This is a genomic window from Bacteroides pyogenes, from assembly GCF_014196225.1.
In the GTDB taxonomy this organism is placed as follows: Bacteria; Bacteroidota; Bacteroidia; order Bacteroidales; family Bacteroidaceae; genus Bacteroides; species Bacteroides pyogenes_A.
Window position 1 is genome coordinate 57,672 of the sequence record NZ_JACIDI010000002.1, and the last position, 57,671, is coordinate 115,342.

At 47.5% G+C, this 57,671-nt stretch carries 41 protein-coding genes (1 of these 41 only partly in view); 6 read left to right on the forward strand and 35 right to left on the reverse strand.

The features are described 5' to 3' along the window. The 17 genes from GGR07_RS01480 to GGR07_RS01560 form a co-directional block, all read right to left on the reverse strand. Nucleotides 1–981: the 5' portion of a sulfatase/phosphatase domain-containing protein gene (locus GGR07_RS01480; RefSeq protein WP_034542251.1), read on the reverse strand. The gene continues 600 nt to the left of window position 1, outside the view; only the first 981 of its 1,581 coding nucleotides appear in the window; it begins with the start codon at nucleotides 979–981; its stop codon lies off the left edge, out of view. A gap of 27 nt (nucleotides 982–1,008) precedes the next feature. Further along, nucleotides 1,009–2,823 carry a RagB/SusD family nutrient uptake outer membrane protein gene (locus GGR07_RS01485; RefSeq protein ID WP_122056394.1) on the reverse strand — a complete coding sequence of 605 codons (1,815 nt, stop codon included), beginning with the start codon at nucleotides 2,821–2,823 and terminating at the stop codon, nucleotides 1,009–1,011. Nucleotides 2,824–2,836: 13 nt separating this feature from the next. Beyond that, on the reverse strand, nucleotides 2,837–6,103 hold the full coding sequence (locus GGR07_RS01490) for a SusC/RagA family TonB-linked outer membrane protein (protein WP_122056395.1): 3,267 nt from the start codon (nucleotides 6,101–6,103) through the stop codon (nucleotides 2,837–2,839). A gap of 396 nt (nucleotides 6,104–6,499) precedes the next feature. After that, nucleotides 6,500–8,428, reverse strand: a complete 1,929-nt coding sequence (locus tag GGR07_RS01495) for an MGH1-like glycoside hydrolase domain-containing protein (protein ID WP_027324108.1) — start codon at nucleotides 8,426–8,428, stop codon at nucleotides 6,500–6,502. A gap of 18 nt (nucleotides 8,429–8,446) precedes the next feature. Beyond that, nucleotides 8,447–11,608 carry a beta-galactosidase, LacZ type gene (gene lacZ / locus GGR07_RS01500; RefSeq protein ID WP_122056396.1) on the reverse strand — a complete coding sequence of 1,054 codons (3,162 nt, stop codon included), beginning with the start codon at nucleotides 11,606–11,608 and terminating at the stop codon, nucleotides 8,447–8,449. Between the two features lie 20 nt (nucleotides 11,609–11,628). Next, entirely contained in the window at nucleotides 11,629–12,231 is a 603-nt protein-coding gene (locus tag GGR07_RS01505) for a LysO family transporter (protein ID WP_021646810.1), read from the reverse strand. Beyond that, nucleotides 12,228–12,506: a LysO family transporter gene (locus GGR07_RS01510; protein WP_034542250.1), complete on the reverse strand. Its 279-nt coding sequence runs from the start codon at nucleotides 12,504–12,506 to the stop codon at nucleotides 12,228–12,230. The genes GGR07_RS01505 and GGR07_RS01510 overlap by 4 nt, the downstream gene beginning before the upstream one ends. A 104-nt stretch (nucleotides 12,507–12,610) precedes the next feature. Beyond that, nucleotides 12,611–14,122: a RagB/SusD family nutrient uptake outer membrane protein gene (locus GGR07_RS01515; protein ID WP_034542249.1), complete on the reverse strand. Its 1,512-nt coding sequence runs from the start codon at nucleotides 14,120–14,122 to the stop codon at nucleotides 12,611–12,613. Nucleotides 14,123–14,143: 21 nt separating this feature from the next. After that, nucleotides 14,144–17,320, reverse strand: coding sequence for a SusC/RagA family TonB-linked outer membrane protein (locus GGR07_RS01520; RefSeq protein ID WP_221213933.1), 3,177 nt, complete (start codon nucleotides 17,318–17,320; stop codon nucleotides 14,144–14,146). A 212-nt stretch (nucleotides 17,321–17,532) separates the two neighbouring features. Beyond that, nucleotides 17,533–19,152, reverse strand: a complete 1,620-nt coding sequence (locus tag GGR07_RS01525) for a tetratricopeptide repeat protein (RefSeq protein ID WP_034542322.1) — start codon at nucleotides 19,150–19,152, stop codon at nucleotides 17,533–17,535. Nucleotides 19,153–19,265: 113 nt separating this feature from the next. Next, complete coding sequence (locus GGR07_RS01530; RefSeq protein ID WP_021646804.1) at nucleotides 19,266–20,234, reverse strand: glycosyltransferase family 2 protein; 969 nt, start codon at nucleotides 20,232–20,234, stop codon at nucleotides 19,266–19,268. A 65-nt stretch (nucleotides 20,235–20,299) separates the two neighbouring features. Continuing rightward, complete coding sequence (locus GGR07_RS01535; RefSeq protein ID WP_021646803.1) at nucleotides 20,300–21,478, reverse strand: glycosyltransferase; 1,179 nt, start codon at nucleotides 21,476–21,478, stop codon at nucleotides 20,300–20,302. 47 nt (nucleotides 21,479–21,525) lie between these two features. Continuing rightward, a complete protein-coding gene (locus GGR07_RS01540) occupies nucleotides 21,526–22,782 on the reverse strand; it encodes a glycosyltransferase (RefSeq protein WP_021646802.1) in 1,257 nt (418 codons plus the stop codon). 118 nt (nucleotides 22,783–22,900) lie between these two features. Beyond that, the gene (locus GGR07_RS01545) at nucleotides 22,901–23,248 is read right to left on the reverse strand and encodes a GtrA family protein (protein ID WP_021646800.1); all 348 of its coding nucleotides are present in this window, start codon (nucleotides 23,246–23,248) and stop codon (nucleotides 22,901–22,903) included. Nucleotides 23,249–23,252: 4 nt separating this feature from the next. Beyond that, the gene (locus GGR07_RS01550; RefSeq protein WP_021646799.1) at nucleotides 23,253–24,458 is read right to left on the reverse strand and encodes a glycosyltransferase family 87 protein; all 1,206 of its coding nucleotides are present in this window, start codon (nucleotides 24,456–24,458) and stop codon (nucleotides 23,253–23,255) included. Between the two features lie 2 nt (nucleotides 24,459–24,460). Further along, a complete protein-coding gene (locus tag GGR07_RS01555) occupies nucleotides 24,461–25,450 on the reverse strand; it encodes a glycosyltransferase family 2 protein (protein WP_021646798.1) in 990 nt (329 codons plus the stop codon). An 11-nt stretch (nucleotides 25,451–25,461) separates the two neighbouring features. Then, nucleotides 25,462–26,247, reverse strand: coding sequence for a polysaccharide deacetylase family protein (locus tag GGR07_RS01560; protein ID WP_021646797.1), 786 nt, complete (start codon nucleotides 26,245–26,247; stop codon nucleotides 25,462–25,464). 889 nt (nucleotides 26,248–27,136) lie between these two features. Between GGR07_RS01560 and GGR07_RS01565 the strand changes: the two genes are divergently transcribed. After that, nucleotides 27,137–28,273: a glycosyltransferase family 4 protein gene (locus tag GGR07_RS01565; RefSeq protein WP_034542248.1), complete on the forward strand. Its 1,137-nt coding sequence runs from the start codon at nucleotides 27,137–27,139 to the stop codon at nucleotides 28,271–28,273. Between the two features lie 59 nt (nucleotides 28,274–28,332). Here GGR07_RS01565 and GGR07_RS01570 read toward each other — a convergent pair whose 3' ends face one another. The 5 genes from GGR07_RS01570 to GGR07_RS01590 are packed head-to-tail and all read right to left on the reverse strand — an operon-like array spanning nucleotide 28,333 to nucleotide 32,464. Continuing rightward, nucleotides 28,333–29,262, reverse strand: coding sequence for a serine/threonine-protein kinase (locus tag GGR07_RS01570; RefSeq protein ID WP_256680532.1), 930 nt, complete (start codon nucleotides 29,260–29,262; stop codon nucleotides 28,333–28,335). A 48-nt stretch (nucleotides 29,263–29,310) separates the two neighbouring features. After that, nucleotides 29,311–29,748 (reverse strand): hypothetical protein, encoded by a 438-nt coding sequence (locus tag GGR07_RS13845; RefSeq protein ID WP_034542247.1) that lies wholly within the window; start codon nucleotides 29,746–29,748, stop codon nucleotides 29,311–29,313. Between the two features lie 9 nt (nucleotides 29,749–29,757). Continuing rightward, a complete protein-coding gene (locus GGR07_RS01580; protein ID WP_034542246.1) occupies nucleotides 29,758–30,816 on the reverse strand; it encodes a glycosyltransferase in 1,059 nt (352 codons plus the stop codon). 7 nt (nucleotides 30,817–30,823) lie between these two features. Continuing rightward, complete coding sequence (locus tag GGR07_RS01585) at nucleotides 30,824–31,855, reverse strand: glycosyltransferase family 9 protein (RefSeq protein ID WP_122056397.1); 1,032 nt, start codon at nucleotides 31,853–31,855, stop codon at nucleotides 30,824–30,826. A 3-nt stretch (nucleotides 31,856–31,858) separates the two neighbouring features. Further along, entirely contained in the window at nucleotides 31,859–32,464 is a 606-nt protein-coding gene (locus GGR07_RS01590) for a DUF4254 domain-containing protein (protein WP_027324091.1), read from the reverse strand. Nucleotides 32,465–32,580: 116 nt separating this feature from the next. Between GGR07_RS01590 and pdxB the strand changes: the two genes are divergently transcribed. Next, on the forward strand, nucleotides 32,581–33,630 hold the full coding sequence (gene pdxB / locus GGR07_RS01595) for a 4-phosphoerythronate dehydrogenase PdxB (RefSeq protein WP_122056398.1): 1,050 nt from the start codon (nucleotides 32,581–32,583) through the stop codon (nucleotides 33,628–33,630). Nucleotides 33,631–33,634: 4 nt separating this feature from the next. Here the strand turns inward: pdxB and GGR07_RS01600 are convergent, their stop codons facing one another. Continuing rightward, complete coding sequence (locus tag GGR07_RS01600) at nucleotides 33,635–35,101, reverse strand: carboxylesterase family protein (protein ID WP_051990527.1); 1,467 nt, start codon at nucleotides 35,099–35,101, stop codon at nucleotides 33,635–33,637. Between the two features lie 200 nt (nucleotides 35,102–35,301). Then, entirely contained in the window at nucleotides 35,302–35,889 is a 588-nt protein-coding gene (gene purN, locus GGR07_RS01605) for a phosphoribosylglycinamide formyltransferase (RefSeq protein ID WP_021646786.1), read from the reverse strand. A 149-nt stretch (nucleotides 35,890–36,038) separates the two neighbouring features. Between purN and GGR07_RS01610 the strand changes: the two genes are divergently transcribed. Genes GGR07_RS01610 through rnc form a run of 3 tightly spaced genes read left to right on the forward strand, consistent with a single transcriptional unit; the run spans nucleotide 36,039 to nucleotide 38,438 of the window. Continuing rightward, nucleotides 36,039–36,275, forward strand: a complete 237-nt coding sequence (locus GGR07_RS01610) for an acyl carrier protein (RefSeq protein WP_004291965.1) — start codon at nucleotides 36,039–36,041, stop codon at nucleotides 36,273–36,275. Between the two features lie 17 nt (nucleotides 36,276–36,292). Continuing rightward, the gene (gene fabF / locus GGR07_RS01615) at nucleotides 36,293–37,555 is read left to right on the forward strand and encodes a beta-ketoacyl-ACP synthase II (RefSeq protein ID WP_021646785.1); all 1,263 of its coding nucleotides are present in this window, start codon (nucleotides 36,293–36,295) and stop codon (nucleotides 37,553–37,555) included. A 4-nt stretch (nucleotides 37,556–37,559) separates the two neighbouring features. Further along, nucleotides 37,560–38,438, forward strand: a complete 879-nt coding sequence (gene rnc / locus GGR07_RS01620) for a ribonuclease III (RefSeq protein WP_021646784.1) — start codon at nucleotides 37,560–37,562, stop codon at nucleotides 38,436–38,438. A 145-nt stretch (nucleotides 38,439–38,583) separates the two neighbouring features. Here the strand turns inward: rnc and GGR07_RS01625 are convergent, their stop codons facing one another. Next, entirely contained in the window at nucleotides 38,584–39,594 is a 1,011-nt protein-coding gene (locus tag GGR07_RS01625; protein WP_122056399.1) for an ATP-dependent 6-phosphofructokinase, read from the reverse strand. A 142-nt stretch (nucleotides 39,595–39,736) separates the two neighbouring features. Here GGR07_RS01625 and GGR07_RS01630 point away from each other — a divergent pair, with 142 nt between their 5' ends. Beyond that, nucleotides 39,737–41,254, forward strand: a complete 1,518-nt coding sequence (locus tag GGR07_RS01630) for a GH3 auxin-responsive promoter family protein (protein ID WP_122056400.1) — start codon at nucleotides 39,737–39,739, stop codon at nucleotides 41,252–41,254. A 72-nt stretch (nucleotides 41,255–41,326) separates the two neighbouring features. Here the strand turns inward: GGR07_RS01630 and zupT are convergent, their stop codons facing one another. The 10 genes from zupT to GGR07_RS01680 all read right to left on the reverse strand — a co-directional run bounded on the left by zupT (nucleotide 41,327) and on the right by GGR07_RS01680 (nucleotide 57,505). Then, a complete protein-coding gene (gene zupT, locus GGR07_RS01635; protein ID WP_034542245.1) occupies nucleotides 41,327–42,154 on the reverse strand; it encodes a zinc transporter ZupT in 828 nt (275 codons plus the stop codon). Between the two features lie 250 nt (nucleotides 42,155–42,404). Then, nucleotides 42,405–44,123: an ABC transporter ATP-binding protein gene (locus tag GGR07_RS01640; protein ID WP_122056401.1), complete on the reverse strand. Its 1,719-nt coding sequence runs from the start codon at nucleotides 44,121–44,123 to the stop codon at nucleotides 42,405–42,407. A 76-nt stretch (nucleotides 44,124–44,199) separates the two neighbouring features. Further along, nucleotides 44,200–45,951: an ABC transporter ATP-binding protein gene (locus GGR07_RS01645; protein WP_034542244.1), complete on the reverse strand. Its 1,752-nt coding sequence runs from the start codon at nucleotides 45,949–45,951 to the stop codon at nucleotides 44,200–44,202. Nucleotides 45,952–46,230: 279 nt separating this feature from the next. Beyond that, on the reverse strand, nucleotides 46,231–47,484 hold the full coding sequence (locus GGR07_RS01650) for a DUF1302 family protein (protein ID WP_021646778.1): 1,254 nt from the start codon (nucleotides 47,482–47,484) through the stop codon (nucleotides 46,231–46,233). A gap of 6 nt (nucleotides 47,485–47,490) precedes the next feature. Further along, the gene (locus GGR07_RS01655) at nucleotides 47,491–48,285 is read right to left on the reverse strand and encodes an outer membrane lipoprotein-sorting protein (protein ID WP_021646777.1); all 795 of its coding nucleotides are present in this window, start codon (nucleotides 48,283–48,285) and stop codon (nucleotides 47,491–47,493) included. Nucleotides 48,286–48,415: 130 nt separating this feature from the next. Then, on the reverse strand, nucleotides 48,416–50,761 hold the full coding sequence (locus tag GGR07_RS01660; RefSeq protein WP_021646776.1) for an efflux RND transporter permease subunit: 2,346 nt from the start codon (nucleotides 50,759–50,761) through the stop codon (nucleotides 48,416–48,418). Between the two features lie 216 nt (nucleotides 50,762–50,977). After that, nucleotides 50,978–51,619 carry a TetR/AcrR family transcriptional regulator gene (locus GGR07_RS01665; protein WP_147298112.1) on the reverse strand — a complete coding sequence of 214 codons (642 nt, stop codon included), beginning with the start codon at nucleotides 51,617–51,619 and terminating at the stop codon, nucleotides 50,978–50,980. A 400-nt stretch (nucleotides 51,620–52,019) separates the two neighbouring features. Further along, the gene (locus GGR07_RS01670) at nucleotides 52,020–53,156 is read right to left on the reverse strand and encodes a porin (protein ID WP_034542242.1); all 1,137 of its coding nucleotides are present in this window, start codon (nucleotides 53,154–53,156) and stop codon (nucleotides 52,020–52,022) included. Nucleotides 53,157–53,284: 128 nt separating this feature from the next. After that, the gene (locus GGR07_RS01675; protein WP_021646771.1) at nucleotides 53,285–54,064 is read right to left on the reverse strand and encodes an acid phosphatase; all 780 of its coding nucleotides are present in this window, start codon (nucleotides 54,062–54,064) and stop codon (nucleotides 53,285–53,287) included. 267 nt (nucleotides 54,065–54,331) lie between these two features. Beyond that, on the reverse strand, nucleotides 54,332–57,505 hold the full coding sequence (locus tag GGR07_RS01680; protein WP_122056402.1) for a hypothetical protein: 3,174 nt from the start codon (nucleotides 57,503–57,505) through the stop codon (nucleotides 54,332–54,334). Nucleotides 57,506–57,671 lie beyond the last annotated feature (166 nt).

Consider the following 57,671-nt stretch of genomic DNA (forward strand, 5'->3'; position numbering starts at 1 on the left):
CACCCGCAAATAGTCGCGCATATACTGCTGATACTTCCACTCGGCAAGGACCTTGCCCGACAGCTTATCCTTTTTGAACTTCGCTATAATCGGGTCGTAATGTGCATCCCATGCTGCTTTCTGCTCGGGATTCATCGCGTTATACAAGCGGCGTCCGGCTTTCTCAAGTCCCGTAGTGGTATGAATTTCATTCTCTTTATCCGCCATTTTCAGGTCGTAAACCAAATCCATATCCTTGATAATGCTCATCTCCTGCTTCGATGCGGGGATGCGTCCTTCGTAGGTATCGTAGAAGTTATCCGGTAGCGGATAAACGGAGTCTTTATACAGTTCCAAATCACACAAATCGGGCATCCATGTGCGATGGGGAGCCTTGTGGTGCACAAAGAGACAGAACGGTTTCTCTTTGTCGCGAATGCTGTCGAGCCAGTTCACCGCCAAGTCCGTCACAATATTGGTGGCATAGCCTTCGCGCTGCACTTTCTCTCCATTCTTCACAAAGTACGGATTATAGTATTCACCTTGACCGATCAAGATATCCCAATAATCAAATCCTGTAGGCTCGGAACTCAAATGCCACTTCCCGATCATTGCCGTCTGATAACCATTCTCTCTCAACAGCTTCGGGAACGTCTGCTGGCTGCCGTCAAACCTTTTCGTATTATCGGTAAATCCGTTTGCATGGCTGTGCTTTCCCGTCAGCATACAAGCACGGCTCGGCCCGCTCAACGAGTTTGCCACAAAACTGTTGGTAAAACGTACTCCCTCGTTGGCGATACGGTCTATGTTAGGAGTTTCGATATAGCGTCGGTCGTAGGCGCTGATGGTTTGAAACGAATGGTCGTCGCACATAATGTAGACCACGTTCATCGGCTTCTTGTTGTTTTGTTCAGCCTTCTTTCCTCCCCCGCAGGCGGGCAACGATGTAAGCATCGTTGCCCCTGTAAGGGAGTACAATAGTGTAGATGAAAAATTACTCATGTCTCTTTATTTAATTTTCAAGTTAGTTTACCACCCCGGGTTCTGTTTCCACTGATTCTGTGTTCTTTCCAACAGTTCGATGCGAATGGGCAACAGGTAATCACGCTTCACATTGAACTTCCACCCCTGTTCATATCCTGCGGGATTGCTGGGAAGTATATATCGCAAGGCGTCTCCCTGTTTGCCTGTCAGGTAAAGGTTGTTGCCCGACGGTTTATCGTACACCAGCTTGCCGCCATATTTCGGATGATTCTCCAGGTTGCTGCCGGTAAAGAGCGCGCCTTTAGGCCATTGGCCTACAATAAGTTCATCGGCGGCAGCCCAGCGGAGAATATCTTCAAGGCGGCGTCCTTCACACGCTTGTTCCACACGGCGTTCGCGGCGTACTGCCTGAACGTATTTATTCAATTTACGGAACGGATAGTCGGCTTCCTGATTGTATTCTCTGTCGAAGTCCACTCCCGGCATACCCACGCGGTCGCGCAAGGGTTTCAAGGCATCTGCTATCTTTTGCGCATTCGCTGCTCCGTCCAGTTCGGCCAAAGCCTCGGCATAGTTGAGCAACACGTCGGCATAACGGAATTGAATGGCAGGCGTAGCGCCCTTGAATTCTGCGTCGAGACTGCCGGTATAATCTATCTGCACGTGCTTCAACAGAGAGTAGCCTGTCATGTTCTGATTGTAAGAAGAGGAACCGATAAGCGGCGGCACTACGTAAAAAGGAGCCGCATCGTCGGGGCGCAACTGCTGACCCGGCGTACAGACCGTCTGCGCCAAACGCGGATCGCGTACCGTAGGCAGCAGTTCATTGCCGAATACCTTTTTAGCCTCAACACGCTGTTCGCCGACAAACGGTTTTCCGTCAATCGTCAGATAGTCGTCCACAAGCGAAGCGGTCACTCCTATGCTTCCACCGCCTTGATTCAAATAACGGTTCACATTGTTACCCACTTTGTCTCCGTCGTACTTCTTAAACCAGAGTACCTCCGAGTTGTTCGACAAATCGGTAGTCTGGAATAACTGTCGATAGTCGTTTCCGGTATTGCCTGTATTGTATACCTTCCACACACCTCTTTTCATCACTTCCTCGGCAGCGGCGGCAGCTTGCGTAAAGTAGTCTCGAATCTTTTCATCCGTCACCGATTTATCATAAAACTCATCTCCTTCGGCCTTGTGATATTTCTCCCAAGTCGCCTCGAACAGAGCCACCTCGCTCTTCAGCGCACGAGCCACATCTTTATGCACACGCATCGATGCACTGTTGTTGCGCTCTCTCAACAATGAAATAGCCTTGTCCAAATCATCCAGAATATGGTCGGCAACCACTGTCCGGCTGTCGCGTGGAAGAAGCATAGCTTCGATATTGGGATCGAGCGGTTTATCAATCCATGTCAACTCACCGTAATCCACAAACATTCTGTAATAATACCACGCCCGGAAATAGTAAGCCTCCCCTACACACTGATTGTAGGCAGCTGTTCCTTTCTCGGAAGTATTGTCCAGATTGAGCAACAGGTAGTTCAGGTTGCGGATTGCTTTATAATTAGAAAGTGCGGTTGCATGACTCAAAGCCATTTCTCCCGCCAGCCGAGTATTCACCGAACTGGAAGCAAGGTTATCGCTGCGTGTATCGGAACCAGCAATGTGATTGCCTCCTCCGGCATCGAACCCCTGAGAACGAAGTCCGCTCTCATAAAATTGATCCAGATAGTTTGTCATTTCTCCCGTGCTACTAAAAGGAGATGCGGTAGAAAGAACCCCTTTCGGCGCCTTATCTAAATCGTAACAAGCCGTAAGACCGCAGATCAGCACAATACCGCACAATATATTTTTCTTTTTCATAATATTCTGCTATTTATAAGTTAACAACCAAACCAAAAGACACGACCTTGTTCATAGGGTAATTCTTACCCCCTTCCGAAGTATAGTCGTTTCCTGTAAAGATCGCCTCCGGATCGAACATTCCCTTCAACGAAGTAAACGTCAGCAAGTTCTCGCCCGAGAAGAAAGCCTGTACTTTCTGCAAACCGATCTTGGCAGTCCATGCCGTGGGCAGATCGTAGCTGACGGTCAGGTTTTTCAGACGACAATAAGCCGCGCTCTGCAGGTAACGGTCAGTCGTAGTCATTATCTTATTGCGGAAAGGACGCACTCCTCCTGCCGAATGGATATATGGTTTCGGATAATAAGCCCCTTTGTTGGATTCGCTCCAATAGTCCATATGCTCTTTAAACACCGTAACCTGCGCGTACGGGCCGCTTCCCCAGAAGTAAACGCCTCCGCCAGGATGCCAGTCGCGTTTCCCTACTCCTTGGAACATGGCGCTTACCGTCAGCCCTTTCCAACTGATAGAGCCGTTGATGGTATACTGATAGCGTGGAGTAGTGTTGCCGATTACGGTCATATCGCCCATATCGCCCAACGTATTCTTACCGTTGTTTATATTTTTATCTCCATTCAGGTCGCGATATTTCACATCGCCCGGAGTCCAAGGCTTTCCGCTGATGAAAGACAAATTATAAGTCTTATTGTATTCATCGGCTTCTTCCTGTGTCTGGATCAATCCGCTGGCACGATAACCCCAGATTTCGCCCACTTTCTTTCCTTTGTACCAGTTTCCCGCAGGATCTGTCACTATATTTTTCTTGTTTCCATCCTTATCGACATAGCTGTCATCACCGGCATATTCTGTAACTTCTGCCGTTGCGTCGGAGAGCGAACCGCCTATACTGTAATGAATGTCTTTACCGATAGTGCCACGATAGTTCAAAGCCAGTTCCCAGCCACGGTTACGCATGCGGGCATTGTTTGTTTTCGGCGCATCGGCACCGAAGAAGTCGGGGAATTTCTGTCCGGGGCCCAACATATCTTTCGTATTACGCTGGAACAGATCGAACGAACCGGTAAGCGCGTTTCCGAAGAATCCGAAGTCGAGACCGATATTCTTGCTTTCCACTTTTTCCCAAGTCGTATTGGGGTTGACTACCAGCGGAGCTTGGGTAAACATGCGCCGCCCCTCAGGGAAGATGTAACTTCCGAGATTAGCGTTCAAATCCATCGTAGCGGCAAATGTATAAAGAGCCGCTCCCGCCTGATTGCCCAACAAACCGTACGAAGCGCGGAGCTTCAAGTTGGAAACTACGTCACTGACGGGTTGCATGAATTTCTCACGACTGATATTCCACCCGGTGGATACGGAAGGGAAGAAGCCCCAACGGTTTCCGGAAGCGAAACGTGAAGAGCCGTCGTAACGACCGTTCAGTTCAAGCAAATAACGTCCATCGTAGTCGTAATTGATACGCCCGAAGAATCCGCGCGTAGCCCATCCGTTACGAACGTCGACTACGGTTTTATCACCGGTTCCCATACCCAGATTCGGATTAGTCGTGGAATAAAGCCCAGTTATGGAATTCTTCATATAGCTGTAATCGTTGTCTTCCTCCTGATATCCTGCCATAAGCGTAAAGTTGTGGCTATCGGCAATGGTGAAAAGATAGTTCGTGTACAAGTTGATGCTTTGGTAGCGGGTACGCCCGTAGCTGCGCGTAAACTTTCCATCGGGAGAAACGCCCAATTCGCCACGCACACCTTTCGACGTGCTCACTCCGTCGGCTCCGTAAATGAGCGGACTTACATTCAACGCCTCGTACTCTACATTCATCAGCTTATATGTATAATCGAAGAATACGAACCAGTTCTTCACCGGTTGAAATTCCAGGCCTGTGGTCAGATTCAGTCGGTCGCGCTGGGTATTGGTATACGTGCCGCTTTGCAGATACGGTATCATACTCAGCTCGGTGAAGTGCCCGTTCGGGTCGATTACCGAAACCGTAGGACGAAAACGAGCCAACGAATGATAGAAGCCTTCGCTGATACCTCCGTCGCCAAACGGAGTATTTTGATCGGAATGCATAAACTTCGTGTTCACTTTGAGCTTCATCCAATCCGTGATCTGCGAATTTACATTCGCCGCAAAGTTATAACGGGTAAAATCCATATCTGCATAACGCAGGATACCGTCTTCGTTATAGTATCCGCCCGACACATAATATTGAGCTTTTTTCCCGCCACCGCTCAGGCTGACATTATGGTTTTGCTTGAAAGCCCAGTCTTTATAATGAAGATCGAAGTAGTTCACATTACCTACTCCCAATTCAGAGTTCTCGAAAGCCGGATTCATGTTTGAATTGGCAGGAAGTTCCGCCCATGGATTCACGCTGTTCGGATCTGCGATGTATTTCTGTAGCAAATCGAGCTTTTCCTGACTATACAGACGCGGTGACCCGGCGTTGGTACAGCCGTCGTTCCAGTATTTCGCAAAGTCATAAGAGTTCACCATGTCGGGTAAGACCGTAGGTGTAGTCCATCCCACCGTACCTTGGTAGTTGATTCGCGTTTTCCCCTCTTCCCCACGCTTGGTAGTCACCAGAATTACACCATAAGCGGCACGCGCTCCGTAGATGGCGCAAGCTGCTGCATCTTTCAGGACCGAAATATTCTCAATATCACTGGGATTCACATCCGACAGGCTCATCTCTACTCCGTCCACCAATACATACGGAGAAGCATTGTTATCGAGATTGCCCTGCCCGCGCAAAGTCAATGTGCCCGAAGCACCCGGGCGACCTGCTCTGTTGTTGCTCACCAGTAATCCCGGAACCATACCTTGCAAACTCTGGGTGGCATCCGCCACCGGACGACGTTCTAAAACATCGCCTTTCACAGCCGATACCGATCCGGTCAGGTTGACTTTCTTTTGTACGCCATAACCTACCACCACTACTTCGTCGAGTGTCTCGGTATCTTCCGCCAATAGGATTTCGAAATTTCTTTTCCCGTCTATGGGGATAACCTGTGTAGCATACCCAATGTAAGAAACCACCAGATTGTTTTTAGGAGATACGTCAGATAGAGTGAAGTCTCCATCAAGGCCGGTAATGGTGCCGTTTGTGGTGCCTTCTATTAGAACACTGGCTCCAATCACGGGTTCCCGGTTGTTTTTGTCAAGCACTCTACCCGTTATAGATAAAGACTGGGCCATCGCTGCCGGAGAAAGCAAGCATAGCATAGCCGTCACCAAACCCACAAGGAGCATAGAAAGCTGTTTTTTCTTTTTCATAATAAATCGTTTTAAGGGTTACTTTTTTAACAAATCGCTGCGAAGATATCCATTAAAGCCTGTATCCTGACTCTGCATTTGTACATTTTAAGTCTGAAATCATCTACAAATGCGTGTAAAAACCGGGAAATAGCATCTGCATATATGCCCATGTTGCGGGCTATATATGTTCATCGTGGTGAGTATATATGGCTACCATGGTGAGTATATATGGCTAGCGCGGTGAGTATATATAGCTACCACGGTGAGTATATATGGCTACCGCGATGGGTATATATACCCAAGCAGATACGTTTCTACATTCATCCGCCTATCTGAGTCGGACTCCAAAAACAAAAAAAAGCCTTATCTGAATGGATGTTTCAGACAAGGCTTATAAAAAACAGATCTAAAGACCGATTACTTTCCGTAATCCTCATATAGCATAAGCAGATGCGAAGCGCTCCAACTGAAATGGGGGGCCTTCAATCGCTCTCCGGTATGCGTACCGTAGTTTTCGTGAATGGGAGCTTTCTCTTTCAAGCCGTTGAGCCGGTCGAACACCTGTAAAGTATATTCATCCGCCCACTCCTTATAACCGTAATTGCGAAGCCCACGTATGGCGAAATAAGTCTGATCGAGCCAGATGGGTCCCCTCCAATATCCTTTCGGATCGTATTTCGGATGATCGGCAGCAATGGTGGGGAAAGGAATGTAGGTGGAAAATTTAGCCGTATCGCGCAGAACAGGAAGCATATCCGAAACCTGTTCGTGTGTAGCTACTTCCGTCCAGAGCGGAGTATAGGCCTCGCATCCCGGCTCTCTCACAAAGGATCCGTCCTTCAGACGACGGTCGAAAAAGAAGCCGTGCTCCTTATCGAAAAAATACTCTGCCACCCGGTCGCCATAATCGGGCGCATCGAACGGGGCGCCGAGCATCCCCGCAAACTTTTTCAACAGCCTGCACTCCAACGCCAGATAAGCATTCAAGTCGACACTCTCCTGATCCATGCTCCAAGCGTCTTCTTCACCTCGATTCTTCAACATGACGGCATTGTCGAAGCGGATCGCATTGTCCATTCCGCTTTCCCATGCGGCAGCTTCAAGCGTGCCGTCGGTAGAACCGTATTCACACATCCCGTTGCCGTCGTGGTCGCGTTTCCAATACCACCATTTATAATAAGAAAGAAGTTGGGGGTACATCTCGGCAATAAAAGCCGTGTCGCCGGTATGAGTGAATATCTCATCTACGGCCCAGCATACGAGAGGGGGCTTGCTGTCGCGATTGTTGTTTTCCGACGGATCGGTATAGATACAGTCGACAATCATGCCGTCCGACTGCTGGTAATCGAACATGGCGCGGATGTTGTTTTTAGCCAGCTCGGGATGGAACTTTGCGGTTCCGGCACTGAAACGCCAACTGTCCCAAGCCCAGAAACCTACAAAATAGCCTACCGCATGGCTGGGGACAATACCTTCGTGCAATAGTCCTCCGCGATGCGTACGCCAGTTGGAAATAAGTGTCGTCAGAGCTTTAACGGCAATCCGATCGTATTCGGGCTTCATATCCTCACGAAGCACTTTCTTCATATATCCCTCCCAGCGTTCGGCATTCGCTCGCAACGCCTCTTCCGGACGGTTGAGAAGAACAGCCAGATTTTGCAGTCCCGACATCATTTCTTTCTCCGAAGGAAAAAACGAAATCGCCACGTTCACGATAGTTTCCTCAGCTACTGTCTTCGCCACATAATTATTTCCGTGCTTTTCGAGGAAGACTTCGGGAGTGAATGTCACTGTCACCCGTTCGCCATCGACATGACGGGCAATAACGGAGTTCTGCTCCACCGAGACAGTGATATCCTTGCCCCATCCGGTAGCCGTGAAACTCATCTTGCGGGCATGTTCCGCCTCTACCCTGAGCAAAGCTGTAGAAGCATCGACAAAGTTGAGGCGCTGAGCAACGTGCCCCAGTTCGGAGTGAGCGGACAGATACAATTCGCCGGGGAAATAACAAGTGGAATCCGGAGTAAACGGTTTTGTTACATCTTCAGAGAAGCAGACCGTGACAACCGATTGCGCCATCCACTGGCGCCGAAACATATCCAGACTGAACGGGCCGCAAAAACCATTCACCCATTGCTCTTTTTCGGGAAGGGTGAAGCCCATCCACGAACCGGCATCGGTAAACCAGCCGCGACAGGCATGAAGCGTGTCGGGCGTATAGGCAATGTCGAATATATCGGCAAATTCGTATCTCTTTTGTGAAGTGTTCTCATTTCCGGGATGGCACGCCGCTATTCCGAAAACCAGCCAAAGAGAGGCAATAATGTAAGTAATTCTGTGTTTCATAATATGAGATCATAAAAATTAAAACCAAAAAAGATTCGCCTTGTCTGCGGCGTCTTCACCTGCCGCGAGAGGTTGCAGTATAAAGCCGTATGCCTGCTCATGCGGAGTAATCGTGTACTCGGGATGTACCTGCGCTCCCCACGTATTGTCGCCGCCCACTCCCATTTGCTTATGGTCAATGTTCAGCCACACCATCTCCTTCTTCACGATGCTTCCGCCATGCCTGCGTTCCACCTGTGAGGGACGATACTCAAGATCTTCCATCGGGAAGTTCCAGGCACTGACACTCAAAGGCTGTTCACCCGTCACCAGCAGCCCTTCTCCGGCGCTGTTGCGGAGGGCTACCCAGCGCACGTCACAGTGGTTGCCCGTTTCCTGTGCACGCACATAAGGATGGTACTGCTCCCATACGCTCTGTCTGTATAAGCCGATGAGCGCTCCGCTTTTCCGGTCGGCATAAGTCTCATGCGGCCCTCTTCCGAGCCATGCCATATCTTCATACTCTGCTCCAAGAATCATACGCATGCCGAAACGGGGCATTTCAGAGAGTTCGATGCTGCCCGGCACGAAGTGCATATTCACACGAATCGCTCCATTGGGGCGAACCTGATACGTTATCCGCAAATCGGATTTCTGTTGCTCCATACGGTAGTTTACAGCCACCGTAGCCAGTTTACCATCCGGAGTTTCGGTGACTTTCATGTCTTTGAGCATCAACTCGCGACCGGCATTCCGCCAAGCGGCACAACGATAAAGATGTCCGTTGGGGATATCATTATCTGTCAGCGGTCTCCAGAAGTTGGGTTGCAACCCTTCCCGTATCAGATTCTTTCCGTGATAATTCAGTTCCGTCATCTCACCGGTGCGGGTGGAGAAACTCAAGAGGAAGCGATCACCTTGTAAAGCGACAGTCTCATCCGACCTGATCACACTTAGCGCTCCCTCCACAGGACGAACTTTCCGTTCTACCGGACTGACAGGCAAAGCCCATTGCTCTATCGCAACTTCATGACCTTTGGGAATCATGGGCGCATCTTCCTTGGTAAACACACGAAGCGTGAGGAAATATTCTTTTCCATCGGCGGGATGCGGTTGCAAAGGAAGCTCCATTTCGCCACTGCTTTGCGGCGCTATCGGCGGAAATTCGGTTTTCCCCTCCTGCACTGCTCTTCCCTCGCACTCCACCGCCCAATGGAGCATGTATCTTTCCAGTCCGATGAAGTCATGACGATTAACGATTCTAATCCGCCCGGGAGTAAATACCACCGGTTCGAAGTGGACGTACTGCAACACCTTCTTTACTTCCCATATATGCGGATGAAGAGAGCGGTCGGCAGCAACGAGCCCATTGGCACAAAAATTCGAATCGTTTACCACACCGGCAAAGCCCATATCGCCGCCGAACGCCCAGATCGGACGTTCATTCTCATCTTTTTGCAGAAAAGTCTGATCGACCCAGTCCCAGATAAAGCCACCCTGCAACTGATCGTATGTATAAATCAGGTCCCAATAGTCTTGCAGATTCCCTACACTGTTTCCCATGGCATGGGCGTACTCGCACAGAATCATCGGACGCGGGTCACGTTGGTTGACATGCTTGCGAAGCGCCCAGATACGGGCATACATCGGGCAGTAAATATCGCTCTTGCCGTTATAGCCTCCCCCTTCATATTGAACGGGACGGGTAAGATCTGTCTCTTTCGTTCGTTTATAAAGCGTCTCAAAGTGCTTTCCGTAACCGGATTCATTGCCCAGCGACCAGGTTACGACGGCAGTCACGTTTCGGTCGCGCGCTACCATCCTGTCCATACGCTGAATAAAAGGCAACTCCCAGTCCGGATAATTGGCCAGTGTGCGGTCAGGGTGGTCTTCCATGCCGTGGCTCTCGATATTCGCCTCATCGATGAGATACAATCCGAACTCCGTACAGAGTTCATACCAGGCATAGTTGTTGGGGTAATGGCAGTTGCGTACGGCATTCAGGTTAAATTGCTTCATCAATCGGATATCCTGCAACATGGAAGCCACGGTGATGGTACGTCCTGTAAGCGGATCATGCTCATGCCTGTTGACTCCTTTGAATAGCACGGCCTTTCCGTTAATCTGCTGCATGCCGTTGCGCATCTCTACGGTACGGAAGCCGAAGAGGTGAGTGAACGACTCCAAAGAGCTGCCTTCTTTATCGAACGTGTTGACCACCAGCGTATAGGTATGCGGAGTTTCCGCATTCCATGTCTTCACAGCAGGGAAGACGTGCCGTTCGGCCATCAAAGTATCAAGCTCGGAAGCAACCGCTTTTCTCCGACGGTAAATCACCTCTTCACCATCGAGCACTTTCACTTCCACTTCCATTCCCGCTTGCGGACGGTGAAGAAAAACATCCAGCGAAAGGTCACCGTCTTGGTAACTATTTGTCAATCCGGCTGTCATCTTAAAGTCTTTGACACGGCTTTGCGGACGGGCATACAGATAAACGCTCCGTTCGATACCGCTGTACTTCCAATAGTCCTGTCCCTCTAAATATGAACCATCGCTGTAACGGAACACTTTCACCGCCAACTTATTCCGCCCTTTCCGCAACAGTCTTGTAATGTTGAAATGAGAAGGCAGCCGACTGTCTTCGGCATAGCCTGCCAATTCTCCGTTTACCCATACATAGTAGGCCGATTCCACACCTTCGAAATCGAGGAATACGTCCAGGCCTTTCCAATCAGCCGGCACGGTAAACTCCCTTACATAAGCTCCTACCGGATTATAATCGGACGGCACATGCGGAGGATTCGCCGGAAAAGGATAGCGGGTATCTGTATAGATAGGCGCATCGAAGCCCTGCAACTCCCAACTTCCCGGCACTTGTATCCGTTTCCATCCTCGGGTGGAATAATCCGTTTTATGGAAGTCGCGGGGAGCAAGCCCGTCGTTTCGGGAATAAAGGAATTGCCAAGTACCGTCGAGAGAAATACGACGTTCGGCAGCGGAGTTGACATCAAACCGCACTTCGGCAGGAAGCGAACGTTGCTTCAACGCATACGACTCGTTGACAAAAGGGATGAAATGCGCATGCATCGGTTCCCTGTTGATTTCGTTCACCTGCGGATTCTGCCAAGGCACATTTTCGGCCGAAAGCGTGGCGGTAAAAAACAGAAAGACGGAAAGGAATGTGTATAACGGAGTTTTCATGATACTATATCGTATAAAGTTTATATCGAACAAAACAGGGTGACTAAAAAAGGAACGCTGAAATCGACCAAAAAGCCATGAAAGATAGACAAAACGACGTATTCCTGTCCGGCTGTCCGGGTAATGATAGGTAGCGTAGTGTCCATCGTCGTAGCCCCTCCGGCAGAGATAGGAGCCAAATTGCCGAACCAACGCACCAATAGAGGAGCTGCCAGCAATGTCAGTATTTCCCTGCAAATATTAGCCAACAATGCTATCGTTCCCAATTCGGGACCTTTGGACTCTGTAATGAAGATACTTGAAAGCGAGTAATACCCGAACCCGGACCCGACGGCCAGACAATCGGCTACGGAACGATGAGACAACAGCATACTTACAACGGCTGAGCCTGCCAATGTACCCAGTATGGTCATCACGGGAAGAAACACGAGTCGGGGATTCAAAGAACGGAAGTTCTTCAACGTTTGCGGGTCATTCCCCACGCCCAGCCCTACACAAAACATGAGCGCGCAAAGCGCGTAATAGCTGATATTCGTATCTGCCAAATCGAAAGGAAACAGATCAGTTAAACCGACAACCGTTCCCAACACAAAAAAGGCGACAATAATCAGACTTCCTTTCATGCCTTCTCCTCCTTTTTACCGCCCAATGTCTTCCACAAAGCCCAAGCAGCAACCACGCTACCCAACGTTCCTCCCAAAGTCAAGACCACAGCCTCCAGCCCGATGGTATGCAAGCCCCGGATAATCGCCTCATTGTTTCCCACCTCCACACCGAGAAGAAAAAGCAATAGCCAGATAAGCCCAGTTATAACCGATTGGATACGTGCCAGATTGCGCTTCCGCAACAAATATCCCGCCAACATACCTGTCAGCATAAGTCCGATAATCGTAAACATATAAATGTCTTTTTTAAAAAAGCAAAGATAAATCATTTAAATGAAACAACGGGACCTGAGATCGACAGACTCAGAGCCCCGTTGTTTGTCGGGGTGTGAGAAGTTTATTTCTGAATTTGGTTATTGGCATTTATTTCTGTCAGCGGAACAGGATAGAAAGCATTCTTTTCTTCAGTAAAGCCGGCACGTCCGGCAGCAGCCAAGGTAGAAGCCAGTTTACCCCAACGGCGCAAATCGTACCAACGCCAGTTTTCCAACGGAAACTCAATCATACGTTCGTGTTCTATCTGGGCACGTACTTCATTCTGTGTCTTCCCTTTCATGGCAGGCATATCTCCATGCACGCTCCTAACCTGATTGATCAAAGGAATGGCTTGCTCCGGATGTCCCTGTTCGTTCAGCACTTCCGCTTTCATCAGCAACACATTGGCATAACGCATCAAAGGAATGTTGATAGCGCAGTAGTTGTTAGACAGCCCTTCGAGGTCGGCAGGCATGAATTTGCGGAAAGCAGGACGTGCGGTAGCAAACCAGTCGTCATAGTTCTTTCCATAAACCCGGCCGTTACCATCGTTATAATAATCGCATTTGAAGAACAGCGTTTCATACAAACGCGAGTCATAACGTCCGGTAGCAGCGATTTTTCCTTCTTTCATAAAAGCATCCACCAGTATGTTGCTGGGAAGAATCTCGTCCCATCCCTTCAATTCCGACACTCCTATCCAACGATGAAACTGAGTGCGGTAATTGGCTCCGTTAGCAGTGCTCATAGAGGTCTGCAATTCAAAAACAGACTCCTTGCTATTCTTATTACTGGCATCGAACATGCTCGAGAACTTCTTCACCAATTCATAGCCCGTTACCTTATTTAATGCTTCAAGAGCTTCTTTCAGAAAAGCCTCTTTTTTCTCCGGTTCTTCATAAGCGCGGGTCAAATAAGCAAAACCCAAATAAGCATAGGCTGCTCCGCATGTAGCTCTTCCCGTATTGTCAGTATCATAAGTTGCCGGCAAAGCTGCCGCTTTCTTCAAGTCTTCAATAATAAATTCCCAAGCATCGGGACGGGATGATAGAGGCTTACTCATCTCAGCCTGGCCGGTGATATACTTGTCGCGTATAATGATTTCTTTCCAGTTGAGCAACAACTTCAAATGATAATAAGCGCGCAGAAAGTGTCCTTCATTAATTATTTGCGTGCGTACAGCCTCATTTATTTTCTCGGCAGGAATCTGAGCCACCTTTTCTATCACCTGATTGGCAAAGCTGATCCCCTTATAATTGTTCCACCAATAGTTATTGAACTGCGAGTTACCGTTTGTATAAGTAAAGTTATACAGTTCGAGCCAGTTGGGATAGTTGCGGGCGTCATTTCCCATATTGATAATATCCTCACGATAGGCTTCCACCGGCCATTTCACTTCGGCAAACTCCCACGTATCAATATAATATTCCAATTGAGAATACGCAGCGGAAATGCCGGCTTGCGTGTCACTCTCATTACGCCAGAAGTTGCCGGAAGTCAATTGGTCGGGCGAATCCACAGTCAGAAAGTCATCGCATGAACTTATAAAAAGCGATGCAAGACAAATACCGGCTATATATGTTAGTTTTTTCATATTCTTTATAGTATTAATTGATTAGAATGTAAGTTGGGCTCCCACTGTAAATGAGCGTGTAAACGGATAGATGAGCTTATCGATACCGGCATTCAACACACTGCCGCGGGAAAACTCGGGATCAATACCATCGTATCCGGTAATCGTAAAGAGATTCTCACCGCTCACATAGAAACGCAGCTTTTCTACAGAAACTTTCTGCATCAACGATTTCGGCAGCGTATAACCCAACTGAAGCTGACGAAGACGGATAAAGTCGCCTTTCTCCAGGAAGCGGTCTGATTCCTTCATATTCCCGTTTGGATCATTATAAATAGCACGGGGAACGCTCGTTCCTGAGTTAAGCGGTGTCCACGCCGTCAAAGCAGATTTCAAGAAGTTGGAACCGGAGTTCATTCCTTCGTAGAAATATTTGTTCCCGTTGTAGATTTTATGCCCCCAAGCGCTTCCCAGCACTAACGAGAAGTCCACACCTTTATAGCCGACAGAAAGATTCAAGTTTGCTTCCACCTTAGGAATGCCCGAACCGGCATATACTTTATCGTCATCGTCTATCGTACCGTCGCCGTTCACGTCTACAAAGCGAATATCTCCGGCATCGGCAAATGGTTGATACTCCTCATTATCGCTATTCACATATTGGCGCGCTTCCTCGTTAGACCGGAAGATACCGGCAGTTTTATACAGATAGAAAGCTCCGATAGGTTTGCCTACACGTGTCTGAGTAGGGAAGTGTTCGGTTCCGTACTTCAACCCCTCTCCGTAAAGCACTTGTTCCGCATCCGCCAACTCAACCACCTTATTGTGAGTCGTAGCGAAGTTAAACCCGATGCTATAATCGAAATCTCCTTTATTCTCCGCCCAGTTCAGTTCAAACTCGATACCTTTATTGCGTATCTTACCTACATTCAGAATAGGATTGGCAAGACCGGCTGAAGGAGGCAGCGCCTTTGTAATCAAAAGGTCTTCCGTCTGATTATAGTAATAGTTGAGCGCACCGGTCAGTTTATTGTCGAAGAAACCGAAGTCGATACCAATGTTTTTAGTATCCGTTGTTTCCCATTTCAACGAACGGTTCTCAAGTCCGCGCGCAATACTTCCCGACCAGGCATTATCTCCATTTCCTCTCACATATCCCTGATACTTATTATTATAGGTAGAGATCAAAGCAAGGAAATCATACAACCCCAAGGCATTCTCGTTACCCAGACGTCCCCAGCTCATCCGCAGCTTCAGGTTATTTAGCGCCATATCTTTGGGGAAGAATTCTTCTTCACTGATTCTCCACCCCAAGGCAATGGACGGGAAACATCCCCAACGGCTGTCCGCACCAAACTTGGAAGATCCGTCATAACGCACTGTGGCTTGGAATAAATAACGGTTATCATAATTATAATTCAAACGACCGAAGAAAGAAGCCCGTCTGTAATCCCATTTACTTCCGTCTCCATTGTAAGTACCACCGGCTCCCGCACCGATAGTGGAAAAACCCGGATCAAGGAATCCGCCCGGTTCCTCACCCACTACAAGCTTTCCGTCTTCTACTTTATAAGTAATCGTTTTCCCTTCAACACCTACCGAGTTCCAGGTATACCTGCGCGCCATCGTCGATGTTCCGGCAATTGCATTGATTGAATGTTTACCGAATTCCTTATTGAAGCTGAGCAAGTTTTCCCATACATGCTCTTCCCAATAAGAGCTTGTTTCACTATGATACGTGTAATCTCTTTTCGATTTCTCATCGGCTATATACGGAGGCGTATGATAAGTCTGCCGACCGTGCTCGCCTCGATAAGAATAGCTGGTTTTAAAGTTGAGCCACGGAGTGAAATTGGTAGTCAGAGCAATATTAGCACCCGTATGATAGCGCTTATCGGTAGATCTCTCGTAGTGATGATCCGCCATCACGTTACGATTATTAGGCAATTCGTCAAAATTAGTCAGACCGAAACCATATTTTTCTTCTTCATTGTAAATAGGAACCAGCGGAGAGATCATGTACATCTCTTTCAGCTGATATTCCGGCTGCTTGCTGTCGGTATACTTAAAAGCCATATTGGCATCTATGTCAAAGATGCTCTTTTTGATGTGGGCTTTCAGACGGGCATTGTCTTGACGGAAGTTGTTGCCGAGGAAAATACCCTTATCGTTCGCCCGATTGTAAGAAACGGAATACTGTATGTTTTCGGCTCCGCCTCTTACACTAAACATATAATTCTGAGAAACTCCCGTACGCAACATCGCATCCTGCCAGTCGGTATCGACACCCGTATTATTTGTTATATAAGGCTTCATGTTCACCAATTGGTTTTTCCAAGCTCCCTTACCTTCGGGGTCGTATTGAGCTTTATGCAATTCCACATGCGAGTTCCAATTCTCGTACATCTGCTTGTGCACCTCCTTATATTCATCCGCATTCAGCAAATCGAGTGTTTTGGCAACCTTGGTCATGCTTACATACGAGCTGAAATCGAACTTGGTTTCGCCTTTCTTGCCATTCTTGGTTGTCACGATAATTACGCCATTCGCCGCTACCGAACCGTAAATGGCAGCTGCGGCTCCATCCTTCAAGACCTCCATTGCCTGAATATCCTGAGGGTTCACATTTTCAATACTGCCCGGGAATCCGTCGATAATATACAGAGGTTCGTTATCGCCGAACGTCTTCACTCCGCGTATTTTAACACGGACCCCGGCGCCTGCGTTACCACCCGACTTCATGATATTGACACCTGCAATTTTCCCTTGCAGGGCTTCCGCCGGATTAGTTGTAGCACGTTTGGCAAGTTCTTCTACGTCTACCGATGAAATAGCGCCTGTCATGTCGCTTTTCTTCATCGTACCATAGCCGATTACAACGATTTCATCGAGCATTTCGTTGTCCTCTTTCAGTACGACCTTAATACTTCGCTGCCCATTAAGAGCTAACTCCTGAGCAACATAACCCACGTAAGAGATTATGATTCTCGCATTCCGGGCGACATTAAGCGTGAAGTTACCGTTCATATCGGTAATCACCCCGTTCGTTGTTCCTTTTTCAAGTACGCTGGCCCCTATGATGCCTTCGCCTTTTACATCGGTCACTGTTCCTGTCAGTTGGATATTCTGCGCTAAAGAGCTTAGCGGAATCAGAAACGCAAAGAGTAAGGCAAGCTTCCATACTCGTTTGAAGTGGCAATTCTTAGCAATTCTACCCATGTGTGTTTATTTTAAGGTTGATACAAAAATGTTTTTCACACTGCAAATAAGGAAGAATTTCATGAACTCCTGTCAAGAAAAGCATCTATACAGAATCTACAAAAAGAAGAAAAAGGCTTTTTTATAGTCTACAAAACAAAAGAGAATATACTTTAAATCAACAGATTAAAATTAAAATCATATCTACAAAAGGATATTAAGAGAGATAGCAGTTAAACTCCCTGAAGATATGCAGTCAAATCTTCTTCGGTAGACAATCCGAGCGATTTGCGAAGACGATAACGATTCATATTAACGCTTTTAGGGTTGCTCCCCGTAATCATGGCAATCTCTTTGGTCGATAAATTTACTCTTAATAAAGTAGCCAGATACTTTTCGCCTTGCGTCAGATCGGGATGGCGCTTCATGAGCCGGTCGGCAAACTCTTTGCTTTTCTCATCTATGTTCAGCAGCAAGGCCGTATTGGTTTTGTCCCCGCTCTGGTATTGACAAATAAAAGCATTGATTTTCTTTAAATGAGGCACAAGGCTCTGTTCATCCATCTTGTATCCTTCTTTGATCATTTCACGTATTTTATTCAGCAACTCATTCCGGCTTTGCAAGAATACGGCAAAGCTGGTAAGTTCCTGCCGGCTGCTGTCTAACGCATTTTGCACATTCTGCAGTTTCAGTTCCTGTTGATGCACTTTCAACACGGAGAGTTCATGTTCCGACTGTTCCAATCGGTAACGCGCTTCCACCAGTTGCAAGTCCTTTCTCCGCTTATACCATTTATATAGGAAAACGCCCGCTATCACACCGAGTACAAGCACACTGCCGAGCAACCAGACGTTACGCTTCAGCAATTCGATTTCATATCCTCTCTCTTTCATCTCTGTGGCATGCTTCTGATCCTGATATTTCTTATACGATATTTCCTGTTCGATATTACGCAGTTTATTGTTGCTTTGCAACTCCTTGCTCAGCATGCTCATCTTTTCGAGACATTGGTACGCCCGCTCATAATCTCCGATGGAGACATATACCCACGAGGAATATTCGTAATTATCGCAAATCAGTTCTCGGGCTCCTATTCCGGTAGCATACCTATATGCCTGTTTCAATGCGTCCAACGCCTGCGGGTATTGCTTGGCAAAGAAATGTTGCTTGCCCATGTTGTTATAATTCTCTCCCAACGACCATTGCGACTCCAAGTGTTTGTTGATGACAATAGCCTCACGGATAAGCGCCAACTTTTCCTGCGTATCTCCCTCGTAGAGACAAAGGTTGTTCAGGTTGGCAGCCACCCCTTTCAGGTTCCGCTGTGTGCGATTAATCAGCAAAGCCTGACGGAAGAACCGTTCGGCCACCTGAAATTCATTAAGCAGGTAGTGTGTTACCCCTCTTTCATTGTAACATTGAGCGATAGCGAGCGAATCTGCTAACGACTTATAGATGGAAGTTGCTTTGTCATTCAGTTCGATAGCCTTGTTATGGTCGCCCAATTTACTGTAAACACGCCCCATCAAAGCGCATAAGCGAGCATTCAGCCGTTTGTCTGCGGGGCTGACAAACGTTTGGGCATCGTACAGATTCTTGATACTTAAATCAAAGTTACCCAGCAACTGTTCTGCCTGACTATACATAATCATAGCCTCCACCCGCAGCTTGTCCGAACTATTCTTGGGAAACAATTCGATTGCCTGAGTAGCATAGTATGAAGCTTGTTTCGGATTCGTAAACAGTGATTTCTGAGCCTGTTCCATCCACACCCGGGCTTTCTCCGGATTACCCGCTTTAAGTCCGGAGCAAAGCAATAAAATCATGAAGAAAAGATATAATTGTTTTTTCATAGCGAACCATATCGTATTATGCAGATAACGTATTTGCATATATTTTGTACTTAGAGCAGCAACAATACCCCACTGAGTATTAAGCCGGTTATTAGTAAGAAACAAAGAAGTCTTTAAACTTTTCCTTTTCTTTTATAATACCACATTTTGAAATAAGCCAAACAACTGCACTTCTCATATAAGTTGACAATCTTTCGTTCTCTTCCGGACAGACTATCTCTAAATTCGGGGAAAAGCCGGAGATACTCCACTACATATTTCAAATCTCTATACACATCCCACACTTTCCCCCATTGTCGCCTCCGGAAAATAGTCTTTAAGTGAAAATAGCCCAAATCTTTTTTAAGCTCTTCTTTCCATCCGACTCTTTCCATAAAGCCGAGTATCCATCGCAAGTAAGCATTCATATCCCGATAGTTTCTCTCACTCATAGAATGGGACATTGAAGCAGGAAGTACCCTGTAATATAATAATGGGATATCCACAGACACCACTTTCTCGGAGTAATACAAAAGCTGTGTGGTTAGCACAAGATCTTCTCCAAAAGATATATCGATTGTTTCTATCGGATTTGAATACAAAGAACGCAAATGAAACTTCGACCAAACCATCCAATAACCTTTAAAATTTAAATACCTCCTGATAAACTCAACTCCCGGGGCTTCGTCCGGATCGAAGAATTCAGCAAATTCATTCTCTTCACCATCACGAAAAACAAAAGGAAAAGAGACAACATCCGCTCCGGTTTGCTCTGCTTTCATCAATAAAGTTTCAATAGCATCAGGACAGAGCATGTCATCGCTATCAAGATGTTGTATATATTTCCCAACAGCTAAAGAAAGCCCTGTTTTTCGAGCCTTTACAAGCCCTTCATTCGCTTTGTTCACATATTTAATTCTGCCGTCTTTCTCCGCATACCGGTATATAATGGACAGGCTGCCGTCAGTGCTGCCATCGTTCACTACTATCACCTCTATGTTTTCATAAGTTTGATTGATGACACTCCGAATACACTCCTCCAGATACTTCTCTCCATTATACACCGGAATGACAACAGAAACTAACGATTTTTTTTCATTCATACGTTAATCCATAAGAAGGTTTGCCTGAATACACACTTTCTCTCAACTTATAAAATATAAGTTTTTCATTCTCCGGTTAGTCGGTCGAATAGTTGCAACCACTTTCCCCCGACCTCCTCAACAGAGTATTCTTGCGATTTGCGAATCACATTCTCACGCATGCAAGCCAATCTTTCAGGGTCTAACAGCAATTTACATAGTTCATCGGCATATTTTCTCTTTCGGAAAGGAGGTATCAGTATCCCGTTTTCTCCCGAAGGAGAAAGAATCTCCCTGATTCCTGCACAACAGTCGAAAGCGATGGGAACTACTCCGTTAGCCTGCGCTTCAGTCAGGCAAAGCGGCCAACCTTCGAATGTTGACGTAAGACAAGAAACAGACGCGTGCTTATAAAAGACAGAAGGGTTTAAACTCCAACCTGTAAAGGTGATTCGCTCCAGCTTCATTTTCTCTGCCTTCTGCCGCAAAGCTTTCTCTTCAGAACCGCTACCGACTAAAATAAGCTCCCAGCCGGGAACTTTCTTATAAATCATCTTCCAGATGTCGAGCAAGCGATCCACACGCTTGTGCTCATAGGTCATTCTTCCCACAAAAAGCAACTGCTTTTTCTTGTCCATAGAGATATTCTCTACCTCATACTCCGCGTTATGAATGACAGTTATCTTGTTCAAGTCAGGCAGGCGAAGTTTCTTCTCCAGTTCGTTTTTATATCCCTCGCAAAGCACAACATATGCATCTACCAAATCATATGTTTCCCTATACTCTTTCATAAACCTTTTCTCGTACACTTTTAGCCAAGTAGCTTTGGGGTTGTACAGGAGATGCCATTCCAAGGTTTTCCAAAAAGAGTCTTTTACCGCATGCTTTTTATGTTCATTATTGCCCATAACTTCCCAAAAAGGCACATTATGCAATATATACACGAACTTACAAGAAGTACATGCGCTTCTTATATAAGCAAATTGCCTGCACTGGATTCCCGGCAGCACAAATATATCAATAGAGAGAGTACTGATCAGGTCGATGATAGCGTCGGCATTTTCTTTCGAGTGATAGTCTTCGTGAGGCAATTCCATTAAAGAAATATTCTCTGCCTCTCCTTTCTTATGACACGCTGCTACATAAACTTCATAATCAAAATTTCGAACCCATTGAGCTATATCACAGGTAACTCTTTCCGCACCACCGCATGGAAAGTCTATGTGATAAAAGAGTATTCTTTTTTTTCTTTGCAAAGAAAGCATTATTCTTGTTCTTTCAGGGGTTTATTATATCTTCTTTCAGGGGGGTGTTATATCGATTCTATGGCGTTCCGCAGACGAGACATGATTAAACCCCAGTCGTAATTCTCCTTTACATACCGTTTACCTGCCGAGGCTTTTTCGTTACGTAGCTTTTCGGAAGAAGCGATACGGTGAAGTTTGCTTACGAATTGCCTTTTATTCATATAGTAATCGGCAGCATAGCCGCTTTTGCGACAATGGTCTTTCAATACGGCACAGCGTCCATTCACCAGCATCATCTTCCCCTGTTTCAAGGATTCCAGCAGAATAAGCGAAAGGCTCTCGTATTTCGAAGGGTTGACCGTAGCCATACAGTGCTGAATGATGGCAGTCTTCTCCTCATCGCTCACAAATCCCGTGTATATAATGTCGGGATGAGTAAACGGTTTACGGGAGAGAAACAGCGCGCCCACCATCACAAGCTTCAGGTTCGAGTGCGGATATTTCTTTTTGTAGGCAAGGAAGTAAGCATGAATATTCGACACCTTCGAGCGGTCGAGCCTTCCTACATATAACAAATACTCTTCCGGCAGGTTGTATTTCCGGCGCGTTTCTTCCCATGGAGCCGGTTCAAAATCTTCTATCCCTACGCTGATAATTCCTTCCCGCTTGATGATATTGCCAAAGACTCGCTGTCCGAGTTTCCGTTCCTCTTCGGAGTTATACCCCACATAAGCGAATTTGGCAAATACTTTATTCAGCTGAAGGCGGAAAGAGGTTTTTGCCCGGTGCATGGTGGGTATGGCGATGGTTTTCTCGCCCGCATACACTCCCGCGTAATAGAAAGGAGCATAGTCGATGGAAATGGCAATGAAGGCTTTATATTCGTCCTTATGCGCCTGTATATATTCGTTGAGTGGCGGAGAGTAGAATTTCGTGGCTTGCAGCGCTTTCTCCTCAAGTTTGTCGAACCAACTCCACTTGGGAAAGAAGCGGTTAATGGTGGACAAAACATTAATTCCATAAAGAAACATCCGGAGTTTTTTTGTGAACGACACGCAAAGGTGTGAGAAACTCCCCAGAACCGAGTTGACAGGAGCCACTTCGAAACGCCTGACCAACACTCCGTTGATGTATTCCGACGCGGCAGACATCACGTTCTCGCCGGTTCTGTAGTCTTGCACGCATGTAGTCAGCACTTCCACTTCGTAGTCGTCTACCAGTCTTTCGGCCAGCATTCTGCAATGATACTCGGCACCTCCATTTATATTCAGTCCGTATCTTACTACAACAAAAGCTATTTTGTCTTTTTCTACTTTACTCATATTTTTTTTGCTGCAACCGATATTCGTAAAAGAAGTTTCGTTTTCATACTATTTACAGGCAAAGTTAAGAATATAATGTTTTCTCCCCAATTATTACGACAAAAAACGTAGCACACCCTTACTTCGCACGTTTAAACACCCAACGCAGGAACACAAAATTGACAGGAACCACAACAGCGAGCACCGCTATGGGAGCAATGGTCCTCGATAAGCCCAGATATAAAAAAAGATTGAACAGCCAGATGTGGTTGAGATAGTTCAGAAGATGGCTTCCGCCAAAACCGAACGCTCTCTTCAACGAAGGGGCTGCACGGAAAGTGACGTACGAGGTCAAAAAGAAATTTACCGTCAAGCTCACTGCATAACCTATGGTATAAGCCAAATTTACATTCATGTAAAACTGCAAAATATAATAAACCGCATAATGAATAGCCGCCGCAATGCCTCCCACAAAACAGTAGCGCATGAATTCAGCTATTTTCCCTTTTCTCCACATGGGCAACCGTTGTTTGGTTTACAGAATAATCTCTTACACACATTTCATACGTCAACTTCATCCAGACCAACACGCAAGGAAGCGCCTTGAGTGCGTAGGGTTGCACCCACTCCCGGCGCAGACAGGCGGGAAAGAGGTCGGAAGGCGACATACTTGTCAGCACAAACACAAAAACAAGCAGCGCGATATCCCAACGGGTACGTTGCCAAGGAGCCGTGACATACCAAAGCGAAACTCCGACGAAAGCAATGATATAAGAACTCGACTCGCTCCCCGTACTGAAGAGTACGACAAAAAGCAAAACAGAGGAAAGAAGAGCGTAACGGAAGGCTTCATTTCTATATTGCGATACCCGCAAATAGGGAAGGCCGAACAAGATAAGCCCGGCGGCTATGAGCGGGAAGTCGGAATAAGAAGCGCTGCCCGATATCTTACGAACCATGCCCAGCAGAGAGATATTCTGATGGGTGGCGAACAGATTGTCGGCATTCTTCGACGCAAGGCTTTCCCACCATCCGGAGTATTGCTCCAACACATAGCCGGGACTGCTCAACAGCATGGGAGCAACGAACATAACCGCCGTCCACACGAGCAGCCATGCAACGAGTCTGCCTTTGTGCTTTGAGAAAAAGAAGAAAGCAAGCCCCACGATGCCGTAAAGTTTGACAAACGTTCCGAACATGATGAAAAATGCCGCCCATCCTTCTTTCTCCTTTTCAATGCAGCAATATGACATCAGTATGATTGCCGCAATGGCAATATTGAATTGCGACATGAAAAGCGCCGTGAGCAATTCGTGCGCACAAAACCAGTAGAGGAACACGTGCTTGCGGTGAGGCAAAGGCAGGAACTTGACAGCATAAAAAAGAAACAGCGAAAGCGCCACTTCCCAAAAGAGCAGTCCCCACCATGTGGGAAGCAAAGCAAAAAGGGCGATGACGAGGCTGAAAAACGGTCCGTAATGATTGGTGTCGGCGTATTGGTCGGGGTACGGGACATAAAGGGGCAACTGTTCCACCGTATGCCAATACACATACCTGAAAATAAGGAAATTGTTGTGCTTGCTTATCTTCATCAAAGCGGCAACGACCGGCAGCAACAGCCATAAGCCCAGCAAAGTGCGCCGGTCGCTGAAGAAAGGCTTCTTCAGAAAGAGCGTGACAGGTTGAAGATATTTCATAATTAACTTTTCCTTTTTTTAGAATCAACTTCGGCATCCGGATCCGGCTCATCCCACAGTATCTCGTCTACCGTATAAGACGGACGGTTTTTCACCTCCACATATATTTTCCCGATGTATTCGCCGACAACACCGATGGCAAGCAGCAAAACACTGCCGATAAACCATACGGAAAGCATGAGCGATGTCCATCCGGGCACGGCGAGATGTTCCCAATAGGAAATCAGGACGTAGACGGTCATGAGGATGCTTACAAACAAAAAGAAAAAACCGGCTCCCAATATCAGGGAGATGGGCTTGGTGGAGAACGACGTAATGCCGTCGACGGCCAAAGCAAGCATTTTCCGGATGCTGTACTTAGACTGCCCGGCTTCGCGCTCGCTTATCACATCGTCTACCGTGGCGGAAGGATACCCCATCAGAGGTACGAGCCCACGCAAATAGAGGTTGCGCTCTTTGTAGCGGGAAAGCTCTTCCAAAGCCCTGCGACTCAGCAGGCGAAAGTCGGCGTGGTTATATACGGCTTTCACTCCCATAGCCTGCTGCACTTTATAGAAAGTCAGAGCCGTAGTGCGTTTTATCAGGTTGTCTCCCTTTCTCGATACTTTCACGCCGTACACCACATCGTACCCTTCTTCGTAGCGGTCTATCATTTTTTCAACGGCAGAGAGGTCGTCCTGCAAGTCGGCATCGATAGTAATGACAGCATCACAACGATCTTTCACGGTCATCATTCCCGCCATAATTGCATTCTGATGCCCGGCATTGGCGGCTAAATTCATTCCCCGCACATAACGGTTCTCACGAAAAAAACGGGAGATGAGTTGCCATGTGCCGTCTCTGCTGCCATCATTGACCAGAAACAGGAAGCTGTCCGGCGACAATTTCCCTTTTCCGACCAGTTCGTCCAGCAAAGAAGTGAGGCGTGCTACGGATGAAGGAAGAACCTCCTCCTCATTATAGCAAGGAAGCACGAAGCCCAGCTTGATCATAATGCTCTTTTTTATGTAGTGTGACAATGTTTATCCACAAAATGAGAGAAAGTTGCAAATACTGCTCCTTTACCCTTAAAAAAATCGATCCAATCCGTCAGGCGCTTTGCCATTTCTTCACCCGAGCGGTTGCGTACGATGAAAGGCAAGTTGAATTCGGGGTGGTTGTTCAGCGGATAGAATTCCCACGGATGGAAATAAGTGGTCAAGTAACCGTCGTGACGGAGTGTGCGATGGCACAACCAACGGTACAAAGCAAACGGAAGATTATGGCACGACAGCCAGAACAGCGGAAAACGCAGCCACGGACTGACCGAAGCCGGAATCTGCCACACGCCGGCTTTCATAAAGAAAGTGCGTGGAGCGGAAAGGTGCATGTATCTGCCGGGAATGAAAGTGGGGTTCAACGACGAGTTATAGGCATATCCCGCCTTAAACACCTCCGCTTCGGGCACGGGCATCATTCGCGCCTGGCGATAGCCGCGTATCTCTCTTCTCGAAAGTTCTTCGAGCGCCTGCTTGGAACGCAGCAAGTCTTCGGTATGAAAAGTCCAATGATAATAGCCGTGCGAAGCAAGTTCGTGGCCTTCGTCTACAATACGCCGTACCACGGCGGCAGACCTCAGGGCGAAGTTGGCGGTACAGAAGAAAGTCGCTTTCACTCCCTTTGCTTTTAAAATATCGAGTATGGTTTCCGTGCCGGCCGTAGATATGCGGATCTGCTCTTCCATAGCGAGATCGACTCCATGCTCCAGAGGCACGTCGAACTCTTCTATATCAAAACTCAAAAGTATCATTGCGCATTTGTATAATTATCCGGCAAAAGTAATAAAAAACAGAATACCAATGCGGAGGAGTGCCGTAAAAAATCATTGTACGGGCATATTTGCATGTCCGTCTGCAACATGAGCAAACAAGAAGCCGTGCATGCCCGAACGGATAAATCACGATGCCCGGAATGAGGCATGCACGAACTTTACGGGAAAAGCAAAGGCTGCGGATGACAGGCATATCGACGGCAGGCACAACATATACTCGAACGAGAGCTTCCGTTGCTTAGCTGCGGATGACAGGCAGATTGAGGGCAGGCACAATAGAAGGACACGATTCTCAAGCCAACATGCGCTGCGGATGACAGGCAGATTGAGGTCAGACACAATATGTATATAGACCGGATGTAGTTTCCCATTGGGGAAACAAAAGTTTCCCAAGCGGGAAAATAAAGTTTCCCCAGTGGGAAACTTTTGTTTCAATAGTGGGAAACTAAGCGAAACATTATTCCTTTATCCGGGAAGTATGGACGTTCGACTTCGCTCTAAAGGCCCTGCCATGTGGAGCCCCGTGCACACTCATCCGGAAAGTATGGACGTTCGACTTCCTTACCCTCCTTCTCCTTGCTTCCCATTCACGCCGGCATGCCTCTGCGCGGCAAATGTTCAACCCGGTAAAATCGCCGTTGGCAAGTGTCACGAATGTCAGCATGCTTCTGCGCGGCAAATGTTCAATCTGTCATTTCCGTCTTCCCGATTACTCTGCGTGCCCCTGCCGGGCATCATAAATAGAGCAGATATTCGTTTATTCCGGAGATTTTCCGTAAGTTTGCCCGACGGATGAAAACAAGGTGTTCATACGAAAACATGTTGTCACCCGACGAGAACAAATAGTGCAATATAACATAAGCATGCCATGAGAATAGGATTCGACGCCAAAAGAGCCGTGCAGAACTTCACTGGATTGGGAAATTACAGCCGCTATGTCATCAATATACTGTGCCGTTTTTATCCGGACAACGAGTATATCGCATACGCACCCAAGCGGATAGAGAATAAGCAGACGGACAGGTTGTTGAACAGACATCCGGGGCTGTCGCTCAAGCTCCCGACGGGTTTTCTATGGAGAAAAGCCCGTTCGCTATGGCGCGTATGGGGAATATCGGGGCAGATGGAGAAAGAGCATACGGAACTCTTCCACGGACTGAGCAATGAGCTCCCGCTCAACATCCGTCGCAAGAAGATAAAAAGCATCGTTACCATACACGACCTGATTTTTCTCCGCTATCCGCGATTCTACAAGCGGATAGACAGGGCCATCTATTCATTCAAGTTTCGCAAGGCCTGCCGGAATGCCGACCGGATCATCGCCATCAGCGAATGCACGAAACGCGACATCGTTTCTTTTTTCGACATAGACCCGGGCAAAATAGAAGTCGTATATCAGGGGTGCGACGCTTGTTTCTCACACGAAGCAACCGAACAGCAGAAGCAGGAGGTGCGGCAACGATATTCGCTTCCGCGAAAATATGTTTTAAACGTGGGGAGCATAGAAGAGCGCAAAAACGCGTTGCTGGCAATAAAGGCAATGGAGGGACTGCCCGATGAGGTACATCTGGTCATCGTAGGAAAGCATACGCCGTATACCGATAAGATAAAGAGTTATGCCAATGAGAAAGGGCTTGCCCGCCGCATACGTTTCATACACAACCTTCCTTTCGCCGACCTGCCGACAGTGTACCAAATGGCAACGGTGTTCATCTATCCTTCGCGCTTCGAGGGATTCGGCATCCCGATTCTCGAAGCTCTTCATTCGGGTGTGCCTGTGGTGGCTGCCACAGGCTCTTGTCTGGAAGAAGCAGGAGGCCCGTACTCCATCTACGTCGACCCCGACAATGTGGAAGAAACGGCCGCAGCTCTGCGCCTGCTATGTACCGATGAAGCCCAGAGAAAAGAAATGATTGAAAAGGGAAAAAGGTTTGCCGCCTCTTTCTCCGAAGAGAAACAGGCCGAACAACTCATGGAAATTTACAAGAAAGTGCTTCACTCATAGTTGCCGGAACCCGGTGCATAGCGTTCCTTGTAAGCTCCGTCGAAATCCGGCAGACAGTTTCACTGCGCAGAACCCGGCGGCGCATAGAGCCTTTTGTAAACAGCTCTCAAATCACTCGCGGCAAAGTAGCGGTTGTAGAGCTCGCTTTCTTTGGCAAACAAGCGTCGGGCGGCAGAAGAACCGGACGGAAGCATACGGCGCAGCGAACGGTATAGCTTAAAGCGGAAAACCGTGCGGACAGAAGCCCTGCCGGCAGGATTGCGGAACGCAACCTTATACATCAATCGGGCGAAGAAACGGTCGCTCATCTCCTCGCACTTCTTCACCCAAGAGGCATCCGCCCATCCCCGGAAGGCAGCATAACAGGTAGCCACATAGCCTAAAACATCACGGGAGATGCAAAGCCTGCGCAAGTTGAAGGCCGCCGTCTCACGATCCACCTCCCCGTCTACGAACTTCATCCGGTTCACATCTATCAACGAGAACGAATATCCGCCATTCACACGGGAAATGAGAATATTGCCCGGCGAGTAATCCAAATGTATCACTCCTTTCTGATGCAGCGAAGCGGTGTACTCGGCAAAGGCCCGCAACTCAGATTCATTTCCGGACACCTCGCCCTTCATCAGGGCACGCACGGTTTCTCCCTCTTCATGTGCGCAAATGTAATAACTATATCCCAGCAAGCCGAATGTGTACTCTTCCAAAGCCGCAACCGGCTCGGGAGTAGCAAACCCTCGCCGGAGAATTTCCTCCGAATAGACGAAAGAACGTAAAGCCTTCGATTTACGGAAGAAAGAGTATACAATGCGGTTGATTACGTTGGGCTTCTTGAATCGCTTTACCACCCAATCCATATCCTTCACTCTTATCCGTTTCAGTACATTGCGTTCATCGTAAATCACTTCCCCCTCCGTATCAAAGGAAAAAGGAAGTTGCCTGACATACTCTTCAAACTCCTTATATTTAGAGTTTACGACACACTTCATCTTAAAAACATTTTTTAATCTATAACCTAATATCATCGAAAGCCGCTCCTATCTCGCAAAATAATCGCAGCAAATCATCAAATCGGATACTCGCCAAGCATCTCGCGCATGTTGCAGCTCGGCAGGAGACACGCCCGTAGTGTCTCCGATAATCTCCATCTGCGAAGAGATCGCGAATCCTTTCTTGTCGGGCGAAAGAATACTTCTTCCCAATCCTCTCCACGGATAATCGTCGGCGCCGATCAAATTGACAACCAGAAGTATATCTACCAAGGATGCAACTATGGCACAATACCAACGGGAGCGAATGAACGTAAGAGGCACAGCCAGCAGGGAAGCCAGCAAAAGTCTGCTGAGATAAGTTTGAGGAAAGGAAAAAGAGGAGAAAGTCGTGTTCAGACACCAATCTAAATCAAAAAGCAGAAACTTTAAAACCAAACACCCGATAAACAAAGATAAGATTTTGCGCGATTTCATTTGTTTCATAACAAAAAATCAAGATAATTTGATAAACAGCTTTTCAAAATAAGCAACGTAAGCATCTACACTGAAATCATTGATGATACGTTCACGGGCGGCAACACCCAAAGTCTTCAGCCTCTTCCTGTCATTCATCAATCCCCGAATGGCCTCTGCTATTTTCTCCGGTGAACGGGACGGAACCAAAATACCGGAAGCATTATCCACAATCAAATCACGCGCACCGGGAATATCAGTCACGATGCAAGGCACGCCGCAAGCCATAGCCTCACGCACCACACGCGGAGAAGCGTCACGCAAAGCCGGTAAAATAAATAAGTCTTGCTTGGGCAGAAAGGATATGGCATCTTCCCGACTCCCCAAAAAATGGATGCGGTTTGCACACGCTCCTTTTTGAGCCAATTGATAGTCCGAATCGTCATAATCTCCAATCACCACCAAGTGAACGTCTTCGGAATCCAATATCCGGAAGGCCTTGATCAAATCAGTCAGCCCTTTAAAGGGACGACCTTTCGTAGCACCGATATAGATACACTTAAAAGCATTCTCAGGAACTCCATCCGCCTGCTTGGGATTAAGGCAAGCACCGACTACCCATTCCACATCGAAAGGCTTTGTGCTGACCGATAGCTTTTTCCGATCTATATAGTGAGACAAATACTCTCGTATATCATCCGTTTCGCACACGATATGGTCTACCCGGGGATTCAGCAACCCCATGTAATAAGTAGGGTCGAATCTTTTTACCTTAGCTTGCGTACCTCTGTAGCCGACATTCTTCACCTGCATACCCGACGAAGCAAACAGCGAATTTGACAGCCCCGAAGTACTGGGAGAAAAAATAAGATTTATCTGATACTTACGTATGTGCCCGCGAAGCGCTTTAATTACTTTCCATGAAAATTTAGAGTTTATACCTGGAATCTTTAACGGGATACAGTCACCTTCAAGCATTAATTCTTCCTTCTCAGAAGAAACTGCAACGTAAATCTTAAAGGACTTATTCCGGGATAAAATACCCAGCATTTTATAGGTTACCAAGTCGGTTCCCCGGTGAGTAATTAGTATATTCATCAACCATCTAATTAATAATTCCCTCTATTTTTTCTATCACCTGTTCCGGGCTGATGTCTCGCAAACAAGCATAATCGCCTCTGCGGCAAGGCTGCTCTCCGTACACCGAACAGGGCCGGCACGGCATATCGAGTTGTACGGTATTGACAGGCAACTGTTTCCAACCCATGAAGCCGGCATAAGGATGGGTGGCTCCCCAGATGGATATGACGGGTGTATTGACCAGCGAAGCCAGATGCATATTGGCGGAGTCCATCGACAGCATCACATCCAAATGACTCATCAGGTTGAGTTCCGTACGTAAACTAAGTTTGCCAATCATGGAGGTAACCGCAGGATATTTAGCAGCCCACTTATCAAAAATATCCGCTTCTTTTTTTCCTCCTCCGAAAAGGAAAACTCTTACCTTGGGATTGGCGGCAAAATGAGCTACCACCTGTTCCTGAAGTTCTATCGGATAAATCTTTCCGGCATGTTTGGCAAAAGGGGCGATGCCGATCCATTTCTCATCTCCTTTAACGCCTGTTATAGGAACTATTTCGGAAAAATCGCCTTTCCCCTCTCCATAAATGGAAGAGAAATTCATTAAAACCGGAAAACCTAATTTCTCCAGCACATCTGCATATCGACGAAAAGAGCTTTTTTGATTTTCGAATACCTTGCGATTGGGGCGTATGAGTTTACGCTTACCCGCACGTCCCTTGCAAATGGATGCCACAGGCACGCCTGCCAATCGAAACCTCAGAGAGAGATATTGAGAACGAAGTACATTGTGGAAGTCGGCCACATAGTCGAAACGCATCGCTTGCAGCTCGGCATATAGCCTGTTCAGTCCGAGAAAGCCTTTATGTTTGTCTGCCAAATGGGCGCCGACAAAGCGAACGTTCGCGGGCAGCCCTTCAAAAAGAGGCTGCCACGGAGCACGACTCAACAGTGTGATTTCATGCTCCGGATATTGCACAGCCAGCGAATGCAGCACAGGGACAGTCATAGCGACATCGCCCAACGCTGAAAAACGAATAATAAGAATACGCGCCATTCGTTATTTTTTAGCATAAAGAACCGGATTCAATGCCGGATCGTTATACATCTTCATCTGTTTATAAACTTTCATATATTTTTTCCCTGCTTCGATATCAGCCAACAGCTGATCGATTGCAGACGAAAGGTCTTTGCGCTGCTCAAGCAGAACATCCAATTTCGCCTGACATTTAGCCCGATGTTCTTCTGTGGTATCGGTACGTTCCACCTCTTGTTGCATGTGATAGATTTTCAAAGCCAGAATAGAAAGGCGATCTACCGCCCATGCCGGGCTCTCTGTATTGATAGTGGCGCCCGCCAAAGGATTCACCTCTTTATATTTATCCAGAAAATAACTGTCGATAAGCTCCACCAGATCGGTACGGTCCTGATTCGACTTGTCTATCCTCCGCTTCAGCATCAATGCTTCCGCCGGATCTATCTGAGGATCACGGATAATGTCTTCAAAATGCCATTGAACTGCATCGATCCAGTTTTTCAGGTAAAGATAATACTCGATCGACTTCAACTCATAAGGATTGTTCATGGGAGCATCTACCGAATCCGTCACATGGTAATCGGTTGTCGACTTCCAAAAAATACCGTTACACAGGTTACTAAATGTCATAATCTTAGTCCAAATTAAGTATATAATAAGGCAAAGCTATGGAATATTTTCCACACGGACAACCGTTTCTTACTTTTTTATTTTTTACCTTTGTAAGGTCAATATCCAATTTGTATATGAAAATTATTGTCGACGATAAAATACCTTATATAAAAGAGGCGATAGAATCGATAGCCGATGAAGCTGTTTACTTAGCGGGTAGGAATTTTACCCCCGAAACGGTGAAAGATGCCGACGCTCTTATTATCCGCACGCGTACACACTGCAACAGTGAACTGTTGGCGGGAAGCCGTGTGAGGCTAATCGCTACTGCTACCATCGGCTATGACCATATAGATACGGAGTTTTGCCGGCAGGCGGGTATAGAATGGAGAAATGCGCCGGGATGCAACGCAGCTTCCGTAGCACAATATGTACAATCGGGGCTTATCGTATGGAGCCGGATGAAAAAAAGAGAGTTGAAAGGACTGACCATTGGCATTGTGGGAGTAGGGAATGTGGGACGAAAAGTCGCCGAAGTCGCCAAACATTTCGGCATGCGCATGCTACTCAACGATCCTCCTCGAGAAGCGACGGAAGGGAGCAGAAGCTTCTGTTCACTGGAGCAGATAGCAGAGGAATGCGATATCGTCAGCTTCCACGTACCTTTATATATAAAAGGAGCATACAAGACTTTTCATTTGGCAGACGAAATTTTTTTCCACTCATTGCGCCAAACGCCGCTACTGATTAACACCTCGCGGGGTGAAGTAATTGAAACGGACGCGTTATCCAAGGCGTTGGACAAGCATCTGATTTCGGATGCCATCATTGATGTATGGGAAAACGAACCCGCCATCGATCGAGAACTATTAGGTAAGGTACTGCTCGGTACTCCTCACATTGCCGGATATTCGGCAGACGGGAAAGCAAACGCCACCCGGATGGCGTTGGACGCCGTTTGCGACTTCTTCGCCATAAAGAAAGAATACGTCATCGCACCTCCCCCCCCGGCTTCACCCACTGTTGAAGCCCGAACATATGAAGAAGCTCTGCTCCGGATATACGATCCTCGAAACGACAGCAACCGGCTGAAAGCACAGCCGGAAGTATTTGAAAAGCTGCGAGAGGAGTATCCGCTGCGGAGAGAAGAGGCAGCTTACAATATCAGCTGCCGGCAAAACTGACTATTCATTCAGAGAGGGTTACTTCTACAGCGGCAGGATACAAACGGCGAGGATCGCAGAATGCCGCACAACTGTTGACGATATGTTTCAATTCAGGGCGGACTTTACCCGTATAAACCTTCCGCCCATTGACGGAGACAGTGACTTTCCTGCTCAAATCGACCAATTCCGGACATAGATAAAGAATCAACTTTCCTTTTTTCACAGGCGTATAGTTCTTCCTGAACTTCATCTCTATTCCCCATCTCGGATCTCGTTCTACGGTCTCGTAAGCGACATCGCTCACTTTCAGTTCAATATCATTGCCCGAAATATTCATTTCATAAAAAGTACGTGCATTTTCATCGGGACGCTCTTTCACGTACAGATTATAAAAGCCTCTCCGGTGAAGTCCGTCCATCTCAAAATCCTCCCAACTGACTTGCTTGGGATATGGATTGCGCGTATATCGGCTCAACCAAGGTGTAGTAGGCGTGTAATCGATGCTGTGTCCTGCACCGGAAATCAACTCGACACGGTGGATATAAGCCTCCGGGTTCTGTTTCTGCAAGCGTTCGAATTCTTCTTTCACATAAGAAGTCAACGTATTTCGATAGAACATCCGGTCATTATCACCCGTACGCAATAAAAAAGCCATGTTTCGGCAGTTTTCGGCAGGAGCGTTTTTCAACGGCTCACCACCCGCCATCGGTCCGGCTCCAGCCAGATAGTCGGCATAAAACGCAGCCAGCCGCTGGCTGCCGTACCCGCCTTCAGAGATTCCGAAGAAATACACCCGGTCGGGATCCACTTCTCCCGAAAGAAAGGCCTGACGGAGCAGTTTCTCCCAAACATACTGTTTGGCTTTCTGCCACCAGCGATAATAGGCTCCTTCATTGGGAATCTGAGGAATAAAATAAGCTGATGGGGCGTCTGCAAAACGTTGACAAATACTCAACCCTGTTGCCCATTCCGATTCTTTACCACCCGAACCATGCAGGTAGAGGTAAAGCGAATAACCTTTTTCAGGCTTCCCGCCTTTCGTTCCCCAATAATAAGGCATCGCAGCGTCAGGCTCCAAACTTGCCGGAAGATGCCATTTGCCTGTGCGAGCAGCAGACAAGGGGGTCAATCCGATAAGTCTCTCTTCATCGAAGTGCGCGTTCGCTTCTTTCCAGGCCTCCCAGACTATAGAACGATAGCGGTCTGTTTCGGAAATATCGAAAATCTTCTGTTTTTCGAAAAGAGTATGTTGACCCGACAAACTCCCCGAGAAGAATGAAACAATTTCCTCCATCTGCGGATACTTCCCTGCGTCGGGTTCCTTTCCACCGTCTTCTCTTTCCGGATTCTCGTCTTGCCTTATCTCTTTCCCGGCTCCCTCGTCATGTTTCCGTTCTTTTGTATCGGGAAGTTTCAACTCCGGTTCTTTTGCTGTACAATGGCTGCAAGCGACAACCAATAACAGGCATACAAGCTTTACAAATTTCATGTCTTGTCCATTTTAATACTAAACTTCAAAATTATCTCTGCTTAAAAAAAATGCGTTTAGAAAGATAGAAACATCTTTAGGCAAACGCAAAAATCTTTTTAGAAAGAGAGGAGTTCTACATACTCCCGTATACCTTCGTACAGGCTTGCTTATTTTTAACTATTGCAAAGAAAACGGCAAAAAATGTTGTATCTCGGTGCTCATCGTCTTCCATCCTGCTTGCAACCCAGTAACTCTTCAATCACTTTCGGAAAATAGCGATGCTCCAGAGCATGCACCTTCTCCGCCACATCCTCGGCATTATCTCCCCGAAGTATGGGGCAGGCAGCCTGAAAAATCACATCCCCCTCATCATAGCGCTCATTTATATAATGTATAGTAATGCCGCTTTCCGTTTCACCGGCATCGACCACCGCCCGGTGCACTCTGTCGCCGTACATCCCTTTTCCGCCAAACTTCGGAAGAAGCGCCGGATGAATATTGATGATGCAATCGGGGAAAGCATTCAGCAACAGAACGGGTACTCGAAGAAGGAAACCGGCAAGCACCACGAAATCAACCTGATGAGCTTGCAACACAGCCAAAACTTCATCTCCAACTACCCAATCCTCTTTCGAGAATACATGCGAAGGAACTCCCAGACGATGAGCGCGTTCTAAAACATACGCATCAGGTTTGTTAGAGACTACCAGTGAAACCCGAATGGATTCACTCTTTTGAAAGTAACGGATAATATTCTCAGCATTTGTTCCGGAGCCGGAAGCGAAAATCGCGATATTTTTCTTCATAATAGGACGTTTTTATGCACAAAAAAGCAAAAAATGTGCAAAAGCCAGCATTTATTTGAGCAAAAATTTGCGCAAAACGATAAATATTCATTCCTTTGCACGGCAAAATTAAAGAAATAAAACTAATTATTAATTAAAAACTTAAAGTTATGTCTGAAATTGCATCAAGAGTAAAAGCGATTATCGTTGATAAATTAGGCGTAGAAGAATCAGAAGTTACCAACGAAGCAAGCTTCACTAATGACTTGGGAGCAGATTCTCTTGACACTGTAGAACTTATCATGGAATTCGAGAAAGAATTCGGTATCTCTATCCCTGACGACCAAGCTGAAAAGATTGGCACTGTAGGTGATGCTGTATCTTACATCGAAGAACACGCTAAGTAATCATCGATTTCATTGATATGGAATTAAAAAGAGTAGTAGTAACAGGCCTTGGCGCCATTACTCCTGTTGGCAATGGAATTTCCGAATTTTGGGAAAATCTCGTGAACGGGGTTAGTGGAGCAGGGCCTATTACTCATTTCGACGCGTCGATGTTCAAGACCCGGTTCGCATGCGAAGTGAAAAATTTCGATGTGACGAAGTACATGGACCGCAAAGAGGCCAGAAAGATGGACTTGTACACTCACTACGCCATCGCTGTTGCCAAAGAAGCGGTAGAAGACTCCGGGCTTGACATTGAGAAAGAAGACTTAAACAGAATCGGCGTTATCTTTGGCGCCGGCATCGGCGGTATACATACATTCGAGGAGGAAGTAGGCAACTATTATACACATAAAGAGGCTGGACCGAAATTCAATCCGTTCTTTATCCCAAAAATGATTTCGGATATCGCAGCAGGACAGATTTCGATCATGTATGGTTTTCACGGACCGAACTACTCCGTAGCTTCAGCATGCGCCACCTCTACCAATGCCATTGCAGACGCTTTCAACCTTATCCGTTTGGGTAAGGCGAACGTAATTGTATCCGGAGGTTCGGAAGCTGCCATCTTCCCGGCAGGCGTAGGTGGCTTCAACGCTATGCACGCCTTGTCCACCCGCAATGACGATCCTGCCAAAGCCTCGCGTCCGTTCAGCGCAAGTCGCGACGGTTTCGTTATGGGCGAAGGCGGCGGATGTCTGATTCTTGAAGAGTTGGAACATGCCAAAGCCCGTGGCGCTAAAATTTATGCGGAAGTTGCCGGTGTAGGAATGTCGGCAGACGCACATCACCTCACAGCTTCTCATCCGGAAGGACTGGGAGCCAAGCTTGTGATGACAAACGCATTGGAAGACGCCGGAATGAACCCGAAAGAAGTAGACTACATCAACGTACATGGTACGTCTACCCCTGTAGGAGATATTTCGGAGGCCAAAGCTATCAAGGATGTGTTCGGCGATCACGCGTATGAACTGAACATCAGTTCTACGAAGTCGATGACAGGACACTTGCTGGGCGCGGCCGGAGCAGTAGAGGCGATAGCAAGCATACTCGCCATCAAAGACGGTGTTGTTCCTCCGACTATCAACCACGAAGAAGGTGACAACGATGAAAACATCGACTATAAACTTAATTTCACGTTCAACAAAGCTCAAAAACGCGAAGTTAACGTTGCTTTGTCCAATACTTTTGGATTCGGTGGTCACAACGCATGCGTCATCTTCAAGAAATACGCAGACTAAGACCGTGTTACGCAACCAAATAGATAAGATAAGGCTCCTGTTCCTCAAGGACAGAAAGTCTTATCTTTGTTTTTATCGGATACTCGGCTTCTATCCGCACGATATTCGAATCTACGAGCAGGCGCTTCTCCATAAATCATCGGGCATCCGTTCCGAGAAAGGAAGGCTTCTGAACAACGAGCGACTCGAGTTTTTGGGCGATGCCATTCTGGATGCCATCATCGGAGACATTGTCTACAAACGGTTCGATGGAAAGCGAGAAGGCTTCCTGACAAATACGCGCTCGAAAATCGTACAGCGCGAAACGCTGAACAAATTGGCGGTTCAAATCGGGCTGGATAAGCTCATCAAATACTCTTCGCGTTCTTCTTCCCACAACAGCTATATGTATGGGAATGCTTTCGAGGCATTCATCGGGGCTATCTATTTGGACAGAGGATACAAGCACTGTAAACAGTTCATAGAAGAGCAAATCATCGACCGCTATATTGATTTAGATAAGATATCGCGCAAAGAGGTGAACTTCAAATCGAAACTCATCGAATGGAGCCAAAAAAACAAAATGGAAGTCTCGTTCGAGCTGATCGAACAGTTTATTGATCACGACGGTAACCCTGTTTTCCAGACCGAAATCCATATTGAAGGGGTTTCGGCAGGAACAGGCACGGGATATTCTAAAAAAGAATCACAGCAGAATGCCGCCCAAATGGCTATAAAGAAAGTGAGAGATACTGTTTTCCTTTCGACCGTTCATGAAGCGAAGACACAGCGTGCAATGGCTACCGAGGCAACAACGTCTTCTCTATCAGCAGCGGAAAAAGCCGAAACCGATGAAGCAGGTGTTTCGCATAATCCTCTGCAGACAGAGCCGGTAAACGATTAAGTAAATAGGAATAGCTCCTTTTCGACAATACTGATAAAAAATCTACCGGACGACAAGCCAATAGTCAGAAAAAGCCTCATGCAAACCTGAGAAAGAAAACTATCCGTCTCCATCGTTCTTCATTAAGCCCATTTACAATTGCGAATTATCCAAAGCAAATCCCCATTCGACGTCCTTGAATTACCAGATCGTGATCTTCGGTAACCAGCTTCAATTTACCTGCCACTTCTTCGAGAGGAATAGACGAAATCTCATTCCCTTTCAAAGCAATCATACGGCCGAACTCACCTTTGGCGATCAGTTCTGTGGCATGCCCTCCCATGCGAGTGGACAGATTACGATCGAAAGGCGTAGGCGAACCGCCCCGCTGGATATATCCAAGCACCGTTTCACGGGTTTCAATACCGGTTTCATATTCTATTTCCTGTGCGATATAAGCTGCGGCACGTTTTCCCCTATCTGTCACAATACCTTCCGCCACCACTACGATGGAGTAAGGCTTTCCTTTTTTTAAGCGCTCTAAAATCGTGGCTCCTACATTCTTTATATTATAAGGAATTTCGGGAACAAGAATTACGTCTCCTCCGCCTGCCATTCCCGAATATAAGGCAATCCATCCGGCTTTATGCCCCATTACTTCGATTACCATTACCCGTTTGTGCGAACTGGCGGTAGAATGCAACCGATCAATGGCATCGGTCGCAATCGTTACCGCAGAATCGAACCCGAAAGAGAAATCCGTTCCCCAAATATCATTATCAATAGTCTTGGGCACAGAAACGACATTCACTCCCAAAGCGGCAAATTTGGCGGCTGTCTTTTGCGTACCGTTTCCTCCGATACACACCAGACAGTCTAACCCCATCTCCCGTATATTCCTTACAATCAGAGCCGGTTTATCCACGTCAGATACAAGCCCGCCTTTTTTGAAAGGTTTCTCGCGTGACGTACCCAGCATGGTTCCTCCCAAGTTGAGCAAACCGGACATCGATTTATCTGTAAAAACTTCCGTGTCTTTAGTCAGCAGACCCTGAAAGCCGCTGTGAATACCTATCACTTCCATTCCGTAATGGTGGATAGCCGTCTTGCAAACACCACGGATAGTAGCATTAATGCCCGGACAATCTCCACCGGAAGTCAAGATTCCAATTCTCATAATCTTACCTTATTTTTAATCAATAACTTCTGAGTTCCTGCGAAAGTCGTCATTTTTAACGATTATTTCCGTCATAAAGATAGAAAAAAAAGATAAATAAGGCTACTTTTGCACTCCTAAACATTATGATGATCACACAGAAATGAATATAACCAAGCTCATAAGCAGAATCTTCGATTCCCGCCTGAAACAAATAGACCTTTACAGTAGCTGCCCCGGTGAACTCCAACGCCAAGTATTAAGCAGGCTGACCGCACAAGCTGCACAAACGGAATGGGGGAAAAGATACGACTATGTTTCCATACGCGACTATGAAGACTTCAGAAACCGTCTCCCGATACAGACATACGAAGATATCAAACCCTACGTAGAGCGCCTCCGAGCGGGTGAGCAAAACCTGCTTTGGCCTTCGGAGATACGCTGGTTTGCCAAATCGTCGGGAACGACAAACGATAAAAGTAAATTTCTCCCGGTGAGCAAAGAGTCTTTGCAAGACACTCATTACAGAGGGGGTAAAGATGCCGTGGCTCTTTATTTTCGAATCAATTCAGACAGCCGCCTGTTCTCGGGTAAAGGACTGATTCTGGGAGGGAGCCATAGTCCGAACCTCAGCTCGAATCACAGCTTGGTAGGCGACCTTTCGGCTATCCTGATACAGAATGTCACACCATTGGTGAACCTGATCCGCATTCCGAACAAGAAGATAGCGCTAATGGACGAATGGGAAAGCAAGATAGAAGCGATTGCAAACAGTACTGTCAGATCCAATGTGACAAATCTCTCGGGCGTTCCATCGTGGATGCTCGTGCTTATCAAACATATTCTGGAGAAAACCGGCAAGAGCACACTGGAAGAAGTATGGCCCAACCTCGAAGTATTCTTTCACGGCGGTGTAGCTTTCACACCTTATCGTGAACAGTACAAACAGGTCATCCGTTCGCCGAAAATGCATTATGTAGAAACTTACAACGCGTCCGAAGGATATTTCGGTACGCAGAACGATCTTTCCGACCCTTCGATGTTACTAATGATCGACTACGGCGTTTTCTACGAATTCATCCCGCTCGAAGAAGTCGGCAAAGAGAACCCTCGGGCTTACTGTTTGGAAGAAGTGGAGTTGAACAAGAACTACGCAATGGTGATTTCTACTTCATGCGGTTTATGGAGATACATGATAGGCGATACCGTCAAATTCACCTCCAAGAATCCTTATAAGTTTGTCATCACCGGAAGAACCAAACATTTCATCAATGCCTTCGGCGAGGAGCTGATTGTAGACAATGCTGAAAAAGGGCTGGTAAAAGCCTGCGCTGCTACAGGCGCACAAGTCAGCGAGTATTCTGCAGCTCCTGTTTTTATGGACGAGAATGCCAAGTGTCGCCATCAGTGGCTGATTGAGTTTGCCAAAGCACCGGACTCGCTGGAAAAGTTTGCCGCTGTACTGGATGCCACCTTGAAAGAAGTGAACTCAGACTACGAAGCCAAGCGATGGAAAGACATCGCTCTTCAGCCGCTCGAAGTGATTGTGGCGCGCCCCAGACTGTTCCACGATTGGCTGGCACAGAAAGGCAAACTCGGCGGACAACACAAAATACCCCGCTTGAGCAATACCCGCGAATATATCGAAGAGATGCTTCCACTGAACAACCGTATTGATTAGCAAAAAGAACTCAATGCGTTGACATCGGGCGTCCCATACACCAGTTGTTTGCTAATAATAGCAGACCGTTTTTTAAACAAACAGAATAAGGCTAAAAGCCATTACGGCCATTCCCGCTACCAGTCCATACACAGCATGATGATGTTTACCGTATTCTTCGGCAGCGGGTAGAAGTTCGTCGAACGAAATAAACACCATCACACCCGCTATGGCAGCAAATATAAGACCGAAAGCCTCATCGGTAAGCCATGGAGCTAACAGGAAATAACCGACAAGCGCCCCCAACGGCTCGGTAAGCCCCGAAAGGAAAGAAAGCCAAAAAGCGCGGCGACGGCTTCCGGTGGCATAGAAAACAGGCACAGATACGGAAATTCCCTCCGGAATATTATGTATAGCAATGGCTATAGCGATAGGAATGGCAATGCTCACATCCTTCAGTCCCGCAAGGAAAGTAACCATACCCTCTGGGAAATTATGAATCGCCAATATCAGCGCAGTTACCATACCCACGCGAAGCAATCTCGGATTGTGTTCTGGCGTTTCCTTTACACCGGAAGATGACTCATCGACCATTTCTTCCACCTTATGCATCTCGTGCGGATTTTCCTGTTCCGGAACAAAACGGTCGATAAGCATTATAAAGGCTATACCACCAAAAAATGAGAGGGTAGCGTAGAGCGTCCCTTGTTTCACACCATACAAGTCAGTGAGAGAACTCACCGCAGCAGGCAATAGATCGACAAACGACACATACGCCATCACCCCGGCCGAAAAACCTAATGAAACGGAAAGGAACGAGGTATTAGTACGCCGTGCGAAAAAAGCGATAGCGCTGCCTATACCTGTAGAAAGTCCGGCGAAAAGAGTCAGAAGAAATGCGATCAATACAGATTGTTCCATACTATGTCTCCCATAATTAATAATTTGCCCTACAAAGGTAAAATGATAGACAGACATTTGCAATACCTAAAAGGAATGTTTTTTAACGATTCTTTTCGGGTTGATAAATGACTGCGCTCACTTTATTATTCAAATTAAGATCGCCCCCTTTAATGAAAACAGAACATGCGCTTCATTAGCAAGACAACCCGAAGGGATGCGGTAAGGGCTACCGCTACTGTAAAGAAATGGCATATTTCTCAGTCAATCCCTAACAGTTCTTTACCATTGCGGCAAACTCACCATGACGAGCAAGCAGTTCCAACGGTGTATCCTGTTCGGCCACACACCCATCTTTCAACACCACAATCTTGTGCGCATTGGCCACCGTACGCATCCGGTGGGCAATGATAAGCACCGTTTTATTTTTCACCAGCACAGAAAGAGCTACCTGTATCTTGCTTTCATTCTCCACATCGAGGCTGGCGGTAGCTTCATCGAGCAATACTACGGGAGCATCTTTCAGCAATGCCCGTGCTATGGATATGCGTTGCCGCTCGCCTCCGGAAAGAGTTTCTCCGTTTTCCCCTATCAAGGTGTCATATCCTTCGGGCAACTTGCCGATAAACTCGCCGCATTGGGCCTGCTCTGCCGCCCACTTCACTTCTTCGTCGGTGGCGTCTTTCTTCCCGATGCGGATATTATCGGCAATGGTGGCGTTGAACAGCACGACGTCCTGAAAAACGATTGAGAAATTCTTCAGCAAAGCTTCCGGATCGATTTCCGAAATATCCTGTCCGCCAAGAGTTATCTTTCCGCTGTCCACATCCCAAAAACGGGCGGCAAGCTTGGCACAGGTTGTCTTCCCCCCGCCCGAAGGGCCTACCAAAGCCGTCACTTCACCCTGACGGGCTGTAAAAGAGACATCGCAGAGCACCTGCTTCCCTGCTTCGTAAGAGAAGTTCACTCCTTCGAATACGATATCGTAATTATCTATCTTGCATTGTGTTCTCCCCTGCTGAACAGGCATGCCCTCTATCTCTCGCATCCGGTTGATACGCACGTCGAGGAAAGACAGGATTGCCAGATTGTTGAATACCTCCATCAAAGGATTGTAAATGGCGGAAGAAATCATGAGGAATATCAGGTAAGAGAACATGGACACTTCTCCGACCGAAAGCAAGTAAGCGCCTACGCCGATGACTGTAGGCAGACCGAGTTTGAGCAGGATGTACGCTCCGTTGAGCAATACGCCTATCAACAATTCTCCGCGTATAAGCCCATTTTCAAAAACACGGAGTACGGCATCAAACCTGTCGAGATACGCCCGTTCGCCATTATAGGCTTTAATCTCCTGAATCTGCTCAAGCCCTTCCTGAATCTGCTCGGTGACACCGCGCTTCACAACATAATGCGCGGCAAAAGACTTGTTCATCGCTTTCTTGGAAAAGAAGATAAGCAAAGCCGCCACCGGAGCCACCCAAAACAGGGCAAGAGCCAACCGCCAGTCGTAGAAAAACAGACCGGTGGCAATCAATACGCTTATCACCGAAGCGAAAAGCTGCGGAACGGCATGAGAGAAAAGTCGCTCAAGGGCAGTACAATCTTCCATCACGGTGGAAGTGAGGTCGGAAAGATTCTTCTCGCCGAAGAAAGCCAGAGGCAACTTACGCAGCTTTTCGGCCACGGAGATACGCAGATTGGCACTTTCGGTATACACCTTGGTGTAGGTAGCCGTATACTGAAACAGGGAGATTATGTAAATCACCGCCATAAAGACGAGGCCCACCGCCACATAGTACCAAAAGCCGTTGGATACGGAAGCTCCGGGACTCATCACCGGACGGAGATATTCCGTAAGGAACAGGAAAACAAAAACGGCGGGCAGCAGCATAGCGATGTTGAGCAGCGTAGTCAACAAGATGCTGCCGAGAAAAGACTTCGCTCCTTTTTCGGATAAGGCGAAGCGGTTCTGAAAATATTTTATCATCTCATTGTTTTTTTAGTAAATAATACATCAATCACAATATCGCGGATTCATTTCGGACAAATTCCGCCCCAATGAATCACAACTTCCAGGATACAGACTTCAGGTATTCTTTCCACATTGCCTGATAAGTCCCTTCGATAGCTGTCAGTTCATCATGTGTGCCCTGCTGCACGATCCGCCCGCCTTCGATCACCAGTATGCGGTCTACATCCTGCACACTCGTCAAGCGGTGAGCAATCATCAGCACGGTCTTTCCCTTCATCAGCCCTCGCAATGCCTTCTGTATCAGTCGTTCGTTCTCCGGGTCGGCAAACGCGGTAGCTTCGTCGAGCACCACCACCGGAGCGTCTTTCAGTATAGCCCTCGCCAAAGCGATGCGTTGTTGTTCTCCTCCCGAAAGAAACGTTCCCTCCGATCCTATCCGGGTATGCAGCCCGGCAGGCAGACGGTCGATGATCTCACGGCTCTGAGAAAGGTCGATGGCGCGTTCAATGGCCTCTTGCGTTGCATGCGGATTGCCGTAGGTTATGTTTTCGAGCAAGGTAGTCTTAAACAACCCGGAATGTTGAAACACAAACGAAACATTGCGCATCAACTCTTCCTTAGCGATATTGCGTACGTCTGTCCCGCCGATGCGGACAGCTCCTTCGGTTACATCCCAGAAGCGCGGGATAAGGCGGGCTATCGTCGTTTTCCCACCGCCCGACGGTCCTACAAGCGCATACGTTTTTCCTTCGGGAATGGAGAAAGAGAGCTCGCGAAGCACATCTGCCGACGTGCCGGGATAGCGGAAACGGACTTGACGGAAGTCTACCTGCGTCCCCTTCATCGTTTCCGGCACTTCGGGTTGCGGTAGGGGAGGTTGCATCGTCAGCCGTTCTATCCGGTCGATAGACTCTCCGGCGAGAAAAAGGTTCTGTTGCAAATACATTATCTTCATAATGTTTACGGCAAAAACAGGAGCGATAAGCACATACAGAAACATATCGGCAAGCACTTCCGTCCAATCGCCCGAACGCCCGAAGAGCAAGATGGCGGCAGGAACGAGGAAGAATGCCGAAGCGTGGATCACGGTGGTATAGAACGACATTGGCTTCTGCCACCCCAGCGTATATTGGGTTACCAGCTCGCTATAGGTGACAATGCTGTCGTAAAAGCGTTTGAACGAGAATACCGTCTGCTGGAACACCTTCACTACCGGAATGCCGCGTACATATTCCACCGCTTCGGTGCTCATCTTCTCAAGCGCGTCGAGATACATATGCTGGAATTTGTTCCGTTTCGGATCCATCATATACGCCATGGTGGCGAAAGCCAGCAACAGGGGGATGAGGCAAGCGATGCCCAGACGCCAGTCGAAAAAGAGAATCAGCCCTATTACGATAACAGGCGACAATATACTGCCTACAAGGTCGGGCAGCAAGTGCGCCGTGAAGGTATGGATTTCCGAAGCGCCTTCATCCACGATCTTCCTCACCTCTCCGCTGGTGTTCCGGTCGAAAAAGCCCAACGGCATGGCTACGAGCCTCTGCATAGCCTCACGCCGGAGATTGATCTCGACGCGGAATGCAGCCAGATGAGACAACATGAGCGAGAAGAAGTAAAGAACCACGCCTGCCACAGCCGTCCCGAAAGCCCACCAGGCATAAACGCCAACGGATGTTCCTTCGATAGTGCCGCCCGTAACCAGCAATACACGGACTATGAACCAGATAAAAACAAAAGGCAATAGCGACACAACGCTATTTATACCCGAAAGAACGAGCGAGAGCGGAAGCAGCAACCTCCGTCCGCCCATGTATCTTTTCAATTTTCCAAGAGTATTCATTTAGAGCCTGTTTTAAAAAATTAAAGTTTAACAATGGGAATGTATCTCTCCTTTCCTTGATACTGAATATTTTTAGTTACTACCCAAGGTCGGGATAAGAATGCGGAAATAAAGATGCCATAAAGGTTGGTAGCGACAGGAATGTTTGTGTATTTATATTTGCAGATCAATAAGTTAAAAAACAAATCAGCTACGTTTGCCAAAAACAAAGGTACAAATATTTTCTTTATTTATTGATGAGCTTATGATACATTTTTCCCGTTTGTTTACGGATATCTCTCAGAAGCTGTACTTCGCTTTCATCCATATTTCCGAATTTCGCCTGTATATGCCGAACATGCCTTCTTTACCTCCGAGCCAGTCGCATCCTGCAGCAAAACACACCTGATCGTTGACGGCATAATTCGCAGCAAAACGGTTGAGCCATCCACGGTGGCGGATGTCGAAATAGGTGAAATCGGAAAGGGTCAAGGAGCTGTTCAGCAGCTTCTTCGATATGTTCACGGTGAGCAGCGAGTGATATGCAGACTGACCGATACAAGGCAGGTAACCGAAAATATGCTCGGCAGAGAATTGCGCCATTACCGTCCACTCATGAGGCGCATACCAATCGACTCCCGCCAACCAGTTGAGGGTGTTGAAGCCTTTCTGAGGCGTTGAAGCCGCTGAGGGCATATAGCTGAAATGTTTGCCGATATTGCAGGCTATCTCTCCCCGCAGCACAAACTGTCCCAGCGGTTTGGAAAAGTCGCCCCCGACGAATCCCATACGGAAGTATTGCGGTGTAATGCGCACGCCGTCCGGTTCAGTCCGGTAGTCCAATACCGGCATTTTGTTCCACGTATGCAGTGCGGCAATGGAGAAGTCGATTCCCGGCAACGTCACACTCAGGCGTCCGCCATATTCCATATTCGACAGTTTGAAGGCAGGATGATTGTGCGGTCCGTCCCATATCGGCGGGAGCGGAAGATTCTTCGGCAACACAGACCAGGGATTCTGCGCTCCGACAGGCAAGCAAAAACCTTCGACTGCCGGAACCAATACGGCTTCCAACTTCACTTTATCGTTGAACCGGAAGAAACGGAGTGCATTGACGGGCATCCGTATATCGTCATAGTCGCGTGTCAGGAACTCAGTCATGTCCATCGGCGAGACAAGGTCGGTAATACGTACTCCGTCTGCCGCTCCCCAGATGACAAGTTGCCTTCCGGCACGTACTCCCCAATGCTTTGCGCGATAGTCGAGATAAGCTTCACGAAGTTCGAAGCCCGTTCGGTCCTTCAACAGGGCATGATATACAGCATTGAAAGAAACGAACAGCGAGGAACGCCCCATATCATGCGTCACCTCGCCACGAAAGCGGGTTCGCGAGCTCATCCAATCGTTAGGAGACTCCATACGAAGCGCATGATAAGTCTCTGCAAAACCTTTTATCTTCCAACTGCTTTCACCCGTCTCCTGTCCATTTACAGTCAGCAAGCCTCCGCATCCCAGCAGACAAAAAAGGATCCTTATTCGATTTCTTCTTCGCATGACGCATCAAAATTTACCCGTTTCAAGCGTGGTCACACTAAACTTGGCCTCATCCATCGGTATATCGTATTTCGGATCTTTGATTTCAAGCAAAGTCTTATGGCCCGTCTGCACATTCTCCATCTCAAGCTTGCCTGCCATCCAGAAGCCATCCACTTTGCGCACATCCGAAATCAGAAGCAGCCGGTGCAGTTTATCCATTTTGTCGTAATACTCCACACGGCAACCGATATAACAGTCCTGCCTCACCCACGCCACCTTGCGCGAGAAGATATCGCGGCTATCTTTCGGCACAGACTCGAGCTTCCAGCACTTGTGCCCGCCCACCGTTTCTTCACCAAGCAGCTTATGCGTATCCTCGTCCACATTCCGGCTACCCATGTCGTCGTATGTGAAATCGCTACCCATGAAGTAATCTTTCTTCGCAGACGTACCGCTGATGCGTCGTGTTTTCTTCATCGCAGGCAGATAAAGCCATTTGTCGTCCTCTTTGCCTATCTCGTCATAGTCCCAGGTGAGAAAGCCCGTTCCTTTCACATCGCCCGGATAAAGAAAGAACATAAGCGTTTTACGGTCTTTTTTGCCTTTGCCCGTATCGAAAGAGTAAGAAACAAGCCGGCGCTCGCGCACGCTGCCCCGCTTATTGATAAGCTTCATAACAATCTCCGACCGGCGCGTATCGCCGTCGGGACGGTCTTTGACGCGTTGTGCAATCTCTCTGCCCGTAAGAGTCTGGGCATTCAATCCCGCCGCCCCTGTCGCACTCAGGGCAAGGACAGCTATCCAATGTTTTGTTTTCATCTTTATGAGTTTCTAATAAATTAATCAAACCAATATTCAACCTGCATCCTCCGGCGGCATCCGTCATTCGCGACACATCCGGTCTCTGCCTCGTACGCGTGTATCGGCAGGTTTCAAATGATACATTCCGCTATTTTTCTTTTCCGAATATCTGAAAACGTTCGAACAGTACCGGAGTGATGCAGAGATCTGCCAGCAAAGCGGCCAGAATTCCGGCAACAGACAGAATGCCCATATGGAAGAACGACAGGCCGTCGGAAGTTCCGTACATGGCGAAATTGGAAGACATGACAAGGCTCGTAAGCACAATAGGAGTTCCTACCACACAAAAAGTCCGAAGAATCGCCTTACGGTAATTCTGTTGGCGATCGAACTCCAAATGTCCGTGATTGATAAAATGAATCGTGTCGTCCACTGCCAATCCCAAAATCATAGGCATGATAGTGGCTGTCATCATATCCAGCGGATAGCCGAGCCACCCCATCAGCCCTCCCACCACTATGGCAGGCATGATATTGGGTATCAAACCGATCAATCCGATACGTACGCTCCCGAACACCGCCATCATCATCACACCTATCACCAGTAAGGCAAGAGCGAACGACCATATCTGCCCGCGGGCTACGTATTGCATCATGGTAGTGAACTGCGGCAAATTGCCCACAGCCGACACCGAGGCTCCCGGAAATAGTTTTTGGGCAAAAGCCGTGACGTCTTTGATATTACACTCTGCCTCTCCCGAATCGTACGTACTGATTTCCACCATCAACCGCAAGCGCCGGTATTCGTAATCCATCCAGTATTCCGCTTCGCTTCCGCCGGCATTCTCGTACAACAGCAGGAGCTGAGCCACTTCATCCGCCTTGCGGGGAAGCGTATAGTAAACTTGTTTCCCTTCATTGAGCGTACAGTGGAGATCTTTCAGTATATTGATTACGGAAGTGGTGCGCTTGGTCAAGGGATACCGCGCGACATGGCTTGCAAGAGAATCGAGTTTCATCAGATTCTCCGGAGTTTTCGCATCTCCGTTTCCGGGCAGGTCTATCATCACGTCGTACGAGTAGATGGAACCCAGTTCGCTCTCTCCTATCTCAAGCAATTTGCGCACATATTCAATCTTTCTCCCCATTGTTTTCTCCACATCGAACGTGGTCTCTAACTTGGTAAACTGATAGATTAAAAAGGCGGTAATGAAAGCCGATACCCACAGCACACACTTGGCGTGGTTCAACACTGCGGAGCCGAGCGCGACAAGTTTGCGGTCGAGCCATCCGCCTCCCGTCTCCCGTACCTGCGGATGCGGTTTTCCGTCTTTCCCGAAACTGAGCATGATGGGCATTACCGTAAGAGTAATGACAAACGTGAGCATAACGCTCGAAGAAGTGGTGATGCCTACAAAATGCAAAGGAACTACCGGAACAACCAGAAAAGAGAGCAAAGCCGCAAAAGTGGTCAAAGCGCTGAAGAGTATGGGCCATCCCATCTCTCCCACCGTTTCCACAACAGCCTTCCGGCGCCGGCCGTGTAGCTGGAACTGCCTTCGGAAATAGGTATGCACGTGTATGTTGTAAGCAATGGCCACGGCAAAAGCCAGAAGCATGGGAATGAGCACCATGCTGCTGTCGATAGGATAGCGAAGGTAACCCATAGCCCCGTATACGATGACAATGGAGCTTACGGCCGTGACGAGAGGAACCACAACGCCACGCAGCGAGCGGGTGGCAAACAGAAGCACAACGATGGCCAGCAAGGAGGCAAGCCCCATCACACGGGGCAACTCTTTTCCCACCCACTTCATCTTACGCTCGGTGGTATAAGGCATCCCCGCTCCACGCAAATGAAGCGGAGCGTATTCGGGTTTTGTAATGATGCGGTGCAATTCTTCTCCCGTCTGCACATCGGGCGGAACAGCTCCTTTCCCTGTATTCCGGAGCTTCTCATCGGGGAAGGGGCGGAGTTTCAGGAGTATCCAGCTCAATTTGCCGTCCGCCGACACCAGACGCTCGGCAATGTAAGGTTTCATATAAGCCTTCCGGCGAATCTCGTCCAAGCCGGATTTGTCCGAAGGGATCTCGTCAGGCACTATCTGCTCAATAGCCACTCCGTCAGAGGTGGCCATCAGAAACTCAAGGTCGGTGACGGACGTTATCTTATCGGCATACGAAATACTGTCGAGCATTTCATCAGACAGCTTGCGTATAAGTTCCAAGTTCTTTTTCGTAAAGGTGTCGTCGCACGAAGTAAGCACCGCCACGAAATAATCGTTTCCGAATACTTCCTTGAATTCTTCCGTCTTCACCAGCATGGGGTCGTCTTCAAGGAAGTAGCTGTCCCACGAGTTGTTGATATTCATAAACCGTATGCCGTAGAAACCCACAGCGAATAAGAGTACAAAAGCTGCAAGAACCGGGTGGCGCCTCTGTACAACCCGTTCGCCCAAACAGGCGAACCATACATTTATTTTCTCGATATTCATATAAAAAAGATGGTATATATTAAGTTAGTAACTGCAAAATGCACGCATGGCATAACCACGGCAAAAACGAACAAAGAACCGAAACGTTCTAAAAAAAGCGAGCCCGGCTTCCCAGCCGGACTCGCTTTCAAACAAGAGAGTCTATCTCTTATTATAAAGAATTTATGAATCATTACACTATGCTTAATTATGACTTGCCAATATTCTTTCTTCATTCTATGCGTTCAACAACTTTTCCCAGCCGGCAGTGCCGAACTTTACATAGTCGGCAATAAACTGTTCGGCTTCATCATCACTCAAATCATTGTGCCGTGCTATTTCTTCAAGCACGCTCACCCACCACCTTCCGGTTATCCGGACAAAGAGTTCCGAAACCTCGATATTGAGATGCGGGTATTTCTCTTTCATAAGTTGCATATACTCCACACCTACGCAAATATTCTCTTCAACGATTTCTTCCCTGAAGTTCTCGAACGAAGAGCCTCCCGCCCGGAAAAGCAACAGAAAGATAACATCCCTGTATTGCCTGACGAGCCTCATCATCGAAGCAATAACATGGTGCTGGTAATCTCCCGACACAAAGACATCCAGAGAAACATACTCGCCGCTATGATGTTTCTTCAAAAAAGCGTTAAGGCTGCAAATGAACGGTTCTACCATCGTACGGAATATGTCGTCCTTACCGCGGAAGTAGGTATATATATTGCTCAGGTTCACTTCTGCTTTCCGGGCAATGCTACGCATGGAAGCCGCCTTGAAACCGCAGGCAATGAACTCTCCTTTCGCCGTTTCAAGAATCGCATTTTTCGTATTTTCCTTTATCACTTGCATGAACGTAAACTCCGGTTTCTTATCCACTCACAAAGTTATGCCGTTCCGTCCGGATATAAAATACCTAAAAATGATGGTTTTAAAGCAGATATATACCCTCTTATGCTTATGCCGCGCAGTAACCTGCCAATTTGCCAAACCGATACATTCATTGCAAAAGATCTTTCTAAACACGAATATTTTAAGGCAGGAGGAGAGGAATTCTTTAAGATAGAACCGAAGAGCAATTTGATGTATTGCCACCGTATAGCGTGGAAAACAAAAGACTCTTTTAAATAAAATCCCCCCCTGTTTTAGTCTTGCACCGTTACGGTTCAAGATTAAAACAAGGGGATCGCCATGTTTCAACTTATATTATAATAAGACCAACTCAGCTTTCCATTCCGAAACCACCAATTCGCTTCAGCACGATAGCGGGACGAGGCGATCAGAACAATATCTGGAAACGAGTCTGAAATGTATTCACCGATTGGTTGGCAAACCCGGCTCTGTCCGAAACATGAGTATAAGAATACCTGAGCCTCCAGATCATGTACTTATTGATGTAATAGTTCAGAGTGAGCGAAGCATCATTCTGACGCCCGCCGAATATTTCTGCCTTGTGATCGGACAAGTCGGTATAGTTATACCCGAGCACGCATTCCAACGAACCCGGAGCCGGAGTGGAAATTCCGCTGTCACTCTCCGAATACTTATAGTTTTTCCCAATCAAAAGTCCTCTCAACATGGCATACGCTCCGCTGGCTTTAAAATCCCGCTGTTCGTTCTTACGCTGCACATTCACATAGAAGTACTGCGCTTCCAAGCCGAGTCTTCCGTAAGCGGCACATACTTCCGGTGTAAACTTATATAGCCAGTCGGCATCGGATATCTTCGCTTCCTGTGCGGTGACTTTCGCAATTCTTGTCGGGAAGTTAGACTTCAGCACGAAACTTTCGTGGTTCAATGCCTCGTCGTCGTTGTAACGCGGAGTCTCGAACGCTCCCGAAAGACCTACCTGAAAGATACTTCCGTCTTGGCGTAAAGGACGGTAAACCAGACGCGACATCATACCGTAACCTTGCTTTCCACTCTCATTGGTGGTTTTCTTCATCGCCTCGCCTTCGACATGAAAGCTCATTGTTCCGAAGAAATCGCCTTTGCTGTGCACAAACATAGCACCGATAAGACGCGAATTGAAGAAGGCTTCATTACTTGCCGGTTCTTCCATCGAGATTTTCATTGACGAACTGGTGGAACTCTGCAAGCCGTATTGGTGAACAAAGTAGCCTAAACGTACCAAATTATATTTCCCCAGCTGGCGTTCTACAAAAATATCCTTCATGCGCACTTTCCCGTAGGCATATCCTATATCTATTTTGGCTTTATACGCTCCGTAGCTTGCCTTCACTCCCACACGCATGTCGGGAATAGCCATACCATTTACCAAGTCTTCATTATCGGTGCTGAACACCCCTGCATCCATCAGAATTCTCCCCGACGGCTTTATCTCTATTTTATCCTGAGCCTTCACACTGCCACATACCAAAGCAAGCGTAAGCCCTATCATCACAAATCTATTCATAAGCATCAAAGTTATTTTGGGATTGGTAGTAAGAAACTGTTTCGACTTTCTGCATCAAGGCTGTCTGGAAAGTCTGAAACGGAAAGTCTGAAACAGTTTCTTACTGGAAACAGCTTTTAAGTCTTGTTTCAATTATTCTCGCTCGGCTTCACGGCACCGGCTTTTTCCAGTTGGGCAAACTCTTTCTTCGCCTTTTCCAATTGCTTCATGAAGGCTTCGTTGGCGTGAAGGCGTGCCACTACAGCACTTGCCACCAAACGGGCTGCGTCTACATCGCTCTGGAAGTGGTAACCGCAAATCACTCTGCTCTGTCCCATCTCGTAGCCCCTTTCGAGGATTTCATTCTGACGCGCCGGATTGATTTCCGCCAGAACAAGGGCGGTGGCCCAACCGATAGCTGTATGTCCCGAGGGATATGAACCGTTGGTAGAGAGTTCTTTCTGTTGTTCGGGATTGCAAGTGTTTTCTTTAAAGAAGCTGAACGGACGCACACGCATGTAGTGCTCTTTGGCATGGCGTGTTGCCAAATCGCCCGCATCTTCTCTCATATTGATAACGAGCTTGTGTATCTCGGGCGTCTTTTCTTTGCTGATTTCTATGCCGAAAGCTTCAGAAAAAGCCATAGGCACACCATTTCCGCCTACACGGGCATCTCTCACAGCCTGATCGCCGCGCGGAGTGTCTCTCAGCAATTTTCCCCAGTCGTATTGGGCTTTGTCATTCAAAAAAACAATACTGTTGGCAGCCGGAGGAGGAGGAAGAAGTTTCAGGCTGTTCGCCACTTCGGAGATTTCGAGGAAGTACAAATCGGGATGAGTCCTTTTGTCTTTGATTTTGGTTTCTTGCGCGAATACGCTAACTGTAAACAGAGTACAAACGAGTACGAGTAACGAAAATTTTGCTTTCATAATAAACAAATTTTGCGGTTAATAAATAGTTTAGTTAAATAGTTTCGTTTTTTCTCCGGCGATACGGCCCCCCACATCCGGACGGTCTCCCGTTCACCGGAACCGGCAGCAAAAGTATGTATTAATACCCCGGCAAAAAAGTTGCGTTTATTGATTTCAGTCATTCAACCGGATGCAACATCGGGCAATTTGCAAAGTCGGATATAACCCGATGCACGGCAGAGAGACAGCAGGAATCGTTTGTCTCCGCTCATAATGGAACAAACGTCAGTCGATCAATTCCAATATATAATAAACGAATCCCACAGCCGGATATTCCTCTTTCAGGTATTCCTTGAGTTCCTGCTCATTCGCCTTGATTTTGTTATTGATCAAGCGGCTGATTACAGGATTCAGATTTCCGTACAATCCCAATATGCCCGGAACATCAGTGCGCTTCACACGCGGATTGGCAATAAGCAACGCCAGCACTCTGGCCTGCTGATGGTCGTAACTGGAGAACCGGAGTATATCATTCAGGAGCACAGGGTCTGTAACGCTCAACACTTCGTACATGGACAGAATGAGACGGTCCACCCGCCTTACCACTTCTTTCGCGCCCGAAGCTATCTTCACTTCCAGTTCCTTGTCGAACTTCTTATTCACCAACCGCTCGTTCGCGGCGGTTATTCCCTCTCTTATATGCCGGTATTCACCGATGCTCGCCGCTATTTCCTCTTTGATCTCCAGCAGAGAAAGCCTATCGTCCGCCTGCTTCAGCAATCGCAGCAAGCGGATGCGCTCATCGCGGCGGGTACACAAAAGCGCTTCATCGATCCGGATGCCCAACCCTTCGGATACTTTATCGGGTTGTGCGATCTCATCCAAGCGGCAACGCATCTGCTCCACATACCGGAGAATAAGCGCCAGTGCGTCGCCGGAGAAAACATGCCCGTAAGCGCGCTTCAGTTTCAGGAATTCATCATTTACTTTATCAAGGGGCATTTGCGCCGTCTTCTCTTTTAGAAGAAGGAACTCATTCCTCAAACCCTTATTTACGCCTTCCAATTCCAGACAGCCTTCCATATCTTCAGCATAGCGTACGGATTCACGTTCCAAGCCGGTAAGCAGATTCATCCACTGCTCATTACCGCTTACAGCACTTTTTATCCGCTCGATATTGTTCGATTTCTCAGCTTCCGCCGCCTCTGCAAGCATGAATGGCTTGTCGAAAGCCTCCGTACCTGCTATCCATTCGGCTTGCTCTTTTAGTTTCTTCAGCAGGCACAATGTAGCCTCGCGGTTCCGGTTGATAATATCGTTCGTGAGCCGGGTAATAAGCGCATACGTTTTCTTGCGTTCAGCCGCATCGGGGTCTATCGTCTCAATCTCGGCTCTCAGGCAAGCCACCTCCTCGCGCGACGCCTCGTCGGACAAGTCGTAAAGCAACTCCAGATCGTCCACCCGCCCCTTCAAAGCTTCCATCCGCCGCAGTATCTGCTTTTTCGTACTGCTCCTGCGCCGAAAGTAACCGCCCACAGCCAAAGCGATAATACCCAAAACAAGTATGGCTGTAATGACAACAAAACGCAAGTTGAAAGTGCTTCCGGGAGCGAACGCCACCCAGCGGGGGACATCTTCGCGGTCGATGCCGATGGTAAGCACACCGAGATCCGAACCGAGACAGAGCCGTCCGTTACAAACAAAAGCAGCGGCGGGATTAAAGCGTATATCGGTATAGTATTTCCCCTTGTCGCAAATACGCCCGCCGCTGATGGAAAATTTCCGGATTCCGAATTCGGGTAATGCGTAGAACAGCGTATCGTTGGCATACAGCAATCTGTTATGCCCCCTCACCCGGAGGGTATCATCAGGGTTTTGCGAAAGAATATGATGATTGGTCAGAGTAATAAGAGCGGGGCGATAACCTTCGGTAGCGATCAGGTCTCTGATAAACGAGTTTTTTTCCGTACCGGAAACCGGCTTGAATGCCGTATCCGGACTTACATAAAATATGCCGTCGTTGAGTGTAGACAAGTATAAGAGGCCGGAATGTCTGGGAGCAAAGAAAGAAGTCACGTAGCGGTCTTTAAAAACGGAAACGGTATCTGCTCCGCCGTCCTCACCGACAATCACCAGACCGTCCTGCACTCCCAAGAGAAGTTCGTCGCCGTCTTTCTTTTTCTTGAGCCAAGAGGCGGTTATCTTGTCTTTGGAGCGATACACCGTAGCCGGCGAATGAAACAGACGGTTCTCCATCAGGTTTCCGGAGACTTTGAGCCGCTTCACCTCCTGGCGGGTGTTGCGATAATAAAGCCGATTCCCGGACATGTCCATCCAGACGATCTGTTCCTCTTTCGGAAAAGAACAAATCTGCGATGCCGAAAATTCACCTTTCCGCTGACGGTATAGCTCGTTGCCGGAAGTCAGGTAATAGAGAAAGTCGGCTTCCATACACGCCGCTTTCACGGAAATATCTCCATTGAAAATGCCCAGATGATGAGGAACCCTCCAAAGAGCGCGTTCGGTAAGCAGCAAGGTAAAATCTTTGTTAGGGTCGGGCATTACAACATTCCGGCATCCGGCAGGGATTTTCCTGCGCAGCGGAATAAGAACGAACTTCTCGAGGTCATCGCTCAGCAGCAGATTATCGGTACCTGCCAGATAGTAGACGCCTCCTGCCCGATAGCAGAGCTTGGGAGCGAACTCCAGTTGTATTTCTTTCAACAATCCGCCATCGGTACGGTTCAGAAAGAGTGTGTTATCAGACAAGACGAAGAGGGTATCGTTGCAGACAGACACGTGGTCGACGAAACGTCTCGGATGAATCACACGCCCGGCGTGGCGTACCATATCGAACAGAAAAACGCCCTGCTCAGTGGAAGCAAACAAAATGCTGTCTTTATAGGAACACAGATTATTGACTACGAAAGATTTGTTATACAAACTGTCCCAAACGTCCTGAGAGGGGTAAAGCAGGCGAAGCGAATCCGGAGAGGCTTTCGGTGAAAGAACGTAGAGTCCCTGGCTGGTAGCCACATAAACCGAATCGCGTATCAGAGCTATGTCATAAGGCGAATATCTGTTTTTCTTCTGAGGAATAAAATAGGTCTTCAGATTCCGCGCCCCGTGCTCATCCATCTCCCATTTCTGCAAGCCGGAGTTTCTTACTCCTATCCAGCATATCTCTTTGCGTGAGTCGGTTTTTTCAGATACAACCTTATAGATACGATCTTCTCCGATATCGTAAACGCGCCGTTCATCGCCTCTCAAACGCCAGAGAGCGCCCGTTTCACCGCCCACCCAGACTATACTGTCGGCTCCGGACGACAAAGAAGACAGCCGCTCGTCGAAGCAGTATTCCGTTTCGCCCAGCGTGTTTATCTTTTCAACCTTTTCACAACTCGCAGTTACGAAAACGCATATAAGGAAGATAATGACGTACGATATATTTGTTCTCATGCGGGATACTTTATGACTATTATTTTTAAACCGGTTCTTTAGAATCGCTTGCAACGATATGACAAACTTACACAAAAATATTTATTTACGGGCTCATCTTCACAAACAAATGTGCGCTCGCTTACAGCAGCCATATATACCCGGCGCGGTGTATATATATGGTCAG

What these genes read in the sequence shown, in the direction of transcription:
- GGR07_RS01570 (WP_256680532.1), bottom strand. Translation starts at nt 29,262, where the DNA reads ATGAAGTGTGTCGTAAACTCTAAATATAAGGAGTTTGAAGAGTATGTC.
- GGR07_RS01535 (WP_021646803.1), bottom strand. Translation starts at nt 21,478, where the DNA reads ATGCTTTCTTTGCAAAGAAAAAAAAGAATACTCTTTTATCACATAGAC.
- GGR07_RS01590 (WP_027324091.1), bottom strand. Translation starts at nt 32,464, where the DNA reads ATGACATTTAGTAACCTGTGTAACGGTATTTTTTGGAAGTCGACAACC.
- GGR07_RS01600 (WP_051990527.1), bottom strand. Translation starts at nt 35,101, where the DNA reads ATGAAATTTGTAAAGCTTGTATGCCTGTTATTGGTTGTCGCTTGCAGC.
- GGR07_RS01510 (WP_034542250.1), bottom strand. Translation starts at nt 12,506, where the DNA reads ATGTTTACGATTATCGGACTTATGCTGACAGGTATGTTGGCGGGATAT.
- GGR07_RS01550 (WP_021646799.1), bottom strand. Translation starts at nt 24,458, where the DNA reads ATGAAATATCTTCAACCTGTCACGCTCTTTCTGAAGAAGCCTTTCTTC.
- GGR07_RS01585 (WP_122056397.1), bottom strand. Translation starts at nt 31,855, where the DNA reads ATGGCGCGTATTCTTATTATTCGTTTTTCAGCGTTGGGCGATGTCGCT.
- GGR07_RS01555 (WP_021646798.1), bottom strand. Translation starts at nt 25,450, where the DNA reads ATGATCAAGCTGGGCTTCGTGCTTCCTTGCTATAATGAGGAGGAGGTT.
- GGR07_RS01545 (WP_021646800.1), bottom strand. Translation starts at nt 23,248, where the DNA reads ATGCGCTACTGTTTTGTGGGAGGCATTGCGGCGGCTATTCATTATGCG.
- GGR07_RS01650 (WP_021646778.1), bottom strand. Translation starts at nt 47,484, where the DNA reads ATGCGAAGAAGAAATCGAATAAGGATCCTTTTTTGTCTGCTGGGATGC.
- GGR07_RS01645 (WP_034542244.1), bottom strand. Translation starts at nt 45,951, where the DNA reads ATGAATACTCTTGGAAAATTGAAAAGATACATGGGCGGACGGAGGTTG.
- GGR07_RS01505 (WP_021646810.1), bottom strand. Translation starts at nt 12,231, where the DNA reads ATGAAAGGAAGTCTGATTATTGTCGCCTTTTTTGTGTTGGGAACGGTT.
- lacZ (WP_122056396.1), bottom strand. Translation starts at nt 11,608, where the DNA reads ATGAAAACTCCGTTATACACATTCCTTTCCGTCTTTCTGTTTTTTACC.
- fabF (WP_021646785.1), top strand. Translation starts at nt 36,293, where the DNA reads ATGGAATTAAAAAGAGTAGTAGTAACAGGCCTTGGCGCCATTACTCCT.
- GGR07_RS01680 (WP_122056402.1), bottom strand. Translation starts at nt 57,505, where the DNA reads ATGAGAACAAATATATCGTACGTCATTATCTTCCTTATATGCGTTTTC.
- GGR07_RS01525 (WP_034542322.1), bottom strand. Translation starts at nt 19,152, where the DNA reads ATGAAAAAACAATTATATCTTTTCTTCATGATTTTATTGCTTTGCTCC.
- GGR07_RS01560 (WP_021646797.1), bottom strand. Translation starts at nt 26,247, where the DNA reads ATGATACTTTTGAGTTTTGATATAGAAGAGTTCGACGTGCCTCTGGAG.
- GGR07_RS01625 (WP_122056399.1), bottom strand. Translation starts at nt 39,594, where the DNA reads ATGAGAATTGGAATCTTGACTTCCGGTGGAGATTGTCCGGGCATTAAT.
- GGR07_RS01610 (WP_004291965.1), top strand. Translation starts at nt 36,039, where the DNA reads ATGTCTGAAATTGCATCAAGAGTAAAAGCGATTATCGTTGATAAATTA.
- GGR07_RS01580 (WP_034542246.1), bottom strand. Translation starts at nt 30,816, where the DNA reads ATGAATATACTAATTACTCACCGGGGAACCGACTTGGTAACCTATAAA.
- zupT (WP_034542245.1), bottom strand. Translation starts at nt 42,154, where the DNA reads ATGGAACAATCTGTATTGATCGCATTTCTTCTGACTCTTTTCGCCGGA.
- GGR07_RS01640 (WP_122056401.1), bottom strand. Translation starts at nt 44,123, where the DNA reads ATGATAAAATATTTTCAGAACCGCTTCGCCTTATCCGAAAAAGGAGCG.
- GGR07_RS01485 (WP_122056394.1), bottom strand. Translation starts at nt 2,823, where the DNA reads ATGAAAAAGAAAAATATATTGTGCGGTATTGTGCTGATCTGCGGTCTT.
- GGR07_RS01515 (WP_034542249.1), bottom strand. Translation starts at nt 14,122, where the DNA reads ATGAAAAAACTAACATATATAGCCGGTATTTGTCTTGCATCGCTTTTT.
- GGR07_RS01540 (WP_021646802.1), bottom strand. Translation starts at nt 22,782, where the DNA reads ATGAGTAAAGTAGAAAAAGACAAAATAGCTTTTGTTGTAGTAAGATAC.
- GGR07_RS01660 (WP_021646776.1), bottom strand. Translation starts at nt 50,761, where the DNA reads ATGAATATCGAGAAAATAAATGTATGGTTCGCCTGTTTGGGCGAACGG.
- GGR07_RS01675 (WP_021646771.1), bottom strand. Translation starts at nt 54,064, where the DNA reads ATGAAAGCAAAATTTTCGTTACTCGTACTCGTTTGTACTCTGTTTACA.
- GGR07_RS01655 (WP_021646777.1), bottom strand. Translation starts at nt 48,285, where the DNA reads ATGAAAACAAAACATTGGATAGCTGTCCTTGCCCTGAGTGCGACAGGG.
- GGR07_RS01565 (WP_034542248.1), top strand. Translation starts at nt 27,137, where the DNA reads ATGAGAATAGGATTCGACGCCAAAAGAGCCGTGCAGAACTTCACTGGA.
- GGR07_RS01670 (WP_034542242.1), bottom strand. Translation starts at nt 53,156, where the DNA reads ATGAATAGATTTGTGATGATAGGGCTTACGCTTGCTTTGGTATGTGGC.
- GGR07_RS01520 (WP_221213933.1), bottom strand. Translation starts at nt 17,320, where the DNA reads ATGGGTAGAATTGCTAAGAATTGCCACTTCAAACGAGTATGGAAGCTT.
- pdxB (WP_122056398.1), top strand. Translation starts at nt 32,581, where the DNA reads ATGAAAATTATTGTCGACGATAAAATACCTTATATAAAAGAGGCGATA.
- GGR07_RS01630 (WP_122056400.1), top strand. Translation starts at nt 39,737, where the DNA reads ATGAATATAACCAAGCTCATAAGCAGAATCTTCGATTCCCGCCTGAAA.
- GGR07_RS01495 (WP_027324108.1), bottom strand. Translation starts at nt 8,428, where the DNA reads ATGAAACACAGAATTACTTACATTATTGCCTCTCTTTGGCTGGTTTTC.
- GGR07_RS13845 (WP_034542247.1), bottom strand. Translation starts at nt 29,748, where the DNA reads ATGAAACAAATGAAATCGCGCAAAATCTTATCTTTGTTTATCGGGTGT.
- purN (WP_021646786.1), bottom strand. Translation starts at nt 35,889, where the DNA reads ATGAAGAAAAATATCGCGATTTTCGCTTCCGGCTCCGGAACAAATGCT.
- GGR07_RS01530 (WP_021646804.1), bottom strand. Translation starts at nt 20,234, where the DNA reads ATGAATGAAAAAAAATCGTTAGTTTCTGTTGTCATTCCGGTGTATAAT.